The sequence below is a fragment of the Leclercia sp. LTM14 genome (genome assembly GCF_023736175.1).
Lineage (GTDB): Bacteria > Pseudomonadota > Gammaproteobacteria > Enterobacterales > Enterobacteriaceae > Enterobacter > Enterobacter barmai.
Genome location: NZ_JAIKTT010000006.1, coordinates 115,344 through 173,014, shown reverse-complemented (window position 1 = coordinate 173,014; position 57,671 = coordinate 115,344). Strand labels below are relative to the sequence as shown.

Annotated in this window: 49 protein-coding genes, 5 tRNA genes and 4 pseudogenes (1 of these 58 only partly in view); 17 read left to right on the top strand and 41 right to left on the bottom strand. The window is 56.1% G+C overall.

Going from position 1 to position 57,671, the window contains the following annotated elements:
* Positions 1–132, top strand: partial view of a 2,3-diphosphoglycerate-dependent phosphoglycerate mutase gene (gpmA, locus tag K5I40_RS14345; RefSeq protein WP_039029351.1) — the final stretch only. 621 nt of this gene lie to the left of the window's left edge; 132 of the gene's 753 nt are visible here — the last part of the coding sequence; the start codon falls outside the window, past its left edge; the stop codon is at positions 130–132.
* A gap of 65 nt (positions 133–197) precedes the next feature.
* Here gpmA and aroG read toward each other — a convergent pair whose 3' ends face one another.
* Positions 198–1,250, bottom strand: coding sequence for a 3-deoxy-7-phosphoheptulonate synthase AroG (aroG, locus tag K5I40_RS14340; protein WP_138369569.1), 1,053 nt, complete (start codon positions 1,248–1,250; stop codon positions 198–200).
* A gap of 321 nt (positions 1,251–1,571) precedes the next feature.
* Between aroG and K5I40_RS14335 the strand changes: the two genes are divergently transcribed.
* Both K5I40_RS14335 and zitB read left to right on the top strand, forming a co-directional pair.
* Entirely contained in the window at positions 1,572–2,063 is a 492-nt protein-coding gene (locus K5I40_RS14335; RefSeq protein ID WP_039029349.1) for a protein YbgS, read from the top strand.
* A gap of 109 nt (positions 2,064–2,172) precedes the next feature.
* Positions 2,173–3,111, top strand: coding sequence for a CDF family zinc transporter ZitB (gene zitB, locus K5I40_RS14330; protein WP_223074860.1), 939 nt, complete (start codon positions 2,173–2,175; stop codon positions 3,109–3,111).
* On the opposite strand, the gene pnuC is transcribed toward zitB, so the two are convergent.
* The 20 genes and pseudogenes from pnuC to mngA all read right to left on the bottom strand — a co-directional run bounded on the left by pnuC (position 3,108) and on the right by mngA (position 20,211).
* Positions 3,108–3,827, bottom strand: a complete 720-nt coding sequence (gene pnuC, locus K5I40_RS14325) for a nicotinamide riboside transporter PnuC (RefSeq protein WP_223074861.1) — start codon at positions 3,825–3,827, stop codon at positions 3,108–3,110. The two genes, zitB and pnuC, sit on opposite strands and share 4 nt — an antisense overlap.
* Before the next feature lie 30 nt (positions 3,828–3,857).
* Positions 3,858–4,901 (bottom strand): quinolinate synthase NadA, encoded by a 1,044-nt coding sequence (gene nadA, locus K5I40_RS14320; protein ID WP_223074862.1) that lies wholly within the window; start codon positions 4,899–4,901, stop codon positions 3,858–3,860.
* A 354-nt stretch (positions 4,902–5,255) separates the two neighbouring features.
* Positions 5,256–5,331: transfer RNA gene (locus K5I40_RS14315), tRNA-Lys, on the bottom strand.
* Positions 5,332–5,359: 28 nt separating this feature from the next.
* Positions 5,360–5,435: transfer RNA gene (locus K5I40_RS14310), tRNA-Lys, on the bottom strand.
* Between the two features lie 142 nt (positions 5,436–5,577).
* Positions 5,578–5,653: transfer RNA gene (locus K5I40_RS14305), tRNA-Lys, on the bottom strand.
* A gap of 3 nt (positions 5,654–5,656) precedes the next feature.
* Positions 5,657–5,732, bottom strand: a tRNA-Val gene (locus K5I40_RS14300).
* Between the two features lie 35 nt (positions 5,733–5,767).
* Positions 5,768–5,843 (bottom strand) — tRNA-Lys (locus K5I40_RS14295).
* 162 nt (positions 5,844–6,005) lie between these two features.
* Positions 6,006–6,796: pseudogene (cpoB, locus tag K5I40_RS14290) on the bottom strand (cell division protein CpoB).
* Positions 6,797–6,805: 9 nt separating this feature from the next.
* Complete coding sequence (gene pal / locus K5I40_RS14285) at positions 6,806–7,327, bottom strand: peptidoglycan-associated lipoprotein Pal (protein ID WP_032617096.1); 522 nt, start codon at positions 7,325–7,327, stop codon at positions 6,806–6,808.
* Positions 7,328–7,361: 34 nt separating this feature from the next.
* The gene (tolB, locus tag K5I40_RS14280; protein WP_039029417.1) at positions 7,362–8,654 is read right to left on the bottom strand and encodes a Tol-Pal system beta propeller repeat protein TolB; all 1,293 of its coding nucleotides are present in this window, start codon (positions 8,652–8,654) and stop codon (positions 7,362–7,364) included.
* Positions 8,655–8,787: 133 nt separating this feature from the next.
* Positions 8,788–10,121, bottom strand: a pseudogene (tolA, locus tag K5I40_RS14275) (cell envelope integrity protein TolA).
* A 37-nt stretch (positions 10,122–10,158) separates the two neighbouring features.
* The gene (tolR, locus tag K5I40_RS14270) at positions 10,159–10,587 is read right to left on the bottom strand and encodes a colicin uptake protein TolR (protein WP_039029343.1); all 429 of its coding nucleotides are present in this window, start codon (positions 10,585–10,587) and stop codon (positions 10,159–10,161) included.
* Positions 10,588–10,590: 3 nt separating this feature from the next.
* On the bottom strand, positions 10,591–11,283 hold the full coding sequence (tolQ, locus tag K5I40_RS14265) for a Tol-Pal system protein TolQ (protein ID WP_072036639.1): 693 nt from the start codon (positions 11,281–11,283) through the stop codon (positions 10,591–10,593).
* Positions 11,280–11,684 carry a tol-pal system-associated acyl-CoA thioesterase gene (ybgC, locus tag K5I40_RS14260; RefSeq protein ID WP_032617092.1) on the bottom strand — a complete coding sequence of 135 codons (405 nt, stop codon included), beginning with the start codon at positions 11,682–11,684 and terminating at the stop codon, positions 11,280–11,282. Before ybgC ends, tolQ begins: the two co-directional genes overlap by 4 nt.
* 148 nt (positions 11,685–11,832) lie before the next feature.
* A complete protein-coding gene (ybgE, locus tag K5I40_RS14255) occupies positions 11,833–12,117 on the bottom strand; it encodes a cyd operon protein YbgE (RefSeq protein WP_039029341.1) in 285 nt (94 codons plus the stop codon).
* Positions 12,117–12,230, bottom strand: coding sequence for a cytochrome bd-I oxidase subunit CydX (gene cydX, locus K5I40_RS14250; RefSeq protein ID WP_006177208.1), 114 nt, complete (start codon positions 12,228–12,230; stop codon positions 12,117–12,119). Before cydX ends, ybgE begins: the two co-directional genes overlap by 1 nt.
* Positions 12,231–12,244: 14 nt before the next feature.
* Positions 12,245–13,384, bottom strand: coding sequence for a cytochrome d ubiquinol oxidase subunit II (gene cydB, locus K5I40_RS14245; RefSeq protein ID WP_223074864.1), 1,140 nt, complete (start codon positions 13,382–13,384; stop codon positions 12,245–12,247).
* 15 nt (positions 13,385–13,399) lie between these two features.
* The gene (gene cydA, locus K5I40_RS14240) at positions 13,400–14,968 is read right to left on the bottom strand and encodes a cytochrome ubiquinol oxidase subunit I (RefSeq protein WP_039029339.1); all 1,569 of its coding nucleotides are present in this window, start codon (positions 14,966–14,968) and stop codon (positions 13,400–13,402) included.
* 667 nt (positions 14,969–15,635) lie between these two features.
* Positions 15,636–18,271 (bottom strand): annotated as a pseudogene (gene mngB, locus K5I40_RS14235) (mannosylglycerate hydrolase).
* Positions 18,272–18,294: 23 nt separating this feature from the next.
* A complete protein-coding gene (mngA, locus tag K5I40_RS14230) occupies positions 18,295–20,211 on the bottom strand; it encodes a PTS 2-O-a-mannosyl-D-glycerate transporter subunit IIABC (protein ID WP_223074866.1) in 1,917 nt (638 codons plus the stop codon).
* 172 nt (positions 20,212–20,383) lie between these two features.
* Here mngA and K5I40_RS14225 point away from each other — a divergent pair, with 172 nt between their 5' ends.
* On the top strand, positions 20,384–21,100 hold the full coding sequence (locus K5I40_RS14225) for a GntR family transcriptional regulator (RefSeq protein ID WP_223074867.1): 717 nt from the start codon (positions 20,384–20,386) through the stop codon (positions 21,098–21,100).
* 82 nt (positions 21,101–21,182) lie between these two features.
* Here the strand turns inward: K5I40_RS14225 and sucD are convergent, their stop codons facing one another.
* The 8 genes from sucD to sdhC form a co-directional block, all read right to left on the bottom strand.
* Positions 21,183–22,052, bottom strand: coding sequence for a succinate--CoA ligase subunit alpha (sucD, locus tag K5I40_RS14220; RefSeq protein WP_032617085.1), 870 nt, complete (start codon positions 22,050–22,052; stop codon positions 21,183–21,185).
* Entirely contained in the window at positions 22,052–23,218 is a 1,167-nt protein-coding gene (gene sucC / locus K5I40_RS14215; RefSeq protein ID WP_032617084.1) for an ADP-forming succinate--CoA ligase subunit beta, read from the bottom strand. Before sucC ends, sucD begins: the two co-directional genes overlap by 1 nt.
* Before the next feature lie 87 nt (positions 23,219–23,305).
* Complete coding sequence (gene odhB, locus K5I40_RS14210) at positions 23,306–24,526, bottom strand: 2-oxoglutarate dehydrogenase complex dihydrolipoyllysine-residue succinyltransferase (RefSeq protein WP_039029335.1); 1,221 nt, start codon at positions 24,524–24,526, stop codon at positions 23,306–23,308.
* A 14-nt stretch (positions 24,527–24,540) separates the two neighbouring features.
* Entirely contained in the window at positions 24,541–27,348 is a 2,808-nt protein-coding gene (sucA, locus tag K5I40_RS14205; RefSeq protein ID WP_039029334.1) for a 2-oxoglutarate dehydrogenase E1 component, read from the bottom strand.
* Between the two features lie 227 nt (positions 27,349–27,575).
* The gene (gene sdhB, locus K5I40_RS14200) at positions 27,576–28,292 is read right to left on the bottom strand and encodes a succinate dehydrogenase iron-sulfur subunit SdhB (RefSeq protein WP_039029333.1); all 717 of its coding nucleotides are present in this window, start codon (positions 28,290–28,292) and stop codon (positions 27,576–27,578) included.
* Between the two features lie 15 nt (positions 28,293–28,307).
* Positions 28,308–30,074, bottom strand: coding sequence for a succinate dehydrogenase flavoprotein subunit (gene sdhA, locus K5I40_RS14195; protein WP_039029332.1), 1,767 nt, complete (start codon positions 30,072–30,074; stop codon positions 28,308–28,310).
* Positions 30,074–30,421 (bottom strand): succinate dehydrogenase membrane anchor subunit, encoded by a 348-nt coding sequence (gene sdhD, locus K5I40_RS14190; RefSeq protein ID WP_039029331.1) that lies wholly within the window; start codon positions 30,419–30,421, stop codon positions 30,074–30,076. The genes sdhA and sdhD overlap by 1 nt, the downstream gene beginning before the upstream one ends.
* The gene (sdhC, locus tag K5I40_RS14185; RefSeq protein WP_039029416.1) at positions 30,415–30,819 is read right to left on the bottom strand and encodes a succinate dehydrogenase cytochrome b556 subunit; all 405 of its coding nucleotides are present in this window, start codon (positions 30,817–30,819) and stop codon (positions 30,415–30,417) included. Before sdhC ends, sdhD begins: the two co-directional genes overlap by 7 nt.
* Before the next feature lie 640 nt (positions 30,820–31,459).
* On the opposite strand from sdhC, the gene K5I40_RS14180 reads away from it, so the two are divergent.
* Positions 31,460–32,746, top strand: coding sequence for a citrate synthase (locus tag K5I40_RS14180; RefSeq protein WP_039029330.1), 1,287 nt, complete (start codon positions 31,460–31,462; stop codon positions 32,744–32,746).
* Positions 32,747–32,820: 74 nt separating this feature from the next.
* On the opposite strand, the gene nei is transcribed toward K5I40_RS14180, so the two are convergent.
* The 10 genes from nei to K5I40_RS14130 form a co-directional block, all read right to left on the bottom strand.
* Positions 32,821–33,612 (bottom strand): endonuclease VIII, encoded by a 792-nt coding sequence (gene nei / locus K5I40_RS14175; protein WP_223074868.1) that lies wholly within the window; start codon positions 33,610–33,612, stop codon positions 32,821–32,823.
* 12 nt (positions 33,613–33,624) lie between these two features.
* Positions 33,625–34,269 (bottom strand): pyroglutamyl-peptidase I, encoded by a 645-nt coding sequence (gene pcp / locus K5I40_RS14170; RefSeq protein WP_223074869.1) that lies wholly within the window; start codon positions 34,267–34,269, stop codon positions 33,625–33,627.
* A 9-nt stretch (positions 34,270–34,278) separates the two neighbouring features.
* A complete protein-coding gene (locus tag K5I40_RS14165) occupies positions 34,279–35,274 on the bottom strand; it encodes a DUF979 domain-containing protein (RefSeq protein ID WP_139564566.1) in 996 nt (331 codons plus the stop codon).
* The gene (locus tag K5I40_RS14160) at positions 35,271–35,981 is read right to left on the bottom strand and encodes a DUF969 domain-containing protein (protein WP_039029326.1); all 711 of its coding nucleotides are present in this window, start codon (positions 35,979–35,981) and stop codon (positions 35,271–35,273) included. The genes K5I40_RS14165 and K5I40_RS14160 overlap by 4 nt, the downstream gene beginning before the upstream one ends.
* Before the next feature lie 35 nt (positions 35,982–36,016).
* Complete coding sequence (gene pxpA, locus K5I40_RS14155) at positions 36,017–36,751, bottom strand: 5-oxoprolinase subunit PxpA (RefSeq protein WP_138369722.1); 735 nt, start codon at positions 36,749–36,751, stop codon at positions 36,017–36,019.
* Positions 36,741–37,673, bottom strand: coding sequence for a 5-oxoprolinase subunit PxpC (gene pxpC / locus K5I40_RS14150; protein ID WP_223074870.1), 933 nt, complete (start codon positions 37,671–37,673; stop codon positions 36,741–36,743). The genes pxpA and pxpC overlap by 11 nt, the downstream gene beginning before the upstream one ends.
* Positions 37,667–38,323, bottom strand: a complete 657-nt coding sequence (gene pxpB, locus K5I40_RS14145) for a 5-oxoprolinase subunit PxpB (RefSeq protein WP_039029324.1) — start codon at positions 38,321–38,323, stop codon at positions 37,667–37,669. Before pxpB ends, pxpC begins: the two co-directional genes overlap by 7 nt.
* Before the next feature lie 14 nt (positions 38,324–38,337).
* A complete protein-coding gene (locus tag K5I40_RS14140; protein WP_223074871.1) occupies positions 38,338–39,081 on the bottom strand; it encodes a type 2 GTP cyclohydrolase I in 744 nt (247 codons plus the stop codon).
* Positions 39,082–39,091: 10 nt separating this feature from the next.
* On the bottom strand, positions 39,092–40,504 hold the full coding sequence (gene phrB / locus K5I40_RS14135) for a deoxyribodipyrimidine photo-lyase (protein ID WP_223074872.1): 1,413 nt from the start codon (positions 40,502–40,504) through the stop codon (positions 39,092–39,094).
* A gap of 313 nt (positions 40,505–40,817) precedes the next feature.
* Positions 40,818–41,024, bottom strand: coding sequence for a YbfA family protein (locus K5I40_RS14130; protein ID WP_039029414.1), 207 nt, complete (start codon positions 41,022–41,024; stop codon positions 40,818–40,820).
* A 309-nt stretch (positions 41,025–41,333) separates the two neighbouring features.
* On the opposite strand from K5I40_RS14130, the gene kdpF reads away from it, so the two are divergent.
* The 9 genes and pseudogenes from kdpF to potE all read left to right on the top strand — a co-directional run bounded on the left by kdpF (position 41,334) and on the right by potE (position 53,251).
* Positions 41,334–41,423: a K(+)-transporting ATPase subunit F gene (kdpF, locus tag K5I40_RS14125; protein WP_223074873.1), complete on the top strand. Its 90-nt coding sequence runs from the start codon at positions 41,334–41,336 to the stop codon at positions 41,421–41,423.
* Positions 41,423–43,102, top strand: coding sequence for a potassium-transporting ATPase subunit KdpA (kdpA, locus tag K5I40_RS14120; protein WP_223074874.1), 1,680 nt, complete (start codon positions 41,423–41,425; stop codon positions 43,100–43,102). Before kdpF ends, kdpA begins: the two co-directional genes overlap by 1 nt.
* Before the next feature lie 18 nt (positions 43,103–43,120).
* Entirely contained in the window at positions 43,121–45,169 is a 2,049-nt protein-coding gene (gene kdpB, locus K5I40_RS14115; protein WP_223074875.1) for a potassium-transporting ATPase subunit KdpB, read from the top strand.
* A 12-nt stretch (positions 45,170–45,181) separates the two neighbouring features.
* Positions 45,182–45,757: a potassium-transporting ATPase subunit KdpC gene (gene kdpC, locus K5I40_RS14110; protein WP_039029319.1), complete on the top strand. Its 576-nt coding sequence runs from the start codon at positions 45,182–45,184 to the stop codon at positions 45,755–45,757.
* Positions 45,758–48,433: a two-component system sensor histidine kinase KdpD gene (kdpD, locus tag K5I40_RS14105; protein ID WP_223074876.1), complete on the top strand. Its 2,676-nt coding sequence runs from the start codon at positions 45,758–45,760 to the stop codon at positions 48,431–48,433.
* Positions 48,430–49,107, top strand: a complete 678-nt coding sequence (gene kdpE, locus K5I40_RS14100; protein ID WP_223074877.1) for a two-component system response regulator KdpE — start codon at positions 48,430–48,432, stop codon at positions 49,105–49,107. Before kdpD ends, kdpE begins: the two co-directional genes overlap by 4 nt.
* A gap of 278 nt (positions 49,108–49,385) precedes the next feature.
* Positions 49,386–49,490 (top strand): leader peptide SpeFL, encoded by a 105-nt coding sequence (gene speFL / locus K5I40_RS14095; protein ID WP_138369585.1) that lies wholly within the window; start codon positions 49,386–49,388, stop codon positions 49,488–49,490.
* Between the two features lie 253 nt (positions 49,491–49,743).
* Positions 49,744–51,941 (top strand): annotated as a pseudogene (gene speF / locus K5I40_RS14090) (ornithine decarboxylase SpeF).
* Entirely contained in the window at positions 51,938–53,251 is a 1,314-nt protein-coding gene (gene potE / locus K5I40_RS14085) for a putrescine-ornithine antiporter (RefSeq protein WP_039029315.1), read from the top strand. Before speF ends, potE begins: the two are co-directional and overlap by 4 nt.
* A gap of 108 nt (positions 53,252–53,359) precedes the next feature.
* Here the strand turns inward: potE and pgm are convergent, their stop codons facing one another.
* Together pgm and seqA are read right to left on the bottom strand one after the other, a co-directional pair.
* Positions 53,360–55,000, bottom strand: a complete 1,641-nt coding sequence (gene pgm, locus K5I40_RS14080; protein ID WP_039029314.1) for a phosphoglucomutase (alpha-D-glucose-1,6-bisphosphate-dependent) — start codon at positions 54,998–55,000, stop codon at positions 53,360–53,362.
* Positions 55,001–55,024: 24 nt separating this feature from the next.
* Positions 55,025–55,567 (bottom strand): replication initiation negative regulator SeqA, encoded by a 543-nt coding sequence (gene seqA / locus K5I40_RS14075; RefSeq protein ID WP_039029313.1) that lies wholly within the window; start codon positions 55,565–55,567, stop codon positions 55,025–55,027.
* A 183-nt stretch (positions 55,568–55,750) separates the two neighbouring features.
* Here seqA and ybfF point away from each other — a divergent pair, with 183 nt between their 5' ends.
* The 3 genes from ybfF to fldA all read left to right on the top strand — a co-directional run bounded on the left by ybfF (position 55,751) and on the right by fldA (position 57,625).
* Positions 55,751–56,524: an esterase gene (gene ybfF, locus K5I40_RS14070; protein ID WP_039029312.1), complete on the top strand. Its 774-nt coding sequence runs from the start codon at positions 55,751–55,753 to the stop codon at positions 56,522–56,524.
* Positions 56,525–56,651: 127 nt separating this feature from the next.
* Positions 56,652–56,939 carry a LexA regulated protein gene (gene ybfE / locus K5I40_RS14065; RefSeq protein WP_039029311.1) on the top strand — a complete coding sequence of 96 codons (288 nt, stop codon included), beginning with the start codon at positions 56,652–56,654 and terminating at the stop codon, positions 56,937–56,939.
* 155 nt (positions 56,940–57,094) lie between these two features.
* Positions 57,095–57,625 carry a flavodoxin FldA gene (fldA, locus tag K5I40_RS14060; RefSeq protein ID WP_039029310.1) on the top strand — a complete coding sequence of 177 codons (531 nt, stop codon included), beginning with the start codon at positions 57,095–57,097 and terminating at the stop codon, positions 57,623–57,625.
* Positions 57,626–57,671 lie beyond the last annotated feature (46 nt).

The following is a 57,671-nucleotide window of genomic DNA, read 5'->3' as shown; positions in this document are numbered from 1 at the left end:
ATCCCAACTGGCGTGCCGCTGGTTTACGAGTTCGACGAGAACTTCAAACCTGTTAAGCACTACTATCTGGGTAACGCTGACGAGATCGCGGCAAAAGCCGCTGCGGTCGCGAACCAGGGTAAAGCGAAGTAATAAAAAAGCCCGGTCGTGATGACCGGGCCTTAAAGAGTGCATGCCGGATAACTATCCGGCATTTTTTATCCGCGACGGGCTTTCACCGCGTTCGCCAGCTGGCGCAGCACGGTTTCGGTATCGTCCCAGCCGATGCAGGCATCGGTGACGCTCTTACCGTAAACCAGCGGCTCGCTGCCTTCCAGATTCTGATTGCCTTCCACCAGGTGGCTTTCAATCATCACCCCGATAATCGCCTTCTCACCGCCGGCAATCTGCTGGCAGACGTCGGTGCCTACGTCCATCTGCTTCTTGAACTGCTTGCTGGAGTTGGCATGGCTGAAGTCGATCATCACCTGCGCGGCCAGACCGGCTTTATCCAGGCCCGCTTTCACTTCGGCAACGTGTACCGCACTGTAGTTAGGCTCTTTACCGCCACGCAGGATGATATGGCAATCGCCATTACCGCTGGTATTCACAATGGCGGAGTGGCCCCACTTGGTGACGGAGAGGAAGCAGTGCGGCGCACCGGCAGCGTTAATGGCGTCGATAGCCACTTTGATGGTGCCATCGGTGCCGTTTTTGAAGCCAACCGGGCAGGAGAGCCCTGACGCAAGTTCGCGGTGAACCTGAGATTCGGTGGTACGCGCGCCAATAGCACCCCAGCTCATCAGGTCGGCAAGGTACTGCGGGGTGATCATATCAAGAAATTCACCCGCCGCCGGCAGACCGCTGTCGTTGATATCCAGCAGCAGCTTACGGGCGATGCGCAGGCCGTCGTTGATCTGGAAGCTGCCATCCATATGCGGATCGTTGATCAGCCCTTTCCAGCCCACGGTGGTACGCGGCTTCTCAAAATAGACGCGCATGACAATTTCCAGCTCATCCTTCAGCGCTTCGCGCAGCGTCAACAGACGTGCCGCGTACTCTTTTGCCGCCGCAGGATCGTGAATGGAACACGGACCGATCACCACCAGAAGACGATCGTCATTGCCTTTCAGGATCTTGTGGATCGCTTTACGGGCATGAGAAACGGTGTTGGCGGCGTTTTCAGTGGCAGGAAACTTCTCAAGGAGCGCTACAGGAGGTAATAACTCGTTGATCTCTTTAATACGTAAATCGTCATTCTGATAATTCATGTTCGTTCCAGCGTTGCCATACTTTTATAAATGAATGCAATCCCTCCAATCTATCTTGTCAGTCAGGAAGTGTAAACTCGCTTTTACACTACGCACAGATAAATCCTGGAATTCGCTTAAAAAACGCCACAAAGTAGCGAAAAACGAGATACACCCTAAACTTTTTAACTGTATGCACTGCATTTATTTATTTTATCGCGATTCCATACTGACCTAAGTTTGAATCATGGCATCTTTAACCACTGAGCGGTATATCGATTTCGCATATGCACTGTGGAAAGAAGTTATCCAGAACATAACGACCAGAACAGGAGCAGCATGATGAAAATGACTAAACTCGCAACCCTTTTCCTGACCGCTTCCCTTACCATGGCAAGTGGTGCTGCGCTGGCCGCTGATTCCGCCGCCGGCTCTGGCAGCAACAATGGCCAGGCAAATGCCGCGGCTGACGCAGGGGCAGTTGCACCTGATGCACGTCAGAATATTGCGCCAAATAATACCGGCAACAGCCAGATTAATACCGGATCCGGTACAACCGGCACCACGGGTACAGGCGGCACCATGCTGAACCCTGATGGGACAAACTCCAGCAGCACCGGAGTGACCAACGGCACCGGCAACAGCTCAACCACTGGCGGCACTAACTCCGTCATGGGTAACGACGACCCGAGCAAAATGGGTAATGACGGCATGACCAAGGACGATCAGCACAAGAACTCGATGTGTAAAGACGGTAAATGTCCGGATCAATCCGGCAAAGTCGATAGCGAACGAACCCCGCAAGAACAAAAAACTGACGGTACTACCCAGTAATTAACGCTAACGCGGATATGATGAAGGAGAGCTCAGGCTCTCCTTTATTTTTTGTGCAAAATGTTAAAAACTCTACACTTAAAATAATAATTAACCGGGAAATTTTTTCATGGCGCACACCCACACGCATGCCCCTTCTTCAAAGGATGAAAATGCTAAACGCTTAATGCTGGCGTTTGGCGTAACCGCGACCTTTATGGTCATCGAAGTGATCGGCGGGCTGGTTTCAGGCTCGCTGGCGCTGCTGGCCGATGCTGGCCACATGCTGACGGATGCGGCAGCCCTGCTGTTTGCCCTGCTGGCGGTGGTGTTCGCCCGTCGTCCTCCCAGCAGTGGACGCACCTTTGGCTGGCTGCGCCTCACGACGCTTGCCGCTTTCGTCAATGCTCTGGCGCTGGTGTTGATCACTTTCCTGATTGTCTGGGAAGCCATTCAGCGCTTCCGGTATCCTCAGCCTGTCGCGGGTATGACCATGATGGTGGTTGCCGTCGCCGGGCTGGTGGCCAATATTTTGGCATTCTGGCTTTTGCATCGCGGCAGCGAAGAGAAAAATCTCAACGTACGCGCCGCAGCGCTGCACGTGCTGGGGGATCTGCTGGGCTCGGTGGGTGCCATCGTCGCGGCGCTGGTGATCCTCTGGACAGGCTGGACGCCGGTCGACCCGATCCTCTCAATTTTAGTGTCGTGTCTGGTGCTACGCAGCGCCTGGCGTCTGTTACAGGAGAGTGTGAATGAGCTGCTGGAAGGGGCACCGAAGACGCTGGATATTCCGGCGCTGAAACGAAACTTAACGCGCTCTATTCCGGAAGTGCGCGATGTTCATCATATTCATGTCTGGATGGTGGGTGAAAAACCGCTGATGACGCTGCACGTTCAGGTTATCCCTCCCCACGATCATGATGCATTACTGGGGCGTATCCAGCACTTTTTGGAGCACCACTACGCCATCGCGCACAGCACCATCCAGATGGAATACACCCCCTGTAACGGACCGGACTGCCACCTCAACGAGATTGAGCCCGGCCACGCTCATCATCACCACCATTAACGCGACAGCGCGTGAGAACCCCGTTCACGCGCGCTGTTAATCCACATCCTGCAGCCGTTCAGGGCGATGAAGGTGAGGATCAGATACTCCAGCGACATGGCATAGACACCCTGCAGGGCGAAGATGGCCACGCTGATGACGTTGATGATCACCCACAGCAGCCAGTTTTCGACATATTTACGGGTCATCAGGATCATGGCGGCAATAGAGAGAACCATCATGCACGAATCCCAGAACGGGAAGGCGTCAGGCTGTAGCTCCGGCATGGTTACGTTCATTCCGAGGGCATTCATCGCCGAGACCGCCACGCGGGTGAGGAAGGCGAACACCGGGTCGATATAGACCGTCATCAGGCCAATCGCCACCACGCAGGCGGCCAGCCAGCCGATGGCCTTCGGCAACGGCAGCCAGCGGATCTGCAGTTCCGCCTCCTGCTGGCTGTTCTGCCGCGACCATGCGTACCAGCCGTAGATATTGGCGGCAAAGAAGAACAGCTGCAGCAGCAGGCTGGCGTACAGCTGGATCTGAAAGAAGATAATGGCAAAAAGCGTGACGTTCACCAGGCCAAACGCGTAGTTGACGATCTTCTCCAGACTGGCGAGCCAGATACAGAGCAGACCTGCAATCGTCCCTACGGCTTCAATCCATGACAAGTCATAGCCGCCAGCGCCAATCGGTATATGTACCAGAATGTTTTGCGTGCTAAAAAAATCCATCTTTTCCCCTGAGCGTTACGTTTACGTAGTTTAAGGACGTAGTGTAGCCGCAAAATCGAGCATGCGGTTAAGCGGAATTAATGCCCCTTCCCGCAGCGCCGCATCGACATGGATCTCATGGGCTACCCCGCCCGACTCCAGACCGTCCGCAATCGCCTTCAGCCCGTTCATGGCCATCCACGGACAGTGCGCGCAGCTGCGACAGGTTGCCCCTTCGCCTGCGGTCGGCGCTTCCAGCAGCTCTTTGCCAGGCACCGCCTGCTGCATTTTGTAGAAGATACCGCGATCGGTCGCCACAATCAGCTGGCTGTGCGGCAGCGTCTTCGCGGCGGTGATCAGCTGGCTGGTTGAGCCAACGGCATCCGCCATATCGACGATGGCCTGCGGTGATTCTGGATGCACCAGAATAGCCGCATTCGGATAAAGACCTTTCATGCGCGCCAGGGCCTGGGTTTTGAATTCGTCATGCACGATACAGGCGCCCTGCCAGCACAGAATATCCGCCCCGGTCTGTTTCTGTACGTAGTTACCCAGGTGTTTGTCCGGCGCCCAGATAATTTTCTCGCCCAGGCTGTCGAGATGTTCAATCAATTCGACGGCGATACTGGAAGTAACAACCCAGTCGGCACGCGCCTTGACCGCCGCAGAGGTGTTGGCGTAGACCACAACCGTTCTGTCCGGATGCGCATCGCAGAAGGCGGTGAATTCATCGATAGGGCAGCCCAGATCGAGCGAGCATTCCGCATTCAGGGTCGGCATCAGGATGGTTTTTTCCGGGCTGAGGATTTTTGCCGTCTCACCCATAAAACGGACCCCGGCCACCAGCAACGTCGAAGCAGGATGTTTTGCGCCAAAACGCGCCATTTCAAGGGAGTCTGAAATGCAACCGCCCGTCTCTTCTGCCAGCTGCTGAATTTCAGGGTCGGTGTAGTAATGCGCCACCATGACCGCGTCTCGCTCTTTGAGCAGGCGCTTAATTTTTTCACGGTAAAACTGCTTTTCGTCCAGGCTCAGCGGAACAGGCTTTGGCGGGAAGGGATAGATAGCGGCTTCAGGATCAAACATCACACTCATTTTGGCTTCTCGTTTTACTGGCTTAACAAATTTGCCATGCTTTAGCGATGATGACCAAAGTGACGGCAATTGTGTTTTATATACTAAACAAGATAGCGAATTTGATGTGAAAAGTCACATCAAAAGCGTGACAGTAGCATTTGATGAATGAATGATATTTACGTAGGCCTGATAAGCGCAGCGCCATCAGGCATGTGTTCCAGGCGCAGGAATAACAGATAGCAAAAAGGCGCCTTTAGGGCGCCTTTTTACATTGGTGGGTCGTGCAGGATGACTCGGCTTCGCCTCGCCCTTCGGGCCGTTGCTAAAGCAACGTTATCCTTCACGTTTAACATCAGAACAGCATGTTAAAATTGGTGGGTCGTGCAGGATTCGAACCTGCGACCAATTGATTAAAAGTCAACTGCTCTACCAACTGAGCTAACGACCCCTTGCGGGATGTACTACTTTTTTCAGGCTGGTGGGTCGTGCAGGATTCGAACCTGCGACCAATTGATTAAAAGTCAACTGCTCTACCAACTGAGCTAACGACCCGTTTGGGTACGCCTGAAATTTTTACTCGGAACCAATAAAAATTGGTGGGTCGTGCAGGATGACTCGGCTTCGCCTCGCCCTTCGGGCCGTTGCTGAAGCAACGTTATCCTTCACGTTTAATATCTGAGTCAGATATTAAAATTGGTGGGTCGTGCAGGATTCGAACCTGCGACCAATTGATTAAAAGTCAACTGCTCTACCAACTGAGCTAACGACCCGAGTGGTGGGTGATGACGGGATCGAACCGCCGACCCCCTCCTTGTAAGGGAGGTGCTCTCCCAGCTGAGCTAATCACCCGATACTACGCTGGATACTACTTACTACTGAGTTAGTGGTGGGTCGTGCAGGATTCGAACCTGCGACCAATTGATTAAAAGTCAACTGCTCTACCAACTGAGCTAACGACCCACTATTTTGGCTGCTTCCGGGGTGTTTGATATCCCTTGGCAACGGCGGCATATATTACTGATTTAAGAATTCTGCGCAACTAAAATTTTGATGAATATCACTTAACTGCTTACGAATTATGCTGCAAGACCAGAAAAAAAGCGATTTCTGGTCATGCGGCAATCAACCCATCGCAGCAAGGCGTTTTTGCGCTTGTTTTGCACCTTCGGTGCCCGGAAACTTAGTGACCACCTGCTGGAAAACGGCTTTCGCTTTTGCGGTGTCGCCTTTGTCCTGCATGATCACCCCGACCTTGTACATCGCGTCAGGTGCTTTCGGTGATTTCGGATAATTTTTAACGACAGAGGCAAAATAGAATGCCGCGTCGTCTTTCTTACCCTTGTTGTAATTCAACTGCCCCAGCCAGTAGTTAGCGTTTGGCTGATAGGTTGAATCGGGGTATTTCTTGACGAAGTTCTGAAACGCCGCCATAGCCTCGTCCTGACGCGAGTTATCCTGCACCAGGGCGATTGCCGCATTGTAGTCAGTATTCGCATCACCGCTCTGTACAGGCGCCGCTGTCGAGGCTGACGTATCAGCCTGAGGTGTTGCCTGCGCACCGGCTGCCCCTGATCCCCTGCTGCCGGTTGCGCTGCTGCGCCGCCGTTATTCAGGTTATCAATCTGCAGCATGATCTGCTTCTGACGCTCCACAACCTGATTGAGCTGGTACTGGCTTTCCTGAATCTGTCCGCGCAGTGAGTCAATATCGGTCTGGTTGTCAGAGAGCTGCTGCTGAAGTTGGGTTAAAAGCTGGCTGTGAGCATTAGAAATACGCTCGAGTTGGGTGACCCGGTCTTCTACCGAGCCTGAGCCGACACTACTGATTGGTGCCTGAGCAAAAGCGGCCCAGGGGGCCGCTATACCAACCAGTAACGACAGACTCAATAGATGATGTCTGAAGTTACTGCTCATGCAATTCTCTTAGTAAACCAGTACGGCACGACGGTTTTTGGAGTAAGCCGCTTCGTCGTGGCCCAGTACTGCAGGTTTTTCTTTACCGTAAGAAACGATGGAGATCTGGTCAGCAGAAACGCCTTTACCCTGCAGGTACATTTTAACGGCGTTAGCACGACGCTCACCCAGGGAGATGTTGTACTCAGGAGTACCACGTTCGTCCGCGTGACCTTCTACGGTGACTTTGTAAGACGGGTTGCTACGCAGGAAGTTAGCGTGCGCATCCAGCATCGCAGCGAAGTCAGAACGGATGTCGAACTTGTCCAGATCGAAGTAAACAATGTTGTTCTGCTGCAGCTGTTGCATCTGAAGACGCGCCTGCTCTTCAGAAGACATATTGCCGTTGCCGTTTGCGTCCATACCGGTGCCGGCACCCATCATGCCTTCGCCGCTCTGGTCGTTGCTGGCGTTCTTGTTAGAAGAACACGCTGCGATTGCCATAACAGGCAGAGCGATCATCAGCCCTTTCAGCACTTTGTTCAGTTGCATTTCTATGATTCCTTTATTATTCAATTAATTATTATTACAGGTACGGCGACCAGGCAGGTGATTTTACCTGTCCATCAGTTGCCGGAATACGCGCTTTGAAACGCCCATCGGTAGAAACCAGATTCAGCACGGATCCCATCCCCTGAGAAGAGCTGTAGATAACCATAGTGCCGTTAGGTGCCAGACTTGGCGTTTCATCCAGGAAAGTCGACGACAGAACTTGTACGCCGCCCCCGCCCAGATCTTGTTTAGCAATGTGCTGCTGACCACCGGCCGAGCTAACCATTACCATGAACTTACCATCAGCGCTCACGTCTGCGTCCTGGTTCTGAGAACCTTCCCAGGTGATACGCTGCGGTGCACCGCCGTTAACATTGACTTTATAAACCTGTGGACGACCTGCCTGGTCAGAGGTAAAGGCCAGGTTCTGGCTGTCCGGGAACCAGGTTGGTTCGGTGTTGTTGCTGCGACCGTCGGTCACCTGACGGATCTGGCCAGAGCCGATATCCATCACGTACAGGTTCAGGCTACCGGTTTTAGACAGGGCAAACGCCAGTTTAGAACCGTCAGGCGAGAACGCTGGTGCGCCGTTGTGACGTGGGAAAGAGGCAACCTGACGTACCGCGCCGTTAGCCAGCGTCTGGATAACCAGCGCTGAACGACCGCTTTCGAAGGTTACGTAGGCCAGCTTAGAACCGTCCGGTGACCAGGCCGGTGACATCAGCGGCTGCGGTGAACGGTGAACGGTGAACTGGTTGTAGCCATCGTAGTCAGAGACGCGCAGCTCATACGGGAACTGGCCGCCGTTGGTCTGCACAACGTAAGCGATACGGGTGCGGAATGCGCCTTTGATGCTGGTCAGCTTCTCAAAGACTTCATCACTCGCAGTATGAGCTGCATAGCGCAGGTACTGCTTGTTCACTTTGTAGGTGTTCTGTGCCAGCACGGTACCCGGAGCGCCACCGGTATCTACCAATTGATAGGCAACGGTATAACCGCCGTCCGGGTTAGGCGTAACCTGCCCCACAACGACCGCATCAATACCCAGCGCAGACCAGGCCGCCGGTTGCAGTTCTGCAGCAGTGCCCGGCTGCTGTGGCAGTCGAGAACGATCTAACGGGTTGAATTTACCGCTGTTGCGCAGGTCAGCAGCAACAATGCCACCCACATCTTCCGGCGCAGCACCTGGCCCTTTCCACTGGAACGGAACCACACCAATTGGACGTGCCGAATCCACCCCCTGGGTGATTTCGATACGCACTTCTGCGTGCAGCACCGCTGCCCACAGCATTAAAAAACTCATTGCAACACGTAATGCCTGCTTCATCATATCTCCCATATCCGGGTAACCTTACCCGCATAATTTAGCAGAATGTTAACAAACCCAAATAAACAAAACTACCAGAACGCTAAGACTAAACCTGGCCTGTTTTTCCCCGTTTGCACAGGGAAAATTCAACTTAAGGTTTGAAGTCCAGTGGTGCATTTTTGAACGTTTCAAACACAGCCTGTGAAGGCGGTTTCGGGAACTTCGTCATCCTGCTGGTTGCAGATAACATCTGCTGGCAGAAGGCCTCGTCCCCACCCTCTTTCTTCACGCTGAGGATTGTCCCGTCCGCGGCCAGATTTACCCGAAGCGTACAGGTTTTACCTTTGAAGCTATCCCAGTCGTACAGATGCCCACGAATGGCCGCCTGTACCTGCGCAATGTACGACGCGATCTCAGCCTGAGATGCACCGCCTTGCCCCGGCTTACTTCCTTTAGCAGGAGAAGCACCACCTGCGCTACCGCTGTTGCTGCCTTTCGGCGCATTCTTACCTGAGCTCAAATCACCGAACAGGTCGTCTACGTCAGATGCAGCCGCTTTTTCTGCTGCAGCTTTCTTCGCAGCAGCGGCTTTCGCGGCGGCAGCTTTGTCAGCAGCAGCTTTATCGGCAGCCGCTTTCTTCTCTGCAGCCGCTTTTTTATCTGCGGCTGCTTTTTCTGCAGCAGCGGCTTTCTTATCAGCTGCTGCTTTTTCTGCTGCGGCCTTTTCAGCGGCTGCGGCTTTTTCTGCTGCGGCGGCTTTTTAGCTGCTTCGGCAGCCGCTTTCTTCTCGGCTTCCTGAGCAGCTTGCTTAGCGGCTTCTGCTTCGGCTTTTTTCTGGGCTTCTGCCGCGGCCTTCTTAGCCGCTTCTGCATCTACCTTTTTCTTCGCGTCAACAGCCGCTTTTGCTGCTTCGGCTTCAGCCTGTTTCTGGGCATCGGCAGCGGCTTTTTTCGCGGCTAACGCAGCGGCATCAGCGGCTTGTTTTGCCGCTTCAGCAGCCTGTTTGGCCTGAGCTTCCGCCTGCGCTTTGGCATCTGCTGCGGCTTTTGCTGCCGCCTCTTCAGCCTGCTTCTGCTGCTCCTGCGCTTTCTTCGCTGCGGCTTCAGCCTGTTTCTGCTGCTCCGCCTGCTCTTTCGCCGCTTCCTGCGCCTGCAAACGTTCTTTCTCAAGCTGCTTCAGACGTTCCTGCTCGGCGGCCTGCTTTTCACGCAGCTCCTCCGCCTGCTGTTGCGCCTGCTTTTCGCGTTGTTCTTCAGCACGTTTCGCACTCGCCTGCTGCTGTTGCTGGCGGTTATAGTTCTGCACCACCGCGCCGGGATCGACCATCACAGCATCGATGGATGAACCTCCACCCCCGCCGGCAGCGGCATCCAGATGCTCATCGAACGAACTCCAGATCAGTGCTGCAAAAAGAATGACATGCAGCACCGCCGAGATAATTATCGCCCGTTTAAGCTTATCGTTTTGTTCGGTTGCCTTTGACACTATTGGTTCCCAAAAACTCTGTTGTGTACGCAGATGATCAAATAGGCTGCGTCATCAAGCCGACTGACTTAACGCCCGCGCTATGCAACAGGTTCAGCGCTTTAATTATTTCATCGTAAGGCACGTCTTTCGCACCACCGATTAAGAAGACTGTTTTCGGATTAGACTGCAGACGTCGTTGCGCTTCAGCAATGACCTGCTCCGGCGGCAGCTGATCCATACGATCTTTTTCCACCACCACGCTGTACTGTCCAACCCCGGATACCTCAATGATGACCGGTGGATCGTCATTGGTGCTTACAGCCTGAGATTCTGTCGCGTCCGGCAGATCAACCTCAACGCTCTGGGTAATGATGGGTGCTGTCGCCATAAAGATCAGCAGCAGCACCAGCAGCACGTCCAGCAGCGGTACAATGTTGATTTCGGACTTTAGTTCGCGACGACCCCGTCCACGCTGTCTGGCCATGGTTTACCCCTTGTTGCTCTCGGTGCTGGTAAACGCCTGGCGGTGCAGAATCGCAGTGAACTCTTCCATGAAGTTGTCGTAGTTCAGTTCCAGTTTGTTCACACGCTGGTTCAGACGGTTATAGGCCATAACCGCTGGAATCGCCGCGAACAGACCGATAGCGGTCGCGATCAGCGCTTCTGCGATACCCGGTGCAACCATTTGCAGCGTCGCCTGTTTTACCGCACCCAGGGCGATAAAGGCGTGCATGATCCCCCAGACCGTACCAAACAGACCGATATACGGGCTGATGGAGCCGACGGTGCCCAGGAAAGGAATATGCGTTTCCAGCGTTTCCAGCTCGCGGTTCATCGAAATGCGCATCGCACGGGATGCCCCTTCAACGACCGCTTCCGGCGCATGGTTGTTAGCCCGGTGCAGGCGCGCGAACTCTTTGAATCCGCTATAGAAGATTTGCTCGGAGCCGGAGAGGTTTTCACGACGGCCCTGGCTTTCCTGATACAAACGGGAAAGTTCGATACCAGACCAGAACTTGTCTTCAAAGGCTTCCGCTTCGCGGCCTGCGGCGTTGAGGATACGGGTTCTCTGGATAATGATGGCCCAGGATGCGATTGAAAAACCAATCAAAATCAACATGATAAGTTTAACCAGAAGGCTTGCCTTCAGGAACAAATCAAGGATATTCATGTCAGTCACTGCTTAAACTCCGCGACAATAGACTTAGGAAGCGCACGAGGCTTCATGATGAGTGGATCAACACAGACAATCAGGACTTCAGCTTCGTTCAGTACTGTGTTCTCTGCGTTGACGATCCGCTGCGTGAAAACCAGTGAGGTTCCGCGCATTGATGTTATTTCCGTTTGGACTTCGAGCATATCGTCGAGTCTGGCAGGCGCAAAATACTCCAGCGTCATCTTGCGTACCACGAAGGCAACTCGCTCCGCCAACAGAACCTGCTGGCTAAAGTGGTGATGGCGCAGCATTTCAGTGCGTGCTCGTTCATAAAAGGCAACGTAGCTGGCGTGGTAAACCACACCACCGGCGTCAGTGTCTTCGTAGTAGACACGAACCGGCCATCGAAATAGCGTTGTATTCACTTTACATCCCGGTAATGCAAAAAAGTTTAGAGCTTTTGAACTTCGCTACTATACGCGCGGGAATGGTGGTTTGGAATGGGGGAAAGTAAACGGAGAGTAAATTTTTATGGGCCTGGGTAGACCCATAATTTTAACGGATAATTCTTATTCAGCTGAAAAAGAAAATCAGCCCAATCAGCAGGACCACATCAGCGATCAGCGGGCAAAAGATGCCCTGCCAGTGTACGGCTTTAGGACGAAAGCCAACGCCGTGGATCACCCCAGCGCATACTGCCCACATGATAAGAAAACCGTGCCAGATCTCGAGCTCGCTGGTCTTCGCCGCGAAGCGCGACGGATCCCAGAAAATACAGCCCGCCAGCAGTAAAGCCATCACTAAGGAAAGCGCCCTTAACGGGCGCTTGTCCATGATCGCGTAGAGATAAGCGATCATCAGTGTTTTTCTTCACCGGCTTTGGACGCTTCAACGTGCTCAAGCGCCAGGGCGGTAATCACACCAAATGCACAGGCCAGAAGCGTTCCTAAAATCCATGCGAAATACCACATATTCAGCTCCTTCCTTAATACATAGAGTGAGTGTTGCTTTCGATATGTTCTTTCGTGATACGACCGTACATTTTCCAGTAACACCATGCGGTGTAAGCCAGAATGATCGGTACGAACACGGCTGCCACAAACGTCATCAGATTCAGCGTCATCTGACTGGAGGTGGCATCCCACATCGTCAGGCTGGCGTTCATCATGGTGCTGGATGGCATCACGAACGGGAACATCGCGATACCGGCGGTCAGGATAATGCACGCCAGCGTCAGTGAAGAGAAGATGAATGCCAGTGCGCCTTTTTCCATGCGAGACGTCAGCAGGGTCAGTAGCGGCAGCACCACGCCCAGCGCCGGAATGGCCCACAGAACCGGGGTGTTGTTGAAGTTCACCAGCCAGGCGCCAGCCTGACGAGCCACTTCTTTAGTCAGCGGGTTCGATGGCGCAGTATGGTTAATCGCTGAGGTCACCACGTAACCGTCGATACCAAACATGACCCAAACACCTGCCAGCGCGAAGCCAACCAACGTCACCAGAGCCGCAATCTGCGATACCGCGCGGGAGCGCAGGTGCAGTTCACCCACGGTACGCATCTGCAGATAGGTTGCACCCTGAGTGAGGATCATCGCCACGCTGACCACGCCCGCCAGCAGACCGAACGGATTCAGCAGCTGGAAGAAGTTGCCGGTGTAGTACAGGCGCATGTATTCATCGAGGTGGAACGGCACGCCCTGCAGCAGGTTGCCGAACGCCACGCCGATTACCAGCGGCGGCACGAAGCTCCCGATGAAGATGCCCCAGTCCCACATGTTGCGCCAGCGGGTGTCTTCGATCTTCGAGCGGTAGTCAAAACCAACCGGACGGAAGAACAAGGACGCCAGCACCAGGATCATCGCCACATAGAAGCCGGAGAACGCAGCCGCGTAGACCATCGGCCAGGCAGCAAACAGCGCGCCGCCTGCGGTGATGAGCCACACCTGGTTACCATCCCAGTGCGGGGCGATGGAGTTAATCATAATTCGACGCTCGGTATCATTACGACCGAGGAAGCGGGTGAGCATGCCCACCCCCATGTCGAAACCGTCAGTGACCGCAAAACCAATCAGTAAGATCCCGACCAGCAGCCACCAGATAAAACGCAATACTTCATAATCGATCATTTGACGACTCCTGTCTTAGCGTGCCGGCTGAGAAGCCACGGTGGACTGCTCATAGTGGTAGCGACCGGTTTTCAGGCTGCTTGGGCCAAGGCGCGCAAACTTGAACATCAGGAACAGTTCAGCCACCAGGAACAGCGTGTACAGACCACAAATCAGCAGCATGGAGAAGATCAGATCCCCGGCGGTCAGGGATGAGTTCGCCACGGCGGTTGGCAGTACCTCACCGATTGCCCACGGCTGACGGCCATACTCGGCAACAAACCAGCCGGATTCGATGGCGATCCATGGCAGCGGGATGCCGTACAGCGCAGCACGCAGCAGCCATTTACGCTGACCGATACGGTTACGAATGACCGACCAGAAGGAGGCGCCGATGATCAACAGCATGATGATTCCGCAGCCAACCATAATACGGAACGCGAAGTACAGCGGCGCTACGCGTGGAATGGAGTCTTTGGTCGCCAGCTGGATCTGCTCTTCCGTCGCGTCAGAGACGTTCGGGGTATAGCGCTTCAGCAGCAGGCCATAGCCGAGGTCTTTTTTCACGTCGTTAAACTGATCGCGAACGGACTGATCGGTGGAACCGGCACGCAGCTCCTCCAGCAGGGTGTAAGCTTTCATCCCGTTACGGATACGCTCTTCATGCTGCACCAGCAGATCTTTCAGGCCGATAACCGGCGTATCCACAGAGCGGGTGGCAATGATGCCGAGCGCATAAGGGATCTGAATAGCAAAGTGGTTTTCCTGCGCATCCTGATCGGGAATACCAAACAGGGTGAAGGCGGCCGGTGCAGGCTGGGTTTCCCACTCTGCTTCGATCGCTGCCAGTTTGGTTTTCTGCACGTCGCCCATTTCGTAACCGGATTCATCACCCAGCACGATAACGGAGAGGATTGCTGCCATACCGAAGCTCGCCGCGATGGCGAAAGAGCGCTTGGCAAAGGCGAAGTCACGACCACGCAGCATGTAGTAGGCGCTGATGCCCAGCACGAACATCGCGCCGCAGACATAACCGGAGGCCACAGTGTGAACGAATTTCACCTGCGCGACCGGGTTCAGCACCAGCTCGGAGAAGCTGACCATCTCCATACGCATGGTTTCGAAGTTGAAATCAGACGCGATTGGGTTCTGCATCCAGCCGTTAGCCACAAGGATCCACAGCGCGGACAGGTTAGAGCCTAATGCCACCAGCCAGGTCACAGCCATATGCTGGACTTTACCCAGACGGTCCCAACCGAAGAAGAACAGACCTACAAAGGTGGATTCGAGGAAGAAGGCCATCAGACCTTCAATGGCCAGCGGCGCACCGAAGATATCCCCTACATAGTGGGAATAGTAAGACCAGTTAGTCCCGAACTGGAACTCCATGGTCAGACCGGTTGCCACGCCCAGCGCAAAGTTGATACCAAACAACTTGCCCCAGAACTTGGTCATATCTTTATAAATCTGTTTGCCGGAAAGGACGTAAACCGTTTCCATGATTGCCAGCAGGAACGCCATACCGAGCGTCAGTGGCACAAACAGGAAGTGGTACATCGCGGTCAAGGCAAACTGTAAGCGCGACAGTTCGACTACGTCTAACATTATGACTCCTTGCTCATCGCATGAAGACTCCGAGAGTGAAACCTTAAATAAGGATTCACACGCATGCCCCAATACAAATTATTCGCAACTTTATCGTCGCTTTACCCCGAGAGAGGATAAACTGATGACGTAAGGTTACAAATACGTTAAAAAAACCCAAATTGATCCCGTAAATATAATACGCTGCAAAACCCTTACAATAAACAGGTTTTTATTCAAACAGATTTACGTTTTTCGACGGTGATCAATTTATAGCAAAACTACCACTTTTCGGCCATTTTGATCCGGAACAATTTAACGCTTTTTGGAGCCTATTTCCAAGGATTAAACATTGATTTAAATCAACAAACAAACACAGCTGTTAAAGATGTGTACTTGTGAGAGCGATAGTAAAATCCATGTTAAAAATATGTATATAAGGGGTGTTATTAGTTATAAAAGACAGGGGATAATATAAGCAGATGTGATTTTTATTAACGCAGAAAGAGAAAAGAAGGTTTGGAGGCAAATAAGTATAGAGTGTTATGCGCCTCACAGTATTTTTTTATTACTCTGTTATTCGCGAAATTACACTTCCTTCACTTTAAGAAACTTTAAATTAACACCACTGTGTGACTATTTGATGAATAAAGGCCACAGTGTCTGCAGCCTTCCAGTATGTTGCGCGTTATTTCTCTATTTTAACGCTAAATGTTCGCGACTGTCCTGGTCTGAACGCCCCGACAATGCCCCTTCCCTCCTGATTCAGTGCATTGATTCGCTCATTCATGTCCGTCTCAAAACACGTATTAATCGCGCGATTCAAGGATAAAGCAACATTGCAGGAGTGGGTCTCCGACGGGTTGTACAGACGAATAATCATTTCGTCACGATCTTCAGCCTTTTTAAGCGCGCTGAGCACACACTCATTCGGCGCCAGCGTTAACAGGCTATAGCTACCCGGCGTCGTAAAGGTTACGCTGTTGAGTTTCATTGCGTCCCAGGGGATCTTGTTATAACAGTGCACGGGAGTAAGCCATGCCTTCGCCTGCTGGGCGATGCCTGTACTTACGGGCGTACCATTAAAACTCATCAGGCTAAAGCGACAGATTAACCGACCGCGCATCTGGGAATCAGGCACCGGCATTTTGATCCCTGACGGTCTGCCTGGACGAAGGAGTAAATCCTCTTTTCCAAGCACCCCCACGCCACGCAGCAACGTCAGGGCAAAGGTTTTTTGACGCTCACCCGTTATTTCGAATTCGCGAAGTCCCTCGGTGAAAAGCGCTATGCCGTTACGTCTTTCATGAAGCACCGCATAATTGAGCAGATTCCACACCGGCACCGGCGCTTCTTTCCACCCATCTTCCTGCCAGTTTGCCATCGCTTCATCATGTACGGGACGCGTCAGAGAACCAAACTGGGTATCGGCTAAGACTTCGTCCGTCACGAATGGGGTTGGGATGAGGACCCGAATGCGGTGGTCATCCGCCTGATTGTCCAGATGCACCTCAACGTCGATACGCCGGCTGTTGTGGCTCAGCGTAATGGTCATTTCAGCGCTGAGAGAGCCCGTTTGCTGGCGCGCGGATCGTTCCTTCAGATTCGCCGGAATGGCCATACGATAGTGGAGCACCGCCCTGCTCTGCCAGGCTTCATGGATCACCTCGACATTATGCTCTGCGTGAGCTGAAGTGAGCCTCCACTCCTCGCGTGACGGCGAGTAATCGTACTCGTCTCCATCATCAGAACTCTCTTCAATTTCCAGCGCACGGTCATAAATTAGCCCGGACTCTTTGTCGAGCAGTCGCAGGGTACCATCGTCATTTAAGGTTATTTGCCAGAACGCATTTTCCAGTAACGCCTCGGGGAGTTTACCAGGCGCAAGCACCTTACCGGCTGCATGCGCTTCAATGTAGAGCGTTCGGTAGCCCATGGAGGGCAGGATCTGGCTGATCTGGATGTCAAATTCCATGAAGGGATCGTAATTTCCGTAATGCACAATCTGGCGGTCGATCAGCCCGGGGTCGATTTCACGCGCGCAGCGGAGGAAATAGGGGATCTCATTGCCTTTGTCATCGAGCAGGCGGAACTGGCTGGCGCGCAGACGTATCGTGGTGTTAATCACTTCCTCACGCGGCCAGGGCGTCAGGTTGAACATCACCAGTTTGTCTTCTTCCGTTTTCGGCATGTTGTCGACAATCTTGCGCATATAAAAGCGAGTCAGGTTGTCGGCCATATCCTCGGCCAGCTCAAAACGGGACATAATCTCACGATGCACTTTGTCACTACAGCAGCAGCCAATACTGTCGTGAGCGTGATTTTTGAGGATCTCTTTCCACATCTTTTCCAGCAAACCGTGGTGGTACTCAAACCCCAACGTCCAGGCAAGCGTCGCCAGCGGCTCAAGGATGTTGACGATTTTATTCTCTATACGGGCGTGGGCAATTTTGATATCCATTCGCATGGAGCCGATGGTCCGGTGTACGCGCATGTATTTACCGTCAATAAACTCCCCTTTCAGCGTCGCCAGTTCATCGCGGTGTGCGTCGATATGGTCAAACACCTCCTCAAACCGACTCATGACAAATTTACGCTGCGGGTAGATTTCACGAGTTTATCCATCACTGCAAAAATGTTCTGCTGCAGCGGCATTTGATCGTGACCGTTAGGCAGTAAAATCTCTTTCGTCACGGAGGCTTTTTCCAGTACATCAAAGTAAGCGTCGAGGCGTTTACGCAGCCCGCTCTCATCCTCCGGTAAGTACTTACCAATCGCGTAGCCCAGCGGTAGCACCTGCGCCGTGACCTCACTGCCGTCCTGGCTCTGCCACAGAAACTCCGTTTTATCGGTGCCGTGACGTTCGGAACAGCCACGCCAGAACAGGGTGCGTGTAATGCCGAAGCCGTTATAAATGTGCGGCAGCTGGGAGGACATGCCGAAGGAGTCTGGTAGATAACCAATTTTCATTGGCTCGCCAAAAGCCATGCAGTCACGGATGCCGTACATCAGATTACGAACGATAGATTCGCCGGAAACAAGGGTGGTATCCGTCTGGGTATACCAGGGTCCGATAATGAGTTTTCCGGCTTTAACCAGCGCTTTCACGCGGGATCTGTTTTCCGGTTTAACCGCAAAATAATCTTCCAGCACCGCCGTCTGACCGTCGAGTACGTAGAATTTATACTCCGCATCCTGTTCAAGACGCGTGAGGATTTCCTCCATATTATTGACCAGAAGAATACGCGACTCTTCGGTGGTGAAGTACCACTCACGGTCCCAGTGCATATGTGGCGTGATATGAACGCGAGATACAGCTTTCATCTTCGTTTCCTGTTAGTGAGTGTTTAAGATGCGATGTCCTGAGTCACATACTGGCCGCTCTTCACCGCCTGACGCCGCCAGAGCAGTAAAATGAGCGTGGAGATTGCCGTACCCAATAGTGCCGCACCAAGCCAGCCCGCTGCGGCTATCACACCGCCAAGCCCGGCATCGTGGAGTAAAAAGAGGGAGAAAATGCCTGCACCCGGCGTGGACAACCCGATACCCATCGCACCGATCGTCGCCCCTGTCACCATTGAGCCCAGAACAAACGAGCCTATCACCCGGAAAGGATCTTCAATCGCCATCGGAATGGCCCCTTCGGTGATGCCCGCCAGCCCCAGCAGCCAGGTTGATTTACCGGTTTCAATTTCGAACTGTTTAAACAGTTTCGGTGCCAGCATCGTTGAGGCCGTCACGGTGAAGGCCGAGACCATTTTGACGGAGGCAAAGATCGCATAGGGACCATAGACTCCGTTGGCCATCGCCCCCAGGCAGAACGCATAAGAGGCTTTGTTAACCGGTCCGCCCAAATCGAATGAACACATAAAGCCGAGAATAGCCCCCAGCAACAACGCATTCGCACCGGACAGACCATTCAGCCAGGCGGTAAGCGAGTTATTGAGCCAGGCCACCGGTTCACCGATCACAAACAACATCAGGCTACCGGCACCCAGCACGCCGAGCACCGGATAGAGATAGAAGGTTAAAAAGCCGTTGTAGCGGTTACTCAGACGGATGTGATGCTTCACCCAGCGCATCAGGTAGCCCGCGATAAGCCCCCCTGCGATAGCGCCCAGAAAACCAGAGCCGATCATATTGGCGGCAAGACCCGCAGCAAAGCCGGGTGCCAGAGCCGGTTTATCCGCCAGCGAGTAGGCGGTATAGGCCGCAAGGACGGGCACCATCAATATGCCCAGCATGCCGCCGCCCAGTTTGCGGTACATCCACAGCCATGAGTTTTCCTGATCAAACAGGTGCTGCAGACCGAGAATTTGTGCCAGCAGAACCGACACGGCCAGCACTGTGCCTCCCGCGACAATCAGCGGTACCGCAAAGGAGATACCGCTGAGGAGCGCCTGCTTGAGTTCTGTTTTGACACTCTTTTTAGCTTCGGTTTCAACCTGCGCCTGGCGCTCACCGGAAGCAGGCTTTAATGCCAGCGCACGCTCAATTAAGGCTTCAGCGTGGCGCAGGGGTTCCGCAACGGGAACGGAAATGGTGGGGATGCCTTCAAAGCGCTCGCTCTCTTTAATTGCCACCTCGGCGGCAAAGATGCACGCTTTTGCATCCTGCAACTGCGAAGGAGTAATACGCCCTTCAATGCCGTTCGCGCCCTGCTTTTCAACCACCAGGTTTACGCCCAGCTTACGCCCGGCTTTTTCGAGATATTCCGCTGCCATATAGGTATGGGCGATCCCTGCCGGACAAGCCGTCACGCAGACGATGGTCGCTGCACTGGATGATACTGCGCTCTCCTCAGCCTGCGGCGTATCGTCCAGCGCGGCCAGCAACTCTTCTGCCGTCGTGGACGCCATCATGCGTGCCCGCAGAGCATCATTCGCCAGGCGAGACGTCAGCTCCGTCAGTATCCCAATATGCGTTGACCCGGCTTCAGCAGGAGGAATGGCGAGCAGAAAAATCAGCTCCACATTCTCCGGACCGTCCACCCCTTCCCATTCCAGCGGTTCGCTGAGGGTTGCCACGGCAAAGGCTGCTTCTTTCACGGCTGCCGATTTGCCATGCGGCACAGCCAGCCCTTCTCCCAGCGCGGTCGGGCCAAGTGATTCCCGATGGATAACCTCCGCCAGAAAAGCATCCGCGTCACTAATTTTACCCAGATCTACCAGTCGCATCGCGAGCTCGTGGATGGCGCGATCGCGGTCAGTAAACTGTGCCTGCACGCAGACAGCACGGTAATCAGTCAGAGTTGTCAGGTTCATAAAGATCCTTACCCTTACGTTGTTATTGTCTGACGTGAATTCTGGCAGAACAGATAATACATTTATGTGATCACTTTCACTAACAATCACAATTTGTATTTTATTTGTATTATTTACAACTTGTCCGCTAAAGGCATAATTCCGGGTAATGGTATTAAACAGGCATAACAAAATGGGTAATAAACCGATGTACCGGCAGATAGCCGATGCGTTCCGCGAGAAAATTAACGCCGGCGAGTTAAAACCCGGCGACGCATTGCCGACAGAATCCAGCCTTCAGGAGGCGTTTAACGTTAGTCGGGTTACCGTGCGGCAGGCTTTAAAACTGCTCGCCGATGAGCAGATCATCGAAAGCATTCAGGGCAGCGGCTCCTATGTAAAAGAAGAGCGCGTCAATTACGACATTTATCAGCTCACCGGCTTTTACGAAAAACTGGCGGATCGCAACGTCGATACGCACAGCGATGTCACCATCTTCGAAGTGGTGAAGGCGGACGCGAAACTGGCCGCGAAATTAGCCCTTAGTCCGGATGACAAGGTCTGGCACGTCAAGCGCGTGCGCTTCATTAAGCAAAAACCGGTCAACCTTGAAGAGACATGGATGCCTCTCACCATGTTCCCTGACCTCACCTGGGAAGTGATGGAGAACTCCAAATACCACTACATTGAGCAGATCAAAAAGATGGTTATCGATCGCAGCGAGCAGGAGCTGGTGCCGATCATGCCATCACAGGAGGCGATCGCCACGCTGGGGCTCGATCCGGCAAAACCGATCCTGGAGAAAATATCTCGTGGATTTTTGAAAGATGGTCGGGTGTTCGAATACAGCCGCAACGTATTTAACACTGACGACTATAAATTCACGCTGGTGGCCCGGCGCAGGCAATAAAAAAGGCCATCTTACGATGGCCAACCATGTCGAAACGGACATTTATTATGTCAAAGCTCCCCGCACGGGGAGCAGAGAGGATTTACTTAATGATGGATTTCAGTGCTTCACCGATGTCAGCCAGGCTGCGAACGGTTTTCACGCCTGCTGCTTCCAGCGCTGCGAATTTCTCGTCCGCAGTACCTTTACCGCCCGCGATGATGGCGCCTGCGTGGCCCATACGCTTGCCTTTCGGCGCGGTGACACCCGCGATGTAGCCAACCACTGGCTTGGTCACGTGATCTTTGATGTAAGCAGCCGCTTCTTCTTCCGCGCTACCGCCGATTTCACCGATCATGACGATCGCTTCAGTCTGCGGGTCTTCCTGGAACAGCTTCAGGATGTCGATGAAGTTAGAGCCCGGGATTGGGTCGCCGCCGATGCCCACACAGGTGGACTGGCCGAAACCGTAGTCGGTGGTCTGCTTAACCGCTTCATAGGTCAGGGTACCGGAACGGGAGACGATACCCACTTTGCCCGGCTTATGAATGTGGCCCGGCATGATGCCGATTTTGCATTCGCCTGGGGTGATCACGCCCGGGCAGTTTGGTCCGATCATGCGCACGCCCGCTTCGTCCAGCTTCACCTTCACGGTCAGCATATCCAGCGTCGGGATACCTTCGGTGATGGTGATGATCAGTTTGATGCCTGCGTCGATCGCTTCCAGGATGGAGTCTTTGCAGAACGGAGCCGGAACGTAGATCACGGTGGCAGTTGCGCCAGTCGCTTCTACCGCTTCACGTACGGTGTTGAACACTGGCAGGCCCAGGTGCGTGGTGCCGCCTTTACCTGGGGTTACGCCGCCAACCATCTGCGTTCCGTAAGCAATCGCCTGCTCAGAGTGGAATGAACCCTGGCTACCGGTGAAGCCCTGGCAGATAACCTTGGTATCTTTATTAATTAAAACGGACATTATTTCCCCTCCACTGCGGCAACAACCTGCTGAGCTGCATCCGTCAGACTTTTCGCTGCAATAATATTCAGGCCGCTGTCAGCCAGTTTTTTCGCGCCGAGTTCAGCGTTGTTACCTTCCAGACGGACAACAACCGGGACGTTCACGCCCACTTCTTCTACCGCGCCGATGATACCGTCAGCGATCAGGTCGCAACGTACGATACCGCCGAAGATGTTAACCAGAACGGCTTTCACATTGTCATCGGAGAGGATGATTTTGAATGCTTCGGTCACGCGCTCTTTGGTTGCACCGCCGCCCACATCCAGGAAGTTTGCCGGCTCGCCGCCGTGCAGTTTAACGATGTCCATGGTGCCCATTGCCAGGCCCGCACCGTTAACCATGCAGCCGATGTTGCCATCGAGTGCTACGTAGTTCAGTTCCCACTGTGCAGCCTGCGCTTCACGTGGATCTTCCTGAGACTGGTCGCGCATTTCGCGCAGGTCAGCCTGGCGGAACAGCGCGTTGCCGTCAGCGCCCAGTTTGCCGTCGAGGCAGATCAGATCGCCCTGCTTAGTGATGACCAGCGGGTTGATTTCGATCAGCGCCAGGTCGCGCTCCAGGAAGATAGTTGCCAGGCCCATGAAGATCTTGGTGAATTGCTGCACCAGTTTGCCTTCCAGACCCAGTTTGAATGCCAGCTCACGACCCTGGTAAGGCATTGGGCCCGCCAGCGGATCGATAGCGACTTTGTGGATCAGGTGCGGGGTCTCTTCCGCCACTTTTTCGATTTCCACGCCGCCTTCGGTAGAGGCCATAAACACCACGCGACGGGAGCTACGGTCTACGACTGCGCCGAGGTACAGTTCTTTTGCAATATCGGTTGCCGCTTCAACCAGGATCTGGTTAACCGGCTGGCCGCCCGCGTCTGTTTGATAGGTCACCAGACGTTTGCCAAGCCAATGTTCAGCAAAGGCACGGATCTCTTCTTTGCTGTTAACAACCTTCACACCGCCCGCTTTACCGCGGCCGCCAGCGTGAACCTGACATTTTACTACCCAAGGACCCGCACCGATTTTAGAGGCGGCTTCTTCTGCTTCACGAGGGGTATTGCAGGCATAACCCACCGGAGCCGGTAAGCCATACCGGGCAAACAGCTGTTTTGCCTGATATTCATGTAAGTTCATGTGTTCTATCCATCCTTCAGGGTAATCGTTAGGTCATGCTTTTGTAGGCCCGGCAGACAAAGCGCCGCCGGGCAGTACGGCTAAAAACTAAACGTCCAGCAGCAGACGAGTTGGATCTTCCAGCAGCTCTTTAATGGCGACCAGGAAGCCCACGGACTCGCGGCCGTCGATCAGACGGTGATCGTAGGAGAGCGCCAGATACATCATCGGCAGGATCTCAACTTTACCGTCAACCGCCATCGGACGATCTTTGATGGCGTGCATGCCAAGGATCGCGCTCTGCGGTGGGTTGATGATCGGAGTAGACATCAGGGAACCGAATACGCCGCCGTTGGTAATGGTGAAGTTACCGCCGGTCAGGTCGTCGACGGTCAGCTTGCCGTCACGGCCTTTCACTGCCAGCTCTTTAATGTTCTTCTCGATGTCAGCCATGCCCAGGGTGTCCACATCACGCAGAACCGGGGTCACCAGGCCGCGTGGGGTAGAAACGGCCATGCTCACGTCGAAGTAGTTGTGATAAACCACGTCATCGCCATCGATGGACGCGTTCACTTCCGGGTAGCGTTTCAGCGCTTCAACAACCGCTTTCACGTAGAAGGACATAAAGCCCAGACGGATACCGTGACGTTTTTCAAACGCGTCACCGTACTGCTTACGCAGGTCCATGATTGGCTTCATGTTCACTTCGTTGAAGGTGGTCAGCATTGCGGTGGAGTTTTTCGCTTCCAGCAGACGCTCGGCCACACGCTTACGCAGGCGGGTCATCGGCACGCGTTTTTCGCTACGGGCGCCCAGAGCAGGCTGTGCTGCTGGTGCGGCTGCCGGGGCTTTTGCTTCCGGCGCAGCTGGCGCTTTAGCCAGATGTTTTTCAACGTCTTCACGGGTCAGACGACCGCCAACGCCGGTGCCTTTAATGGCAGCCGCGTCGAGGTTGTGTTCAGCCAGCAGGCGACGGATCGCCGGGCTGAGCGCGTCGTTAGACTGCTCTTCCAGGGAGGCCTGCTGGCGCTGCGCTGGAGTAGAGGCTTTCTCTTCAGATTTCGCGCTGGACTCTTTACCTGCGCTGTTGCCTTCACGCAGGCGACCAAGGATCTGGCGAGAAGTGACGGTTGTCCCTTCATCTTCCAGTACGGCATCTAGAACACCATCCGCCGAAGCCGGTACTTCCAGTACCACTTTGTCAGTTTCGATTTCTACCAGCACTTCGTCGCGCTTAACGGCATCGCCCGGTTTTTTGTGCCAGGTGGCGACGGTCGCATCTGCTACAGACTCAGGCAGGTCGGGAACAAGAATATCTACGCTACTCATTATGTATCCTTTAATTAATCGACGTTCAGCGCGTCATTGACCAGATCTTGTTGCTGCTTCTGGTGAACGGACATATACCCTACCGCCGGAGAGGCGGAGGCCGGGCGACCTGCGTAACGCAGGGCAGACCCAAATGGAATCACTTCACGGAAATGATGCTGGCTGCAGTACCATGCGCCCTGGTTGAGCGGCTCTTCCTGGCACCAGACAAAATCATGTACGTGAGCATATTGTTTCAGCACTTCCTGCATCGCCTGATGCGGGAACGGATAAAGCTGTTCGATACGCACGATGGCGACATCTTTCTGGTCGTTCTTACGGCGCTGTTCCAGCAGGTCGTAGTAAACCTTACCAGAACACATCACCACGCGTTTAACCGCCTGTGGATCCAGCTCGTCAATTTCGCCAATCGCCGGCAGGAAGGTGCCGTTCGCCAGTTCATCCAGGGTGGAGACTGCCAGCGGGTGACGCAGCAGCGATTTCGGTGACATCACCACCAGCGGACGGCGCATCCCGCGCAGCGCCTGACGACGCAGCATGTGATAAACCTGTGCCGGGGTAGACGGGACGCAAACCTGCATGTTCTGCTCGGCGCAGAGTTGCAGATAACGCTCCAGACGCGCGGAGGAGTGCTCCGGGCCCTGCCCTTCGTAACCGTGTGGCAGCAGCATCACCAGGCCACACATACGGCCCCACTTCTGCTCGCCAGAGGAGATGAACTGGTCGATAACCACCTGCGCACCGTTGGCGAAGTCGCCGAACTGCGCTTCCCAGATGGTCAGGGTACGGGGTTCTGCCGTGGCGTAACCGTATTCAAACGCCAGGACCGCTTCTTCTGACAGCACGGAGTCCCAGACCTTGAACTGGCCCTGGCCGTTATGCACGTGCTGCAGCGGGGTGTAAGTAGAACCGTTGGTCTGGTTATGAATCACCGCATGACGGTGGAAGAAGGTGCCACGACCGGCATCTTCACCGGACAGACGTACCGGAATGCCTTCATCAACCAGCGTTGCGTACGCCAGGTTTTCTGCGCCGCCCCAGTCGAACAGCTTCTCGCCTGCCGCCATCGCCTGACGGTCAGAGTAGATTTTCTGTACGCGGGACTGCATCTCGATCGCTTCTGGTACGGTGCTGATGCGTTTTGCCAGCTCCTGCAGACGCTTCATCTCGACCTTGTTCGGGTAGCTCTCATCCCACTCGTGGTTGAGGTACGGCGACCAGGTAAAGGAGTGCATGTTCATCGGACGCAGTTCTTTCACCACGCATTCGCCGGCATCCAGCGCGTCGCGGTAAAGATTAACCATCTCGGTAGCATCTTCCAGGGCAACAATCTTCTCCGCTTCCAGTTTGTCAGCGTAGATTTTGCGCGGGGTCGGATGCTTTTTGATTTTCTGGTACATCAGCGGCTGGGTTGCACTTGGCTCGTCCGCTTCGTTATGGCCATGACGACGGTAGCAGAACAGGTCGATCAGCACGTCACGCTTGAAGGTGTTACGGAAGTCCAGCGCCAGGCGGGTAACGAAAGCAACGGCTTCCGGGTCATCCGCGTTAACGTGGAAGATTGGCGCCTGTACCATCTTACCGATGTCGGTGCAGTATGGCGTAGAACGCGCGTCCAGCGGGTTAGAGGTGGTGAAGCCCACCTGGTTGTTGATCACGATGCGAACGGTACCGCCCACTTCGTAACCACGCGCTTTGGACATGTTCAGTGTTTCCTGAACCACGCCCTGACCGGTGATCGCCGCATCGCCATGAATGGTGATTGGCAGAACTTTGTTGCTGCTTGGCTCGTCCAGACGATCCAGACGCGCACGTACGGAGCCGATAACCACCGGGCTGACGATCTCAAGGTGCGACGGGTTAAACGCCAGCGCCATGTGCACCAGGCCGCCCTGGGTTTCGATATCCGATGAGAAGCCCATGTGGTACTTCACGTCACCGGTACCGAGGTGTTCTTTATGTTTGCCCGCGAATTCGTCGAACAGATCCTGCGGCTTTTTGCCCAGCACGTTGATCAGCACGTTCAGACGACCACGGTGCGCCATGCCCAGTACCACTTCACGGGTACCGCTGTTGCCCGCGTGGCGGATCAGCTCTTTCAGCATCGGCACCAGCGCATCACCGCCTTCCAGCGAGAAGCGTTTTGCACCCGGGAATTTAGCCCCGAGGTAGCGCTCCAGGCCTTCTGCTGCGGTCAGTTCGCTCAGGAAGCGTTTTTTCTCTTCGGCATTGAAGGTGGATTTACCGGCAACGGATTCAATACGCTGCTGGATCCAGCGTTTCTCTTCGGTTGAGGTGATGTGCATGTACTCTGCGCCGATGGAGCCGCAGTAAGTTTGCTTCAGCGCTTCCAGCAGATCGCCCAGCTTCATCGTGTCTTTGCCAATAGCGAAAGAGCCGACGTTGAAGGTTTCCTGGAAATCTGCTTCGGTAAGGTCGTGATAAGCCGGGTCGAGATCGGCCACACGCTCTTGCTGCCACAGTCCCAGCGGATCCAGATTCGCATGCTGGTGGCCACGGAAACGATAGGCGTTAATCAGCTGCAGGACTTTAACCTGCTTTGCATTGGTGTCAGGGTCGGAGATAGCGGAAGAGTAACGTGAGGCATCCTTCGCCAGACGACGGAAATAATCACGTGTTTTGGAATGAAATTGATCCGGTTTGACACCCGTTCCAGGTAACTCCTGGAACATGGAACGCCAGTTAGCGTCCACTGAGTCAGGGTCGGTTAAGAAGTCTTCATAGAGCTGTTCAATCCAGCTTTGGTTTGCACCAGAGAGGAATGAAGAGTCCAGCCAGGCTTTCATTGCGCCGTTCTGCATCGTGATCCCTTAAGCATTTTTATGCTTATTTCGCCGTAGAAACTACCACGCACACCACGTGTACGTGCCGGGGTTCACCTGCGAGCTCTTCTCTATATAGCGGCTCGCGAAGGAACCTTTAGAAACTGTCTAAACTTCAGGGCAGTTTTTAAAGGTTTCTGCATTCCATCCCCTCTCCCCTTTGGGGAGAGGGTTAGGGTGAGGGGAACAGCGCCCCCTCGTGTTACTTACGCACTGCGCTGCAACAACATCGACTTAATGTGGCCGATAGCGCGCGTCGGGTTCAGCCCCTTAGGACATACACTGACGCAGTTCATGATGCTGTGGCAGCGGAATACGCTGAAAGCATCACTCAGCCCTTCCAGGCGGTTGTCGGTTTCGGTATCGCGGCTGTCAATCAGGAAGCGATACGCTGCCAGCAGGCCAGCCGGGCCGATAAACTTGTCCGGGTTCCACCAGAACGACGGGCAAGAGGTCGAACAACATGCACAAAGAATACACTCATACAGGCCATCGAGTTTTTCACGTTGCTCTGGCGACTGTAAATGCTCGCGAGCGGGTGGATTTTGCCCATTATTCAACAAGTAAGGCTTAATCTTCTCATATTGTGCATAGAATTGCCCCATGTCCACCACCAAATCGCGCACGACCGGCAGGCCTGGCAGAGGACGGATAACAATCTTCTGTCCCGGACGGTTAAGCGCCGAAATCGGGGTGATACAGGCCAGACCGTTTTTGCCATTCATGTTCAGACCGTCGGAGCCACATACCCCTTCACGGCAGGAACGACGGAATGACAGTGTCGGATCCTTTTCTTTCAGCTGCATTAAAGCATCCAGCAGCATCATGTCACGGCCTTCTTCCGCTTCCAGGGTGTAATCCTGCATATGCGGAGCGTCATCTACATCCGGGTTATAACGATAAACTGAGAATTCGAGTTTCATTGTCCTGTCTCCGCATTAATAAGTACGAATCTTCGGCGGGAACGCCGGACGCAGTTTCGGTTCCATATTGACGCTACGACGTGTCATGGATTCCGACTCTGGCAGATACAGGGAATGGCACAGCCAGTTTTCGTCGTCACGATCCGGGAAGTCGAAGCGGCTATGGGCGCCACGGCTTTCGGTACGGAAGTTTGCAGAGACCGCCGTCGCGTACGCGGTTTCCATCAGGTTATCCAGCTCCAGACACTCGACGCGCTGGGTGTTGAACTCGCTGGAAGTATCGTCCAGACGGGCATTTTTCAGACGCTCGCGGATCGCTTTCAGCTGCTCAAGACCTTTCGCCATCGCGTCGCCTTCACGGAACACCGAGAAGTTGTGCTGCATGCACTCCTGCAGCGCCTTACGGATTTCCACCGGATCTTCGCCGTTGCGGTTACCGTTCCAGCGGTTGAGACGTTCAAGAGAGGCGTCGATATTGGCTTCGGTGGCATCACGCAGTGGACCTTGCTCAGCAATGGACTCCTGCAGATGCAGACCCACCGCACGACCAAACACCACCAGGTCGAGCAGAGAGTTGCCGCCCAGACGGTTGGCGCCGTGTACGGATACGCAGGCGATTTCGCCTACTGCGAACAGGCCCGGGATCACCACGTCTTCGCCCTGCTCGTTCACGGTCAGCGCCTGGCCGGTCACTTTGGTCGGAATACCGCCCATCATGTAGTGACAGGTTGGGATAACCGGGATCGGCTCTTTAACCGGGTCGACGTGCGCGAAGGTGCGGGACAGCTCCAGGATACCCGGCAGACGGGATTCCAGAACCTCTTTACCCAGATGGTCAAGCTTCAGCTTGGCGTGTGGGCCCCACGGGCCGTCACAGCCGCGACCTTCACGGATTTCGATCATGATGGAACGCGCCACCACGTCACGACCCGCCAGGTCTTTCGCATTCGGGGCATAACGCTCCATGAAGCGCTCGCCGTGTTTGTTCAGCAGGTAGCCACCTTCACCACGGCAGCCTTCTGTGACCAGCACGCCCGCACCGGCGATACCGGTTGGGTGGAACTGCCACATCTCCATATCCTGCACCGGCACGCCAGCGCGGATCGCCATACCGACGCCGTCACCGGTGTTGATATGGGCGTTCGTCGTGGACTGGTAAATACGGCCTGCGCCGCCGGTCGCCAGCACGGTTGCGCGGGCTTTGAAATAGACCACTTCACCGGTTTCGATGCACAGAGCGGTACAACCCACTACTGCGCCATCTTCGTTTTTCACCAGATCCAGCGCATACCACTCGGAGAAGATGGTGGTTTTGTTCTTCAGGTTCTGCTGGTACAGCGTGTGCAGCAGGGCGTGACCGGTACGGTCTGCCGCTGCGGCGGTACGTGCCGCCTGCTCGCCGCCGAAGTCTTTCGACTGGCCGCCAAACGGACGTTGATAAATGGTACCGTTCTCCAGGCGGGAGAATGGCAGCCCCATATGGTCCAGCTCCAGAATCGCTTCCGGGCCGGTCTTGCACATATATTCAATGGCGTCCTGGTCACCGATGTAATCGGAGCCTTTCACCGTGTCGTACATATGCCATTCCCAGTTATCATCATGGGTATTACCGAGCGCGACGGTGATGCCACCCTGCGCGGATACGGTATGGGAACGGGTCGGGAAGACTTTAGAGAGCAGCGCACAGGTCTGGCCGCTCTGGGAAATTTGCAGCGCCGCGCGCATACCTGCGCCGCCGGCTCCAATCACTACAGCGTCAAATTCTCTGACAGGAAGTTTCATCACACACCCCACACCACAACAAATCCATAAATGACGTAAACCACCAGGGCAACGACGATTGCCAGCTGCAACGCGAGACGAATTGCCATCGGTTTAACGTAGTCGGTCAGTACCTGCCACATGCCAATCCATGCGTGGATCAGAATGGAGAACAGCGCCAGCAGGGTAAACACTTTGGTGAAAGCAGAACCGAAGAAACCGGTCCAGATTTCCCACGTCAGGTCGCCGCTGGTGGCAAAGAAACCGATCATGTAGATGATGTAGAGGGTGAGAACGATAGCGGTAGCACGGACCAGAATGAAGTCATGTACGCCGTTGCGTCCTAATGCGGAGGCGTTGCTTACCATACGAGAACTCCTGCGAGAAGTGAAAGCACGACAGTGATAACAAAGGAGATGTTAGCGGTACGCTTGCCGGTTTCGAAGGTCTCTTCCAGATAGCCGAAGTCCATCAGCATATGACGAACGCCGCCGACAACGTGATAAGCCAGCGCGGTCAGGATGCCCCACATGATAAATTTCACGAAGAAACCGTTCATGATGTCAGAGGCCTGCTGGAATCCTTCCGGAGACGAGAGACTGGTACCCAGCAACCATAACAGGATACCCACCGCGACAAACGTGATCACACCGGATACACGATGAAGGATGGACGCTATTGCCGTTACGGGGAATCGGATCGTTTTTAGATCCAGATTGACAGGTCTTTGTTTTTTCACATTTCTTATCATGAATAACGCCCACATGCTGTTCTTATAGTTTCCTTCCTCCGGACTGCGATGCGGGTCAGACAGCGTGCCTTTTATATAACTGTGCGTCATGCAAAACATTGCTTCCAGATGCTCAAATGACACGTTACAACGCTGGTTGGCTCGGGATTGCAGGGTTTTCCGGAGACCTGGCGGCAGTATAGGCCGTTCACAAAATCATTACAATTAACCTACATACAGTTTGTCGGGTTTTATACGGAACAGTGATCAGGGTCACGATAACAACATCTTTTTAATTTTTAATCATCTGATTTGACAAATGTTAAACATTATTGTTACAAACATCACCAGAAAAGGCATATAATGCGCAAAAGTTATGAGGTCTCTCTTTCACCTGAGAATAAGTTATGTAACAGTGTGATGGTATTGACCGAAGTTATCAGGACAGTTATTAGTGATATACAGGTTTGAATAATTCGGACTGCACAAACACTGATTTGCTGTTATTTCTCTGATTTCTCATTTGTTTACCTGCTAGCGCCATTGCTCTGTACCCTGGTTTCTCCTCGTGAGCTGAGCGGCGAGCCAAATAACAAACTGGTAACAATGATAAATTAGCTGAATGCAAATCCGGTTATGGGCAGTCTTAAGCAATAAGGCGCTAAGGAGACCGTAAATGGCTGATACTAAGGCAAAACTCACCCTAAATGGTGACGCTGCTATCGAACTGGATGTGCTAAAAGGCACGCTCGGTCAGGATGTTATTGATATCCGTAGTCTTGGTTCTAAAGGTATGTTTACCTTTGACCCTGGTTTTACCTCCACCGCATCTTGCGAGTCCAAAATCACCTACATCGACGGTGACGAAGGTATCCTGCTGCACCGCGGTTTCCCCATCGACCAGTTAGCGACCCACTCCAATTACCTGGAAGTGTGCTACATCCTGCTGAACGGCGAAAAGCCGACGCAGGAACAGTACGATGAGTTCAAAACCACCGTTACCCGTCACACCATGATCCACGAGCAGATTACCCGTCTGTTCCATGCATTCCGCCGCGATTCACATCCAATGGCGGTTATGTGCGGGATCACCGGCGCGCTGGCTGCGTTCTACCATGACTCGCTGGACGTGAATAACCAGCGTCACCGTGATATCGCCGCGTTCCGTCTGCTGTCCAAAATGCCAACCATGGCAGCGATGTGCTACAAATACTCCATCGGACAGCCGTTTGTTTATCCACGCAACGACCTCTCCTACTCAGGTAACTTCCTGCGTATGATGTTCGCCACGCCGTGCGAAGAGTATGAAGTGAACCCGGTGCTGGAACGCGCAATGGATCGTATCCTGATCCTGCACGCTGACCACGAGCAGAACGCATCTACCTCTACCGTGCGTACCGCTGGCTCCTCCGGCGCGAACCCGTTCGCCTGTATCGCAGCAGGTATTGCCTCCCTGTGGGGACCGGCACACGGCGGCGCGAACGAAGCGGCACTGAAGATGCTGGAAGAGATCAGCTCCGTTGAGCACATTCCTGAATTCGTACGTCGTGCGAAGGACAAGAATGACTCCTTCCGTCTGATGGGCTTCGGTCATCGTGTTTACAAAAACTACGATCCGCGCGCAACCGTAATGCGTGAAACCTGCCATGAAGTTCTGAAAGAGCTGGGCACCAAAGATGACCTGCTGCAGGTGGCGATGGAGCTGGAACACATCGCGCTGAACGACCCGTACTTCATCGAGAAGAAACTCTATCCGAACGTCGATTTCTACTCCGGTATCATCCTGAAAGCGATGGGCATTCCGTCTTCCATGTTTACCGTTATCTTCGCGATGGCGCGTACCGTGGGCTGGATTGCACACTGGAACGAAATGCACACCGAAGGCATGAAAATTGCGCGTCCTCGCCAGCTGTATACCGGCTACGAGCAGCGTAATTTCGAGTCTGACGTGACCAAACGCTAACAGCGATGCCCGGCGGCGCTACGCTTGCCGGGCCTACGTAGGCCGGGTAAGCGTCAGCGCCACCCGGCGTTTTTTTATGTCTGACAATGTGGACACCAGTAAAACGGTCGCGAAGAGAGCGTCGTTTTCTCAATCACCCCACCGCAGCGCTCACATTTTTTCCCCGCGCGATGAAACACCTTAAACCGGAACAACGCCCCGTGATGCTTATTCTCATTCACCACTCCGCGCGTGTTATACGACAGACGCGGGATATCCAGCAGCGCGTGGGATAACGCATCCAGCTGCGCGTCGCTGAGCTGCGAGGCTTTGTGGCTCGCCGCCAGCCCCACCTCCCACAGAATTTCTACCCGCAGATAGTTGCCCAGACCGGCAAGAAACGACTGGTCCAGCAGCAGCCCGGAAAACTGGCGATTGCGAAATTTTGCCGACAATAGCCGCGTTTTCACATCCTCTGCCGTCAGGCGTAAATCCAGCACATCCGGCCCCACCCGCTGCAGGAAGGGATGGGTGGTAAGCTGCTCCGGCAGCAGCATCTCAATATCCGAGGCGCTATAGAGCAGAATGGTTTTGTCCGCCGTCTCCAGTTTGACGCGCAGCACACGGGTCGTCTCCGGCAGTTTACCGGTATCCACCACCCGCCAGACGCCATACAGCTGGTTATGGCTGTAGAGCGTAAGCTGGTTGGAGAAGTGGGTGAGCAGCGCTTTGCCGCGCGTCTCCAGATGCGTGACCGTCTCGCCGATAAGCCGGGATTCAAAGGTTTTTAACTGAGGAAAAGCAAACCACACGTCGGTGAGCGGTTTACCTTTTATCGCCGCCTCCAGGCTATCCGCCGCGCGGCGGATCTCTGGTCCTTCTGGCATGATGTCTCCTTTCTAGTGCGTCGCTCCGCCCACCACTTTGATGTCGTGCTCCTGACGCAGCGCCACCGCAATGGCGATCTCCAGGGCCTGCTTCACGGTGTGCGTCGCCATGCTCGGGGCGCCGGGGTGCGCTGCCGCCTGCTCGGGGAGGTAAGGAATATGGATAAACCCGCCCTTCACGTCCGGGCTGTTGGCCAGCTTGTGCAGCACGCCGTACATCACGTGGTTGCAGACGAATGTGCCAGCCGTCTGGGAAACAGAAGCAGGAATGCCTGACTCCCGCAGGGCCGCCACCATCGCTTTAATCGGCAGGGTGCTGAACCAGGCCGCCGGGCCGCCGTCAACAATGGCGACATCCACCGGCTGTTGCCCCCGGTTATCGGGAATGCGAGCGTCATCGACATTGATCGCCACCCGCTCAACGGTGACATCCACCCGGCCCCCGGCCTGGCCTATCGCCAGTACGACGGAGGGCTGCAGCGCGTCAATGGCCGCGTTCAGCACCGATAACGACTCGCCAAACACGCAGGGCAACTGCCGCGCTACCACGCGACAGTCGTCAATAATCGCGCCATCAAGCTGTTTCACCACTTCCCACGACGGGTTAACGCTCTCGCCGCCAAAGGGCTCAAATCCGGTGATTAAAACTGTTCGCATCATTTCTCCTTACAGGAACATCAGGAAGTAGAGCAGGAATACGTTGGCGATCAGCAGCAGCACCCCGGTAGGCACCTGCGCTTTGATGACCGCATTTTTATCGGGCAGCTCCAGCAGCGCGGCGGGCACGATGTTGAAGTTAGCCGCCATCGGCGTCATCAGCGTGCCACAGTAGCCGGAGAACATGCCAATCGCCGCCATCACCGCCGGGTTGCCGCCGTGTTGCAGGACCAGGATCGGGATGCCGATCCCCGCAGTGACAATCGGGAAGGCAGCGAAGGCGTTGCCCATCACCATCGTCAGCAGCGCCATGCCCACGGCATAAACCGCCACCGCGATAAACCGGCTGTCCACCGCCAGATACGTCTGGGTTAGGTAAGAAATCCCCTCCCCGACGCCAGCGGCGGTAAACAGCAGGCCAAGGGTGGCAAGGATTTGCGGCAGAATAAAGGCCCAGCCGATGGAGTCGAGCAGTCGGCGCGCCTCCTGCAGAGGCTGATGCACTTTCTCATGGGTCATTTTGACCGCCATCGCCAGGCCAATGAGCGAGCCGATGGTCATCGAGAACAGCGTGACCAGCGTCGAGTGGTTGCCCGGCCCGAACAGCGTCTCCTGCAGGCCCGGAATGTGGTTAAACATCAGCACGCCCACCACCGTCACCACCGGAATGGCCAGCGCCGGTAAGAAGAGGCGATTGCCCAGACGCTTCGCGCTGCCCTCGCGCTCTTCTGCCGTGCGCTGGTGATAGCTGCCGAGGCGCACGCCGCCAAAACCGGCGATCAGCGCCAGGACGACCACCGCCAGACCCACCGCGATATGCACGGTGCGCTTGTCGCCCACCAGATCGTAGGTCCAGTTGCCGAGCAGGAACAGCAGGCCGTAAATGCCCCAGAACAGACCGGTGGTGATGCGTCGTGGGTTGGCTTTATCGCGAAACGACATCAGCGCCACGATCAGCAGGATCAGGCCTGCCAGCCAGTAGAGATAGCTTTGCTGGAAATTCATTTCACCTCTCCCTGCACTTTCGCCAGTTCGCGCTCCAGATGCTTATCCAGGCGGTACAGTCGGGTGGCGTGGATCGCAAAGGCGCAAAGCGCGGTCGGGATCCCCCATAGGGCAATATGCAGCGGCTCGGTCTGGATGCCGCCGGATTCAAGCATGAAATTATGCATAAAGATGATGGCGCCAAAGGCAACGAAGATGTCTTCGCCAAAGAACAGCCCGACGTTGTCGGTGGCGGCCGACATGGCCCGCAGGCGATAACGCACCGCCCCCGGCAGTTCGCCATACTTTTTCTCTGCGGCCCCTTCTGCCATCGGTGCCAGCAGCGGACGCACCATCTGCGGATGCCCGCCGAGGCTGGTCAGCCCCATCGCCGCCGAAGCTTCACGAACGAACAGATAGACGATCAGCAGACGACCGGCGGTGGCGCTGTGGATCTTCGCGATCCACGCCTGGGCCCGCTCTTTCAGGCCGTGGCGCTCCAGCAGACCGATAACCGCCAGCGGGATCAGGAGGATATAGGGCAGGTTGCGGGTGTTCAGGAACCCTTCACCCAGTTTTTCCAGAATAGTGGCGACCGGCATATGCGCCGCCAGGCCGGTGACGATCCCGGCGACAATGACCACCAGCACCGGGTTAAAGCGTAAAAGAAACCCGACCACAATCACCGCGATACCGATGAGTGGCCAGAGGGATAGCGTCTCTGCCATGTTCTCTTTCCTGTTGTTGTGTTTGCAAATGTGCGTTATGCACTGATTTTTATATTATTTGCTTCAAATTCCTGACGCAGGCGACGGGCAAAGGCCAGGGCGTGTTCACCGTCACCGTGGATGCAGACCGTCTGTGCGTGTACGGTTGCCCATTCACCGGTAATACTTTTCACCCGGCCGCGCTGTATCATCTCCAGGGTTTGCGCCAGGGACTGCTCTTCATCGGCAATCAGCGCTCCGGCCTGGGTCCGCGGCACCAGGCTACCATCCGGCTGATACCCGCGATCGGCAAACACCTCTTCCCGGGTGATCAGGCCATAGCGCGTTCCGGCGCGGATCAGCTCGCTCCCGGCCAGCCCAACCAGGATCAGATCCGGGTCGACGGTCGCCACAGCGCGGGCGATCGCATCAGCAAGATTGCGATCCTTCGCCGCCTGGTTATAGAGCATGCCGTGGGGTTTCACGTGACGCAGCTGCCCGCCTTCGGCGCGAACGATCGCCGCCAGGGCCCCAATCTGATACAGCATTTGCGCATAAACCGTCTCCGGCGGCAGGGTCATGGCCGTGCGGCCGAAGTTCTCCCGATCCGGGAAGCTGGGGTGCGCCCCGATGGCCACCCCGTTTTTCAGCGCCTCGCGCACGCAGGCCAGCATGGTTTCGGCATCACCGGCATGAAACCCGCAGGCGATGTTGGCTGACGACACCAGCTGTAGCAGCGCGGCATCGCTGCCGCACCCTTCACCCAAATCTGCATTTAAATCAACCGCGATCATGCAACCTCCACGCCAGCTGTTCGATGTATTGCTTCTGGATGCGTCGTGCTTCCAGAGCCTCTTCCAGGGTACAGGGGACAAAGTGGATCGGCTGTCCGAGCGGCGCCTGGGCCAGGTGGTACATATCGGCTTCAATGATGCAGGCGATCCGCGGATAGCCCCCGGTGGTCTGGGCATCGTTCATCAGAATAATCGGCTGCCCGTTATGCGGCACCTGAATAACGCCCGGCAGCAGGCCGTGGGAGAGCAGTTCGCGCTCGGTGGTGCGCTGCAGTTTTTGTCCCTGCAGGCGATAGCCCATGCGGTTACTTTGCGGGCTGAGCTGCCAGGGCAGACGCCAGAGCGCATCCTGCGAAGCCTGATCAAACTCATGGTATTCCGGCCCCGGCAGGGCGCGCACGCGGTTATCCCACAGCAGCTGTTTCACGCCCTGCGCTTCGCGGAATTCGCGCCCGCCAGGCCGCACGGCCAGGCGATCGCCATCTTTCAGCAGACGCCCTTCGTGTCCGCCCAGGCCCACTTTCAGATCGGTACTCAGGGAGTCCATGACCGACGGCACCTCGATGCCGCCCGCGATCGCCAGATAGCTACGCATGCCGCGACGGGGGCGATTAAGGGTGAGCTGCTGCCCGGCTTTTACCGGCAGACGCCAGCCGGTCCAGACCGCCGCGCCGTCAAGCCGGGCGTCACAGCCTGCCCCGGTCAGGGCAAACCAGCCGTCTTGTTCAAACTCGAAGGTACATTGTCCAAGGGTGATCTCCAGCGCGGCATCGTCCGGATCGTTGCCCACCAGCAGATTGCCAATCTGCAATGCCGGTTTATCCAGCGCACCGCAGTAGCTGATCCCCGACTGGCGAAAACCGATGCGTCCGCCGTCCTGCACCGAGGTATAGAGCCCGGCACGAACTATTTTTAGCATACCCCCTCCTTCTGCGGGATAAACCGCACGGTATCGCCAGGGCGCAGCAGCACCGGCTCGTCACGACTGGGATCGAACAGTGGCAGAGAGGTGTGTCCTATCAGCTGCCAGCCGCCGGGTGTGGCTAAGGGGTAAATCCCGGTTTGCGCCCCGCCAATCCCCACTGAACCCGCCGGCACCTGCAACCGGGGTTCGGCGCGACGTGGGGTAGCCAGCTGCTCGGGCAGCCCGCCCAGGTAAGGGAAGCCCGGCTGAAAACCCAGGAACCAGACCACATAATCAACGGATGAATGGAGCTCCACGACCTGTTTCTCCGAAAGCCCGGCATGCCGGGCCACTTCGCCAAGGTCAGGGCCCGCGGCGGTGCCGTACACAACGGGGATTTCGATGGCGCGGGAATCCGGCTCCAGCGCCTCGCTCTCTTCCCACCAGCGCTGCAGACGCTCAATCGCATCCAGCGCCACCGAGTGGGGATTGCGCAGCACCACGGTAATGTTATTCATCCCCGGAATGGCTTCCACCACTTCAGGGAGTTCACCCAGCCGCTGGGTCAAGCGCCAGATCCGTTTTTGCGTCGCCAGGGTCACTGGCGGTTCCAGCTCCAGTACCACGGCGGTTTCGCCTAGCAGATAACAACGTGCTCGCTGCACTTATATACCTCTCATCAGGCTGGATTAGGGATATCCACAAAGGTGACATCCAGGTCGGTATTTTCTGTCAGCCATTCGCTGAGGGCGCGAATACCGCCGCGTTCCGTGGCGTGGTGGCCTGCTGCATAAAAATGGAGCCCCTGCTCGCGGGCGGAGTGAATGGTTTGCTCGGACACTTCGCCGGTGATGAAGGCATCGACGCCAAAACGCGCCGCGCTGTCAATAAAGCCCTGCCCGCCGCCGGTACACCAGGCGACGCGCTGTACGGTATCGGGCCCGGTGTTGCCGCTCCACAGCGGACGACGCCCCAGCCGGGCTTCGATCCACGACGCCAGCTCCAGACCCGGTACCGGCATGGAGAGTTCACCCCAGGGCACCAGCGGCTCGATTTCACCCATGATGGTAATGCCAAGCAGCGCCGCCAGCTGGGCGTTATTCCCCAGTTCCGGGTGCGCGTCCAGCGGCAGATGCCAGCCGTAGAGATTGATGTCGTTTTCCAGCAGGGTCTTCAGGCGATTGCGTTTCATGCCGCGGATAACCGGCGATTCACCTTTCCAGAAATAGCCGTGGTGAACAATCACCGCATCGGCATTCTGACGCACCGCTTCATCGATCAGCGCCTGGCTTGCCGTTACGCCGGTGACAATTTTCTGCACCTGCTCACGCCCTTCCACCTGCAGGCCGTTCGGCGCGTAGTCGCTGAAGCTGGTGCTGTTGAGTTTGTCGTTAATCAGGCGTTCCAGTTCACTGTTTTTCATTATTACTCCCTTATGCTTTACGGGCGGCTTCATACGCGGCCAGCGTGGCAACGCGCGCCTGTTTATGGTCGACAACCGGGCGCGGATAATCGAGGGTGACGCCCTGCTTGTCCGCCCAGGTCCAGGGATCGTGGATGGCCTTGTCCGGTACGGTGGCCAGTTCCGGCAGCCAGCGACGGATAAACACGCCGTCGGCATCAAACTTCTGCCCCTGGGTTGTCGGGTTAAAAATACGAAAATAGGGGGCCGCATCGGTTCCGGTCGATGCCGCCCACTGCCAGCCGCCGTTGTTGGCGGCCAGGTCGCCATCGATCAGCTGCGAAATAAAGTACCGTTCCCCGGCGCGCCAGTCGATAAGCAGATCTTTGACCAGAAAGCTGGCGGTGATCATGCGCAGGCGATTGTGCATCCAGCCGGTTTCATTCAGCTGGCGCATGGCGGCATCAACGATGGGATAGCCGGTCTGTCCATATTGCCACGCCTTCAGCTGGGCGTCCTCAGACTGCCATTTGACGTTATCCGTCCAGCGGATGAATGGCCGATATTTACATAAATCAGGGTGATACGTCATCAGGTGACGGTAAAACTCTCGCCAGATGAGCTCGTTAAGCCATACGGAACCCGGCCCGCCCTCCAGCGCCTGGGATTGTTCTGCCAGCAATCGGTGCAGGCACTGACGGGGAGAAAGTACCCCCAGCGCCAGACAGGCTGAGAGTCGGCTGGTACCTTCGATGGCCGGGAAATCACGCTGCGCCTCATACTCCCCTGCCCCTTGCTGGCAGAACTGACGCAGGCGGGCAATCGCCTCTTTCTCGCTCGCCGGGAAGAGGTCAGTATCGAAGGGCTGTTTTGGATAGTCGAAATCCAGCTCTGCCGGAGTAACCTTTTCACCTTCACGGGCGGCAGGCGCCGCCGCACACTCGGGCAGCCCCTCTTTCAGCCGCCGCAGCCAGGCATTTTTAAACGGCGTAAAGACCTTGTACATCTCGTGATTGCCGGTCATCACGCTGCCCGGCGGCAGGATCACGCTGTCATCAAATCCCTGACAGGTGACGTCCTGCAATGCGCGCTCCAGCTGGAGGTCGCGCTGCTGCTCGTTGAGTTCGTACTGGTAGTTATAAAAAAGATGGGTGACATCATGCTTGTCGCAAAGCTGGGCCACTTTTTCACCCTGGGCAGCGAAATCAGGAACCTCCTCATACAGCAGCGGAATGCCTTTGTCGGCCAGTTGCCGTTGCAAACCCTTGAGATGGGCATGAAGAAACGCGGCCTGACGTGGGGCCATGGCGTGCTGCTGCCACTGTTGTGGCGTGGCGATAAATAGCGCCAGCACGCGGGCTTTTTTGTCGCGACAGGCGGCGGCAAGCGCCAGGTTATCGTGGATGCGCAGATCGGCGCGAAACCAGACCAGATGGGTGGCCATAACACTCCAGTATTATCGTCTGTAACATCTACAAGTCACCGAGGATACTTCCCTTTAACAAGTGTAGCCATACTGAAATAAAAAAGGCCGCCCTGATGGCGGCCTTAACGAGACTATGGACCGGCTGTGGCAGCCCTTTCAGAATTCATTTAGATAACGCAAATTTGGCCTGAGGGCGGTTAAGGTTAAGATTAACTTCTCTGGTAGTGCTTGTTTGAATCATCCCTACGGACCGCGAATCCCGAGGGATAAAAAAACCGCCACATTGCTGTGGCGGTTTTTTTATTACTGCAATTGCTGTGTGTAGTCTTTCTTAGTAAAAGTCACAAACGGCTTTTTCAGCCTGATCCATCCACACCGGCTTATCGCTGGTTTTAGCCCAGACGCGATGCAGATAGCTGTAAAAACGGGCACGATCTTTCCAGAAAAGCATAACTGGTAACGCCAGAACACCCGCTAACACAGCGAAAGTGCGGCGAATAAAAACGATATGTGCCGGATACGCTTTGTAAAATTCCATCATTTTCTCCCCTTTCTCTGGCCGGAAACCTTCTCCGGAAAAGTAAAACTGATTAACTGATGAAAATAGTAACGCTTTGGCTGTAATTTTACTACTCATCCGACCACTCTTTTTCATCCATTTAGTGAATATTTACAATTCACGCCGTAATTGAGTTACATAAAAGTTAAATTAATACTAACCATTAGTTAAATTATGGTCTTAGCCATTTTTATACTTTTTTTACACCTCCCCGCCTGATTTTTGCGAAATCTTTGCGCCAGAAAATTTACCGTTTGCACCACAACTAATGTCACCCGGAGGTGAATTGTGAGTGGAGGTATCATTGCGGGCATCGTGCTGGTGTTTCTGTTACTGGGGTATCTGATCTATGCCCTGCTTAATGCGGAGGCATTCTGATGGCCTCTCAGGGATTTCTGCTTATTGCCAGCTTCCTGCTGGTGCTGTTGGCGCTCGCCCGACCGCTGGGGATGTGGCTGGCACGGATGATTAACGGCCTGCCACTGCCCGGCGTGCAGGCCATTGACGCAGGTTTATTGCGCCTGCTCGGAATACGTGCCGATGAAATGGGCTGGCGGCACTATCTGCTCGCTATCCTGCTGTTGAACGGGGTAGGTCTGGTGGTGCTTTTCGCCATGCTGATGCTTCAGGGCTGGCTGCCGCTCAATCCGCAGCAGCTTCCGGGGCTCTCCTGGCATCTGGCGCTCAATACCGCCGTCAGCTTTGTCAGCAATACTAACTGGCAGTCTTATGCCGGTGAAACCACCCTGAGCTATTTCAGCCAGATGGTGGGACTGACGGTACAAAACTTCCTCTCAGCGGCGAGCGGCATTGCGGTGATCTTCGCCCTGATCCGCGCCTTTGCTCGTCAGAATGTCACTACGCTTGGCAACGCCTGGGTCGATTTGACCCGCATCACCCTGTGGGTGCTGCTGCCGCTGTCGCTGGTCATCGCGCTGCTGTTTATCCAGCAAGGCGTATTACAGAACCTGCTGGCGTATCAGCCGTTTACCTCGCTGGAAGGGGCTAAACAGCTGCTGCCGATGGGGCCGGTGGCCTCCCAGGAAGCGATCAAAATGCTGGGTACCAACGGGGGTGGCTTCTTTAACGCCAACTCCGCCCATCCGTTTGAGAACCCGACCGCCCTGACCAACGCCGTGCAGATGCTGGCGATCTTCCTGATCCCCACCGCGCTCTGTTTTGCTTTTGGCGAGGCGGTGAGCGATCGCCGCCAGGGACACGCGATCCTCTGGACCATGTCCGCCATCTTTGTGGTCTGCGCGGCACTGGTGATGTGGGCGGAATGGCAGGGCAACAGTCACTTCATGCTGCTGGGGGCCGACAGCAACAGCAATATGGAAGGGAAAGAGAGCCGCTTTGGCATTCTCGCCAGCAGCCTGTATGCGGTGATCACCACCGCTGCCTCCTGCGGCGCGGTCAACGCTATGCATGACTCCTTCACCGCCCTGGGCGGGATGATCCCGCTGTGGCTGATGCAGATTGGCGAAGTGGTGTTTGGCGGCGTCGGATCGGGCCTGTACGGCATGCTGCTGTTCGTGCTGCTGGCGGTGTTTATCGCCGGGCTGATGATTGGCCGCACCCCGGAATATCTGGGCAAGAAAATCGACGTGCGCGAGATGAAGCTGACCGCCCTGGCGATCCTCGTCACCCCGGCGCTGGTGCTGCTCGGTACCGCGCTGGCGCTGATGACCGACGCCGGACGCAGCGGCATCTTCAACCCCGGGATCCACGGCTTCAGCGAGGTGCTGTACGCGGTTTCGTCCGCGGCCAACAACAACGGCAGCGCCTTTGCGGGCCTGAGCGCCAACTCGCCGTTCTGGAACTGCCTGCTGGCGTTCTGCATGTTGATCGGCCGCTTTGGGGTGATTGTGCCGGTAATGGCCATCGCCGGATCGCTGGTCAACAAGACCCGCCAGCCCGCCTCGGGCGGCACGTTGCCCACACACGGCGCGCTGTTTGTCGGCCTGCTGATCGGCACCGTCCTGCTGGTAGGCGCCCTTACCTTTATTCCCGCCCTCGCATTAGGCCCGGTTGCGGAACATCTCTCTTTACGCTGATTTAACGGAGTAATCGTCATGAGTCGTAAGCAACTGGCCCTGCTCGAACCTTCTCTGGTTCGCCAGGCGCTGATGGATGCGATAAAAAAATTAGATCCGCGCGTGCAGTGGCGCAACCCGGTGATGTTTATCGTCTGGCTGGGAAGCCTGCTGACCACCCTGCTTGCCGTTGCCATGGCGGGCGGGTTACTGGCCGGGAACGCCACCTTTACCGCGGCGATCGGCCTGTGGCTGTGGTTCACCGTGCTGTTTGCCAACGTGGCTGAAGCGCTGGCGGAAGGACGCAGCAAGGCCCAGGCCAACAGCCTGAAAGGCGTCCAGAAGACGGCGTTCGCCCGCAAGCTACGCGAAGCGAAATACGGTGCCGCCACCGACAGGGTGCCGGCGGATGCGCTGCGCAAAGGCGATATCGTGCTGGTCGAAGCCGGAGACATCATTCCCTGCGACGGGGAGGTCATCGAAGGAGGCGCCTCGGTGGATGAGAGCGCCATTACCGGGGAGTCTGCGCCGGTTATCCGTGAGTCCGGCGGCGATTTCGCCTCGGTCACCGGCGGGACGCGTATTCTCTCCGACTGGCTGGTGATCCAGTGCAGCGTCAACCCGGGAGAAACCTTCCTCGATCGGATGATCGCTATGGTAGAAGGCGCCCAGCGGCGCAAAACCCCAAATGAAATCGCCCTGACCATTCTGCTGGTGGCGCTGACCATCGTCTTCCTGCTGGCGACGGCGACCCTGTGGCCCTTCTCGTCGTATGGCGGGACGGCGGTGAGCGTCACGGTGCTGGTTGCCCTGCTGGTCTGCCTGATCCCCACCACTATCGGCGGCCTGCTGTCGGCCATCGGCGTGGCGGGCATGAGCCGGATGCTGGCGGCTAACGTGATCGCCACCAGCGGACGGGCCGTCGAGGCGGCAGGCGACGTCGACGTGCTGCTGCTGGATAAAACCGGCACCATCACCCTGGGCAACCGCCAGGCCTCCGAGTTTCTTCCCGCCCCGGGCGTGGATGAAAAAACGCTGGCCGACGCCGCACAGCTGGCTTCACTGGCGGACGAAACCCCGGAAGGCCGCAGCATCGTGGTTCTCGCCAAACAGCGCTTCAATCTGCGCCAGCGCGACGTGCAGAGCCTGCATGCCACCTTTGTCCCCTTTACGGCGCAGACCCGGATGAGCGGGATTAACATTCAGGATCGCCTGATCCGCAAGGGCTCGGTGGACGCCATTCACCGCCATATCGCGGCCAACAACGGCCACTGCCCGCCACAGGTCGATACCCTGGTGGAGAACGTCGCCCGTCAGGGAGCCACGCCGCTGGTGGTGGCGGAAGGCGCTACCGTGCTGGGGGTGATCGCCCTGAAGGACATCGTCAAAGGCGGCATCAAGGAGCGCTTTGCCCAGCTGCGTAAGATGGGCATTAAAACGGTGATGATCACCGGGGATAACCGCCTGACCGCCGCCGCCATTGCAGCCGAGGCCGGGGTAGACGATTTCCTGTCTGAAGCGACTCCGGAAGCCAAACTGGCGCTGATCCGCCAGTATCAGGGAGAAGGACGGCTGGTGGCGATGACCGGTGACGGCACCAACGACGCTCCGGCGCTGGCCCAGGCGGACGTGGCGGTGGCGATGAACTCCGGTACCCAGGCGGCAAAAGAGGCCGGGAATATGGTCGATCTCGACTCCAACCCCACCAAGCTGATCGAGGTGGTGCATATCGGCAAACAGATGCTGATGACCCGGGGGTCGCTCACCACCTTCAGTATCGCCAACGACGTGGCGAAATATTTCGCCATCATCCCGGCGGCGTTCGCGGCGACCTATCCGCAGCTGAATGCCCTGAACGTCATGCACCTCCACTCCCCCGCCTCGGCAATTCTGAGCGCGGTGATCTTCAACGCGCTGATCATTATCTTCCTGATCCCGCTGGCGCTGAAAGGCGTGAGCTACAAACCGCTCACCGCCGCCGCCATGCTGCGCCGCAATCTGTGGATCTACGGTCTGGGCGGGCTGGTGGTGCCCTTTATCGGCATTAAAGCCATCGACGTCGTGCTGACTCTGTTTGGGCTGGTTTAAGAGGAAAATCAAATGGCTATGTTACGCCCCGCTATACTGTTGTTTATTCTGCTGGCCCTGATCACCGGCGGGCTCTATCCGCTGGTGACCACCGCGCTGGGTCAGTGGTGGTTTCACGACCAGGCCAACGGATCGCTTATCCGCCAGCAGGGGGAGATCCGTGGTTCCCGATTGATTGGACAGAACTTTACCGCGGCGGGTTACTTTCACGGGCGTCCTTCCGCTACGGCAGAGAGCCCGTATAATCCTATGGCCTCGGGCGGCAGCAACCTGGCGGGCAGCAACCCCGCGCTGGATAACGCCGTTCGCACGCGGGTGGCGCAATTGCGCGCCGCCAACCCGCAGGCCAGCCCGGCGGTGCCGGTTGAACTGGTGACCGCCTCCGGTAGCGGGCTGGACTACAGCCTGACCCCGCAGGCCGTTGCCTGGCAGATCCCGCGCGTCGCGCAGGCGCGTCAGATCAGCAGCGAACAGCTCAGCCAGCTGGTTGCCGCGCATACGCAAAAGCCGTTGTTCAGCGCCATGGGCAATCCGGTGGTGAATATCGTTGAATTAAATCTGGCGCTGGACGCGCTAAGGAAAGAGTAAATGATCGACGAGCCTCAGCGCCCGGACCCGGACAAACTGCTGGAGCAGGCCGCCACGCCCCATCGCGGCAAGCTGAAAATCTTCTTCGGCGCCTGCGCGGGCGTCGGGAAGACCTTCGCCATGCTGAGCGAAGCCCAGCGTCTGCGCGCCCAGGGGCTCGATATTCTGATCGGCGTGGCGGAAACTCACGGACGTCAGGAGACCGCCGCCCTGCTGGCCGGGCTGACCACCCAGCCGCCCCGGCGCATCCATCATCGTGGGCGTCTGGTGACGGAATTCGATCTCGATGCCGCCCTCGCCCGCCGCCCGGCGCTGATCCTGATGGACGAACTGGCGCACACCAATGCCCCCGGCTCGCGCCACCCCAAACGCTGGCAGGACGTCGAGGAGCTGCTGGAGGCGGGCATTGATGTTTTCACCACCGTGAACGTCCAGCATCTGGAGAGCCTCAACGACGTAGTCAGCGGTGTCACCGGCATTCAGGTGCGGGAGACCGTCCCGGACCCGTTCTTCGACGGGGCGGACGAGGTGGTGCTGGTGGATCTGCCTCCGGACGATCTGCGCCAGCGCCTGCATGAGGGCAAGGTCTACATCGCCGGGCAGGCCGAGCGGGCAATTGAGCACTTCTTCCGTAAAGGTAATTTGATCGCCCTGCGCGAGCTGGCCCTGCGCCGCACCGCCGACCGGGTGGACGACCAGATGCGGGCCTGGCGCGACCGTCAGGGTGAGGAGAAAGTGTGGCATACCCGGGATGCGATTTTGCTCTGCATTGGTCACGGCAGCGGTAATGAAAAGCTGGTGCGCACCGCCGCGCGTCTGGCGGCTAAATTTGGCAGCGTCTGGCACGCCGTCTACGTCGAGACGCCGCAGCTGCACCGTCTGCCGGAGAACCAGCGCCGCGCCATTCTTGCGGCCCTGCGCCTGGCCCAGGAGCTGGGCGCAGAAACCGCCACCCTGGCCGAGCAGGCGGAAGAGAAAGCCATCTTGCGCTATGCCCGGGAGCACAACCTCGGCAAGATTGTCATCGGCAGGCGCGCCCGCCGCCGCTGGTTCAGCCATCAGAGCTTTGCCGACAGGCTGGCGCAGCGGGCTCCCGACCTCGATCTCTTGATCGTCGCCCTGGACGACAAACCGGCCCCCCTGCCCGCCAGAGCCCCGGATAACCGGACGTTCAGCGACAAATGGCGGATCCAGCTGCGCGGCTGTCTGGTGGCGGTGCTGCTCTGCGCCCTGATCACCTTTGTTGCCAGCCAGTGGCTACCCGGCTTTGATGCCGCCAACCTGGTGATGATCTACCTGCTGGGGGTAGTGCTTGTGGCGCTGTTTTACGGCCGCTGGCCCTCGGTGCTGGCGACGGTCATCAACGTCATCAGCTTCGATCTCTTTTTCATCGCCCCGCGCGGCACCCTGGCAGTGTCGGATGTCCAGTACATCCTCACCTTCGCCGTGATGCTGGCGGTGGGTCTGCTTATCGGTAACCTGACGGCAGGAGTGCGCTATCAGGCGCGGATCGCACGCTATCGCGAGCAGCGCACCCGCCATCTGTATGAGATGTCGAAAGCGCTGGCGGTGGGCCGCACGCCGCAGGATATCGTCCAGACCAGCCAGCAGTTTATTCACTCCACCTTCAACGCCCGCAGCCTGATCCTGCTCCCGGATGCGGAGGGCAAGCTGGGCCCGCTGACCCCGGCCTCGGGGATGACCCCGTGGGATGAGGCCATTGCCCGCTGGAGCTTCGATAAAGGCCAGCCTGCGGGTGCGGGCACCGACACTCTGCCGGGCGTGCCCTGGCAGATCCTGCCGTTACAGAGCCAGGGGGTGGTGGTTGTTGAGCCATCCAACCTGCGCCAGCTGATGATCCCCGAGCAGCAGCGGCTACTGGAGACCTTTACCCTGCTGGTGGCAAGCGCCCTGGAGCGGCTGGCGCTCACCGCCAGCGAAGAGCAGGCGCGGTTAGCCAGCGAGCGCGAGAGCATTCGCAACTCGCTGCTGGCGGCACTCTCCCACGATCTGCGTACGCCTCTGACGGTGCTGTTCGGTCAGTCGGAGATCCTGACCCTCGACCTGGCGGCAGAAGGCTCCCGCCACGCCATGCAGGCCAGCGAGATCCGCCAGCACGTGCTCAACACCACCCGGCTGGTGAATAACCTGCTGGATATGGCGCGGATCCAGTCCGGCGGCTTTAATCTGAAAAAAGAGTGGCTGACGCTGGAAGAGGTGATTGGCAGCGCCTTAAAAATGCTGGAGCCGGGGCTCGGGGGGCGGCATATCGCGCTGGAGATGTCGGCACCGCTGGCGCTGATCCACGTCGACGGACCGCTGTTCGAGCGGGTGCTGATCAACCTGCTGGAGAACGCCGCTAAATACGCGGGCAGCAAAGCGCAAATTGGCATCCAGGCCAGCGTCACGCCCGATACGTTACAGCTGGAGGTATGGGATAGCGGCCCGGGCATTCCGGCGGGCCAGGAACAGGCTATCTTTGATAAGTTCGCCAGGGGTAATAAGGAGTCTGCCATTCCAGGCGTGGGGCTGGGGCTGGCGATTTGCCAGGCGATTGTTGAGGTACACGGCGGCACCATCACGGCCCATAACCGCCCCGAAGGCGGGGCGGTATTTTGTGTTACACTGCCGCTCGATGCGCCACCTGAACTGAATGAATTTCCAGAGGATTTGTGATTAACGTCCTGATTGTTGAAGATGAACTCGCCATCAGCCGTTTTCTGCGCGCCGCGCTGGAAGGCGAAGGGTTGCGCGTTCATGACGCCGGGACGCTACAGCGGGGCCTGATTGAAGCCGCCACCCGCAAGCCGGACCTGGTGATCCTCGACTTAGGTCTGCCGGACGGCGACGGCCTCGATTTTATCCGCGAAGTGCGCCAGTGGAGCCAGATGCCGATCATCGTGCTCTCCGCGCGTCTGGAAGAGACCGACAAAATTGCCGCCCTCGATGCCGGTGCCGACGACTATCTCAGCAAGCCGTTTGGCATTGGCGAACTTCAGGCGCGACTGCGCGTTGCCCTGCGCCGCCACGCAACCACCGCCCCCGTCGACCCGGTGTATACCTTTTCCGATATCCGTGTCGATCTGGCGGCACGGCGTATTCAGCAGGGGAACGCGGAAATCCACCTGACGCCCATCGAATTTCGCCTGCTGGCGGTTCTGCTCAACAATCACGGCAAAGTCCTTACCCAACGTCAGCTGTTAAGCCAGGTCTGGGGACCGAATGCGGTGGAGCATAGTCACTACTTGCGCATATATATGGGGCATCTTCGTCAGAAACTGGAAGTGGATCCCGCGCGCCCCCGCCATATATTAACTGAAACCGGTATCGGTTATCGGTTTATGCTTTGAATAACCATTCACTTTAATTTGACTTAAAAATAATTACCCTGCTTGTTGATATTTAAATAACAGCCAAAGGTTTATTTATTCTTATTTCATGTCGTTCAAAACATTAAAAATACAGCACATTAACATAACACCTACAAAACAGCATTTTGATCTGCCATCAAAGTAAAATGCGGATAATTATTTTTTAAACGATCGCTTAATGTTGATCGTCTTCACGGTTTACCTCTCCTTTCCAGATAAAATGACCCCGCTTTCAATTACTGAAAGGAAAAATGGAAATGGAAAATAACAATCGTTTTATGCCCCATATAAGGCGGGTCACTCATATAATGAAGTTTGCCCACCGCAACTGCTTCGACTTTCATCTCTTCAACGCCCGGTAGTCCTTCGACTTCTGGCGCACCTGCTTACAGGCACTCCTGAAAAGCTCGTCTTTACAGTCAGTTGACTGCGAACCCGTGCGCTTACCCATTTTGATTCAGACTCATCCGTAACCGGGCGGACTGGATTTTATTCACCAAAAAGCAATGCACTGATTTTTTATCAGAGGCCCGACTTTGCTTTTTTCCGGACACTAGCGATTTCTTTTTAACAGGAAATCGAAGGACCTCTATTACTTAAAATAAAGAGCGAAAGATGAAAACGTTAAAAATTGCCACCAGCCGTACCTGCCCGCACTGCTTTACCACCACTCGCGAGATGGTGGACGTGAACGACTCAGATTATATTGATGTCGCGGCAGTCGTACTGGCGGTGAGCGATATTTACAATGGCACCATCGAAAAATAGACGCTACGGGATTTGGTATTCCCGTTTTTATTTCCACGCATAAAGAGGAAATTGTTCCTGCAGAGTATTTATCGCGCATTCAGGGTGTATTTGAATGCGCCGACAACTGCAATGACTTCTACGGTCGCCAGCTGGAAGCGGCCGCTCAGAAGTACGAAACCCAGCTACGCCCGCCGTTCTTCCGCGCGCTGGTGGACTATGTCGCGCAGGGTAACAGCGCCTTTGACTGCCCGGGGCATCAGGGCGGGCAGTTTTTCCGCCGTCACCCTGCGGGAAATCAGTTTGTTGATTTCTTTGGCGAGACGCTGTTCCGCTCAGATCTGTGCAATGCCGACGTGGCGATGGGCGATCTGCTGATCCACGAAGGTGCGCCGTGCATCGCCCAGCAGCATGCGGCGAAAGTCTTCAATGCGGATAAAACCTACTTCGTGCTGAACGGCACTTCTTCCTCCAACAAGGTGGTACTGAACGCCCTGCTCACCCCCGGCGATCTGGTGCTGTTCGATCGTAATAACCATAAATCCAACCATCACGGCGCGCTGCTGCAGGCGGGCGCAACACCGGTGTATCTGGAAACCGCACGTAATCCGTACGGCTTTATCGGCGGTATCGATGCCCACTGCTTTGACGAGCGCTATCTGCGGGAACGGGTGTCAGAAGTTGCCCCCGGCCGCACCCGCGATCGGCGCCCGTTCCGCCTGGCGGTGATCCAGCTCGGCACCTACGATGGCACCATCTATAACGCCCGTCAGGTGGTGGATAAGATCGGTCATCTGTGCGATTACATCCTGTTTGACTCCGCCTGGGTGGGCTACGAGCAGTTTATCCCGATGATGGCCGACTGCTCACCACTGCTGCTGGAGCTGAACGAGAACGACCCGGGAATTCTGGTCACCCAGTCGGTGCATAAACAGCAGGCAGGCTTCTCGCAGACGTCGCAGATCCACAAGAAAGACCGGCACATCAAGGGCCAGCAGCGCTATGTTCCGCATAAACGCCTGAATAACGCTTTTATGATGCACGCCTCCACCAGCCCGTTCTATCCGCTGTTTGCCGCCCTGGATATCAACGCCCGCATGCATGAGGGCCAGAGCGGCCGCAACATGTGGATGGATTGCGTGGTAAACGGTATCGAAGCGCGCAAGCTGATCCTACAAAACTGTCAGTTTATCCGCCCGTTTGTGCCGGAAACGGTGGATGGACGTCCATGGGAAAGCTCCAGCACCGCCGACATTGCCACCAACCTGCGCTTCTTCCACTTCGTTCCGGGTGAAAACTGGCACGCCTTTGAAGGCTATGCCGAGCACCAGTACTTTATCGACCCGTGCAAGCTGCTGCTGACCACGCCAGGTATCAATGCCCGCACAGGCGAGTACGAGGAGTTTGGGGTGCCGGCCACCATTCTGGCTAACTTCCTGCGTGAAAACGGCATCGTTCCGGAAAAATGCGATCTCAACTCGATCCTGTTCCTGCTCACGCCAGCCGAGGACATGGGCAAACTGCAGCAGCTGGTCGCCCAGCTGGTGCGCTTCGAAAAGCTGCTCCAGACCGATGCCCCGCTGAAGGAGGTGCTACCGTCGATCTGTAAGCAGTATCCGGAGCGCTATGCCGGTTATACCCTGCGCCAGATTTGCCTGGAGATGCACGAGCTTTACGCCCGTCATAACGTGAAACAACTGCAAAAAGAGATGTTCCGTAAATCGCATTTCCCGCGGGTGATGATGAACCCGCAGGAGGCGAACTTTGCCTACCTGCGCGGCGAGGTCGAGCTGGTCTCTCTGCGTGATGCGGAGGGTCGGATTGCCGCCGAAGGTGCGCTTCCTTATCCACCGGGCGTGCTGTGCGTCGTCCCGGGCGAAATCTGGGGCGGGTCGGTACTGCGCTACTTCGCAGCGCTTGAAGAGGGCATCAACCTGCTGCCGGGCTTCGCCCCGGAACTGCAGGGCGTGTACGTCGAAGAGTGTGACGGACGCAAGCAGGTTCGCTGCTACGTCATCAAACAACCTGCCGCTCAGCCTGCGCTGCTGAAAGGAGAGACATTATGAGTAAGTCCAACAAGATGGGCGTGGTGCAGCTCACTATTCTCACCATGGTCAACATGATGGGATCGGGCATTATCATGCTGCCAACCAAACTCGCGGAAGTGGGTACCATCTCGATTATCTCCTGGCTGGTGACGGCGGTTGGCTCGATGGCGCTGGCGTGGGCCTTCGCCAAGTGCGGGATGTTCAGCCGCAAATCAGGCGGGATGGGCGGTTATGCCGAGTATGCCTTCGGCAAGTCGGGCAACTTTATGGCCAACTATACCTACGGTGTGTCGCTGCTGATCGCTAACGTCGCGATTGCGATTTCGGCGGTGGGCTACGGCACAGAGCTGTTCGGCGCCACGCTCAGCCCGGTGCAGATCGGCATCGCCACTATCTGCGTGCTGTGGCTGTGCACCGTCGCCAACTTTGGCGGGGCACGCATTACCGGACAGCTCAGCAGCATCACCGTCTGGGGGGTCATTATCCCGGTGGTGGGACTGTGCATTATCGGCTGGTTCTGGTTCAGTCCGACGCTGTACGCCAACTCCTGGAACCCACACCATGTGCCGTTCTTTACCGCTGTCGGCTCGTCCATCGCGATGACGCTTTGGGCCTTCCTGGGGCTGGAATCCGCATGCGCTAACGCCGAAGTGGTGGAAAATCCTGAAAAGAACGTGCCGATTGCGGTGCTGGGCGGTACCCTGGGCGCGGCGGTGATCTATATCGTCTCCACCAACGTGATCGCAGGGATTGTGCCAAACATGGATCTGGCCAACTCCACCGCCCCGTTCGGTTTAGCCTTCGCCCAGATGTTCACCCCGGAAGTGGGGAAAGTGATCATGGGCCTGATGGTGATGTCCTGCTGCGGTTCGCTCCTCGGCTGGCAGTTCACCATCGCTCAGGTATTCAAAACCTCGGCTGATGCGGGTTACTTCCCGAAAATCTTCTCCCGCGTGACCAAAGCCGATGCACCGGTGCAGGGAATGCTGGCGATTGTGATTTTCCAGAGCGGCCTGTCGTTAATGACCATTAGCCCGTCGCTGAACAGCCAGTTCAACGTGCTGGTCAACCTGGCGGTAGTGACCAATATCATCCCGTACATTCTGTCGATGGCGGCGCTGGTGATCATTCAGAAGGTGGCAAAAGTCGACCCTGGCAAAGCGAAAGTCGCCAATATCGTGGCGCTGGTGGGGGCGATTTACAGCTTCTACGCGCTCTACTCTTCCGGGCAGGAAGCGATGCTGTACGGCGCGATGGTGACCTTTATGGGCTGGACGCTCTACGGGCTGGTTTCACCGCGCTTTGAGCTGAAGAATAGAATGAGCTAAAAAACCGTAGGCCGGGCAAGCGCAGCGCCGCCCGGCACAAAAAAGCCCGGTGGCGCTAACGCTTACCGGGCCTACGAATAACGGCAACCGGGTTGCCGTTTTTGATGATTACGCGTTCTTCAGTACTTCGCTGACAATCTCTACCGCTTCTTTCTCAATCTGCTGGCGGTGTTCCGCGCCGAGGAAGCTTTCACAGTAGATCTTGTACGCATCTTCCGTACCGGATGGACGCGCCGCGAACCAGCCGTTTTCGGTCATCACCTTCAGGCCGCCAATCGACGCACCGTTACCCGGTGCGGCGGTCAGACGCGCGGTGATCGGGTCACCCGCCAGGGTGCTGGCGCTGACCATCTCTGGTGACAGCTTAGACAGCGCCGCTTTCTGGGCGGAGGTGGCAGAGGCCTGCAGACGGTTGTAGCTCGGGGCACCGAAACGGGCTGCCAGCTCGTCGTAGTGCTCCTGCGGGTTCTTACCGGTAACGGCGGTGATCTCCGCTGCCAGCAGGCACATGATGATGCCGTCTTTATCGGTGGACCACGGCGTGCCGTTGAAGCGCAGGAAGGATGCGCCCGCGCTCTCTTCGCCGCCAAAGCCGAAGCTGCCGTCGAACAGACCGTCAACAAACCATTTGAAGCCAACCGGCACTTCCACCAGCTTACGGCCCAGGTCGTTAACCACGCGGTCGATCATTGCGGAGGAGACCAGGGTCTTGCCTACGGCAACCTCTGCGCCCCACTGTGGACGATGCTGGAACAGATAGTTGATCGCCACGGCCAGATAGTGGTTTGGATTCATCAGGCCCGCAGGGGTGACGATGCCGTGACGGTCGTAGTCCGGGTCGTTAGCAAACGCGAGGTCGAACTTGTCGCGCAGCGCCAGCAGACCGGCCATCGCGCACTCGGAGGAGCAGTCCATACGGATTGCGCCGTCTTTATCCAGATGCATAAAGCGGAAGGTCTGATCGACATGATCGTTAACGATGGTCAGATCCAGCTTGTAGTGCTCCGCAATACGTTTCCAGTATTCGATACCGGAACCGCCGAGCGGGTCGACGCCAAGTTTGAGACCGGCTTTCTGGATCGCCGCCATATCGACGATATCCGCCAGCCCTTCAACAAACGGCTGCACCAGATCCTGCTCTTTCACGTGGCCGGAGGCCATCGCTTCGTCCAGAGAGATACGCTTCACGCCTTTCAGGCCGTCGGCCAGCAGGGCATTGGCACGATCTTCCACCACTTTGGTGACGTTGGTGTCAGCCGGGCCGCCATTAGGTGGATTGTATTTGATACCGCCATCTTCCGGCGGGTTGTGGGACGGCGTAATCACAATGCCGTCAGCCTGCGCCCCACCCTTCTGGTTATGCACCAGAATGGCGTTAGAGACGGCAGGGGTCGGCGTATAGCCGTTGTTTTCCTGAATCACGACGTCCACGCCGTTAGCGGCCAGCACTTCCAGGACGGAAATAAAAGCAGGCTCTGACAGGGCGTGCGTATCTTTACCCACGTAGCACGGACCGGTGACGCCATTTTTGGCGCGTTCTTCCGCGATGGCCTGAGCAATGGCCAGAATATGCGGCTCGTTAAAGCTGTGGCGAACCGCACTGCCGCGGTGGCCGGATGTACCAAACTTAACTGCGTGTTCTGCGTTACCCACTTCCGGCTTCAGCACGTAGTACTGCGCGGTAAGCTGGGCGACGTTAATCAAATCGCTCTGTTGTGCAGGTTGACCCGCACGATTGTGATTTGCCATTGCCTGGTCCTTCTGATGCAAGGGTTAGATAGTACCGCAAACCTTATCAATCAATTCCACCGGGAACTGCATCGACTGCATGATGTGTTCGATCATGCTGCGCTTACGTCCGGTATTGGTATTGGTGATCACCCAGTACGGTGTACCAGGCAGGTGCTTGGGTTTAGTTTGATTGCCATTCTGTAACAGCGTCTGCTCGTCACCCGCGAAATAGACGCGGGTACGGCCATGCAGGGATTCCGTCGCATCGGCAAACGCGTTGTTATCCAGTGAATAGAGTGTAGTCAGCACCAGCATAAAGCGGTTAACTGCTTTCTTCTGCTCAGCGTATTCGTCAGAAAGCAGCAATTCGCGCATCGCACGCACTTTGTCTTTGACAGGCGACAGCGGCTTTTCCTGCGCGACGGCAACAGGCTGGCGCGTCTCTTTGATGGCCGGAGCGGCAGGCTGCGAGGCGGCGGCAATTTTCAGCATGCGCCGTAAAATGTCGGACGCGCTCTCACCGATATGCCGCGTCTGGCTGGCGATATACTGATAAAGCTCGTCATCAACTTCGATTGTTTTCATCTTAATCCAGTGCGATATCTTATCTGAATACAAGTCGTTGGGAGTATAAGTTCAAAACCCAACAGCGGATAGCGTCAAGCCAGAATGGCGGCAAAAGTCAGAATTAACTGTTTCCTTGCAGCCGGGCGGCAGAATGGTCAACATGATACCCTAACCTGACATACGTAAAAAAAGAACTTTGCCATGAAATTGAATACCCGAGCGCAATCTGCACAATCGCCGCACAATAATTCTCCCATCGTCCTGGTTCATGGCCTGTTTGGTAGCTTGGATAACCTTGGCGTGCTGGCACGGGATCTGGTGACCGACCACGCGCTGCTGCAGGTGGATATGCGCAACCACGGTCTGTCGCCGCGCTCGCCGCAGATGACCTACGCCGACATGGCGCAGGATCTGCTGGATACGCTGGATGAACACCATATCGAAAAAGCGATCCTGATTGGTCATTCGATGGGCGGCAAAGCGGTGATGGCGCTGACGGCCCTTGCGCCAGAGCGTATCGCCGGCCTGGTGGTGATCGACGTAGCGCCGGTAGATTATGACGTGCGCCGCCACGATGAGATCTTCGCCGCCATTAATGCCGTGACGGACGCGGGCGTCAGCACCCGCCAGCAGGCTGCCGCGCTGATGCGTGAGCATCTGGACGAAGAAGGCGTGGTGCAGTTCCTGCTGAAATCCTTTGTGGACGGCGAGTGGCGCTTCAACGTGCCGGTGCTGTGGGATCAGTATGACCATATCGTCGGCTGGGAGTCGGTTCCGGCGTGGCCGCACCCGACCCTCTTTATTACCGGCGGCAACTCGCCCTATGTAACCGAGGCGTACCGTGATGCGCTGCTGGCGCAATTCCCCGAGGCGCGTGCGCATGTGATTGCCGGAGCCGGGCACTGGGTTCATGCCGAAAAACCGGACGCGGTGCTGCGCGCCATCCGTCGGTACCTCGCTGACATCAATAATTGATTAAAAGAGAGCGACTGGTCGCCCGTGGGCCTCCAGTCGTTGGCGTGCCGTTTTCGGTGATGTATGATGGCGCGCTTATCGCCCGGGCATTAGCAGGGTGTCTTGTTTCCCCCGAAGTCTCAAAATCATGGCCAAAGAACACACGGACCGCACGACAATAGATCTGTTCGCGAATGAGCGTCGCCCGGGACGACCGAAAACCAATCCGCTTTCGCGTGATGAACAGCTGCGCATCAACAAGCGCAATCAGCTTAAACGCGATAAAAGCCGCGGGCTTAAACGCGTCGAGCTGAAACTGAATGCTGACGCCGTCGATGCGCTGAACGAGCTGGCGAATGCCCGTGAGATCAGCCGCAGTGAGCTTATTGAAGAGATGCTGATTTCACAGCTTGAGAAATGGCACGGTAAAGCGTAAGTCAGAAAACTCCCCTTCTTGTTGCTTTCATGTAGCACAGAGTGCAGTCCTGGGTGATAGCAGTTTCCGCAGGCTTCTCTGTTCTGCTATGATTGCCCTTATCCGTGGCTAAATTGCGCCACCATACCATTAAGTTTCAAGAGGTTATTTTACTCATGGCAATCATCGGCATTTTTTTCGGCAGCGACACGGGTAACACCGAAAATATCGCAAAAAACATTCAAAAACAGCTAGGTAAAGACGTTGCCGATGTGCATGACATTGCGAAAAGCAGCAAAGAAGATATCGAAGGTTACGATATCCTGCTGCTGGGCATCCCGACCTGGTACTACGGCGAAGCGCAGTGCGACTGGGACGACTTCTTCCCGTCTCTGGAAGAGATCGACTTTAACGGCAAACTGGTTGCCCTGTTCGGCTGTGGCGATCAGGAAGACTACGCGGAGTACTTCTGCGATGCGCTGGGCACCATTCGCGACATCATTGAACCGCGCGGCGCCGTCATCGTCGGCCACTGGCCAACGGCCGGTTACCACTTCGAAGCGTCCAAAGGTCTGGCCGATGATAACAACTTCGTCGGTCTCGCCATTGATGAAGACCGCCAGCCGGAACTGACCGCTGAGCGTGTAGATAAATGGGTTAAGCAGGTCCGCGAAGAGTTGCACCTCGACGATATTCTTAATGCCTGATGAAGTTGCGGCGCAATGATTAAGTTGCGCCGCATTGATAGGTATA

What these genes read in the sequence shown, in the direction of transcription:
- aroG (WP_138369569.1), bottom strand. Translation starts at nt 1,250, where the DNA reads ATGAATTATCAGAATGACGATTTACGTATTAAAGAGATCAACGAGTTA.
- K5I40_RS14335 (WP_039029349.1), top strand. Translation starts at nt 1,572, where the DNA reads ATGAAAATGACTAAACTCGCAACCCTTTTCCTGACCGCTTCCCTTACC.
- zitB (WP_223074860.1), top strand. Translation starts at nt 2,173, where the DNA reads ATGGCGCACACCCACACGCATGCCCCTTCTTCAAAGGATGAAAATGCT.
- pnuC (WP_223074861.1), bottom strand. Translation starts at nt 3,827, where the DNA reads ATGGATTTTTTTAGCACGCAAAACATTCTGGTACATATACCGATTGGC.
- nadA (WP_223074862.1), bottom strand. Translation starts at nt 4,901, where the DNA reads ATGAGTGTGATGTTTGATCCTGAAGCCGCTATCTATCCCTTCCCGCCA.
- pal (WP_032617096.1), bottom strand. Translation starts at nt 7,327, where the DNA reads ATGCAACTGAACAAAGTGCTGAAAGGGCTGATGATCGCTCTGCCTGTT.
- tolB (WP_039029417.1), bottom strand. Translation starts at nt 8,654, where the DNA reads ATGAAGCAGGCATTACGTGTTGCAATGAGTTTTTTAATGCTGTGGGCA.
- tolR (WP_039029343.1), bottom strand. Translation starts at nt 10,587, where the DNA reads ATGGCCAGACAGCGTGGACGGGGTCGTCGCGAACTAAAGTCCGAAATC.
- ybgE (WP_039029341.1), bottom strand. Translation starts at nt 12,117, where the DNA reads ATGATCGCTTATCTCTACGCGATCATGGACAAGCGCCCGTTAAGGGCG.
- cydX (WP_006177208.1), bottom strand. Translation starts at nt 12,230, where the DNA reads ATGTGGTATTTCGCATGGATTTTAGGAACGCTTCTGGCCTGTGCATTT.
- cydB (WP_223074864.1), bottom strand. Translation starts at nt 13,384, where the DNA reads ATGATCGATTATGAAGTATTGCGTTTTATCTGGTGGCTGCTGGTCGGG.
- cydA (WP_039029339.1), bottom strand. Translation starts at nt 14,968, where the DNA reads ATGTTAGACGTAGTCGAACTGTCGCGCTTACAGTTTGCCTTGACCGCG.
- mngA (WP_223074866.1), bottom strand. Translation starts at nt 20,211, where the DNA reads ATGAACCTGACAACTCTGACTGATTACCGTGCTGTCTGCGTGCAGGCA.
- K5I40_RS14225 (WP_223074867.1), top strand. Translation starts at nt 20,384, where the DNA reads ATGGGTAATAAACCGATGTACCGGCAGATAGCCGATGCGTTCCGCGAG.
- sucD (WP_032617085.1), bottom strand. Translation starts at nt 22,052, where the DNA reads ATGTCCGTTTTAATTAATAAAGATACCAAGGTTATCTGCCAGGGCTTC.
- sucC (WP_032617084.1), bottom strand. Translation starts at nt 23,218, where the DNA reads ATGAACTTACATGAATATCAGGCAAAACAGCTGTTTGCCCGGTATGGC.
- odhB (WP_039029335.1), bottom strand. Translation starts at nt 24,526, where the DNA reads ATGAGTAGCGTAGATATTCTTGTTCCCGACCTGCCTGAGTCTGTAGCA.
- sucA (WP_039029334.1), bottom strand. Translation starts at nt 27,348, where the DNA reads ATGCAGAACGGCGCAATGAAAGCCTGGCTGGACTCTTCATTCCTCTCT.
- sdhB (WP_039029333.1), bottom strand. Translation starts at nt 28,292, where the DNA reads ATGAAACTCGAATTCTCAGTTTATCGTTATAACCCGGATGTAGATGAC.
- sdhA (WP_039029332.1), bottom strand. Translation starts at nt 30,074, where the DNA reads ATGAAACTTCCTGTCAGAGAATTTGACGCTGTAGTGATTGGAGCCGGC.
- sdhD (WP_039029331.1), bottom strand. Translation starts at nt 30,421, where the DNA reads ATGGTAAGCAACGCCTCCGCATTAGGACGCAACGGCGTACATGACTTC.
- sdhC (WP_039029416.1), bottom strand. Translation starts at nt 30,819, where the DNA reads ATGTGGGCGTTATTCATGATAAGAAATGTGAAAAAACAAAGACCTGTC.
- K5I40_RS14180 (WP_039029330.1), top strand. Translation starts at nt 31,460, where the DNA reads ATGGCTGATACTAAGGCAAAACTCACCCTAAATGGTGACGCTGCTATC.
- nei (WP_223074868.1), bottom strand. Translation starts at nt 33,612, where the DNA reads ATGCCAGAAGGACCAGAGATCCGCCGCGCGGCGGATAGCCTGGAGGCG.
- pcp (WP_223074869.1), bottom strand. Translation starts at nt 34,269, where the DNA reads ATGCGAACAGTTTTAATCACCGGATTTGAGCCCTTTGGCGGCGAGAGC.
- K5I40_RS14165 (WP_139564566.1), bottom strand. Translation starts at nt 35,274, where the DNA reads ATGAATTTCCAGCAAAGCTATCTCTACTGGCTGGCAGGCCTGATCCTG.
- K5I40_RS14160 (WP_039029326.1), bottom strand. Translation starts at nt 35,981, where the DNA reads ATGGCAGAGACGCTATCCCTCTGGCCACTCATCGGTATCGCGGTGATT.
- pxpC (WP_223074870.1), bottom strand. Translation starts at nt 37,673, where the DNA reads ATGCTAAAAATAGTTCGTGCCGGGCTCTATACCTCGGTGCAGGACGGC.
- K5I40_RS14140 (WP_223074871.1), bottom strand. Translation starts at nt 39,081, where the DNA reads ATGAAAAACAGTGAACTGGAACGCCTGATTAACGACAAACTCAACAGC.
- phrB (WP_223074872.1), bottom strand. Translation starts at nt 40,504, where the DNA reads ATGGCCACCCATCTGGTCTGGTTTCGCGCCGATCTGCGCATCCACGAT.
- K5I40_RS14130 (WP_039029414.1), bottom strand. Translation starts at nt 41,024, where the DNA reads ATGGAATTTTACAAAGCGTATCCGGCACATATCGTTTTTATTCGCCGC.
- kdpA (WP_223074874.1), top strand. Translation starts at nt 41,423, where the DNA reads ATGGCCTCTCAGGGATTTCTGCTTATTGCCAGCTTCCTGCTGGTGCTG.
- kdpB (WP_223074875.1), top strand. Translation starts at nt 43,121, where the DNA reads ATGAGTCGTAAGCAACTGGCCCTGCTCGAACCTTCTCTGGTTCGCCAG.
- kdpC (WP_039029319.1), top strand. Translation starts at nt 45,182, where the DNA reads ATGGCTATGTTACGCCCCGCTATACTGTTGTTTATTCTGCTGGCCCTG.
- kdpD (WP_223074876.1), top strand. Translation starts at nt 45,758, where the DNA reads ATGATCGACGAGCCTCAGCGCCCGGACCCGGACAAACTGCTGGAGCAG.
- speFL (WP_138369585.1), top strand. Translation starts at nt 49,386, where the DNA reads ATGGAAAATAACAATCGTTTTATGCCCCATATAAGGCGGGTCACTCAT.
- potE (WP_039029315.1), top strand. Translation starts at nt 51,938, where the DNA reads ATGAGTAAGTCCAACAAGATGGGCGTGGTGCAGCTCACTATTCTCACC.
- pgm (WP_039029314.1), bottom strand. Translation starts at nt 55,000, where the DNA reads ATGGCAAATCACAATCGTGCGGGTCAACCTGCACAACAGAGCGATTTG.
- seqA (WP_039029313.1), bottom strand. Translation starts at nt 55,567, where the DNA reads ATGAAAACAATCGAAGTTGATGACGAGCTTTATCAGTATATCGCCAGC.
- ybfF (WP_039029312.1), top strand. Translation starts at nt 55,751, where the DNA reads ATGAAATTGAATACCCGAGCGCAATCTGCACAATCGCCGCACAATAAT.
- ybfE (WP_039029311.1), top strand. Translation starts at nt 56,652, where the DNA reads ATGGCCAAAGAACACACGGACCGCACGACAATAGATCTGTTCGCGAAT.
- fldA (WP_039029310.1), top strand. Translation starts at nt 57,095, where the DNA reads ATGGCAATCATCGGCATTTTTTTCGGCAGCGACACGGGTAACACCGAA.